Raw genomic sequence first — 56,852 nt, 5'->3', positions numbered from 1 at the left:
GCGGTCGGGCAATCGCTGCTTGGTCCCCATGACGCTTTCCTCCAATTCCTTTCGGGCAAGCCCGAGTCAATTACCCAGAAATGCACCTAGCGGCAGCGTTTTCAAAGGCCATACATGCATGGCGCGAAAACATCGCGGGGACCGTGGCGATCATACCTCCACGTATTTGCGCCACGGATGCGCTTCCTTGAAGCCCAGAACCTCGCGCGCCTTGCGGTTCGAGATCGGTGCCTCGTCGGCGCCCATCTCACGGGTGATCGGCGTATTCGGGCAGTATTTCTTCAAGAACTCGGTGGTCGGCATATCGGCGGTGATCGTGTCGTTGACCGCGTTGAACACCTGATAGCCCAGACCGTCCTTCTCGATGCACAGATGCACGATCTCACCCAGATCGCGCGCGTCAATATAGCTCCAGGCGTTGCGTTTGCGGCTCATCGGGTTCTCGAGGAACCCCTTGAACATGCCGTATTCATGGGGCTCGATCACGTTGCCGATGCGCAGCGCGTAAATATCGGCGCCGTAGCGGGCGGCGAAGGCGCGGGCGGTCTTCTCGTTGCAGACCTTGGAGAGCCCGTAGCTGTCCATCGGATCGCTGTCGTAATCTTCCTCGAGCGGGAAGGAGTGAAAATCCTTGTCGCCCTCGGCGAAGCACACGCCATAGGTCGTCTCGGACGAGGCGATGATCACCTTGCGCACGCCGAGCTTCATCGCCGCCTCGATCACGTTGTAGGTGCTCATGACGTTGGCCTGATAGGTCACGTTGTCGGGCTCGATCAGCACGCGCGGGATCGCGGCGAAATGCACGACCGCATCGGGCGGCGACGGCGGCGCGCCCTTCTCGAACCCGCCGAAGTCGTGGTGGGTGGTCAGCGCGTTGAACACGGCGCCGCTGTCGGTCACGTCGGTGATCAGCGTGTTCACGCCCGGGACGTCGAGCGGCTTGAGGTCGACGTTGAGCACATCGTAGCCCTTGCTCAGCAGATGCGGCACCGCATGACGCCCTGCCTTGCCGGTGCCGCCTGTGAATACTACGCGCTTGGTCATTTCAATCTCCGTTTCGTTCATTCGCTTTTCGGTTCGGCGGGACGGCCTCAGCCGGTCGCCGCCAGCATCACGCTTTCCTGCGTGGCGTTCTCTCGGGTCAGTTCGCCGCTGATCTTCCCCTCCTTCAGCACGATCACACGGTCGCTGATCGCCAGGATCTCCGGCAGGTCCGACGAGACGACGATGATCGACATGCCCTCCTCGGCCATCTTGCCCAACAACGTGTGCACCTCGGCCTTGGCGCCGATGTCGATCCCGCGCGTCGGCTCGTCGACGATCAGGATCTGCGGACGGCGCGCGGCCCATTTCGCCAAGACGACTTTCTGCTGGTTGCCGCCCGACAGGTTGAGCACCTTCTGCTCGGGCGACGGCGTCTTGATGCCCAGCGCGCGGATATAATCCGCACAGGCCGCCGTTTCCTTGCGACGGTTCACGAAGTCGAAGCTGCAATAGTCGCTCAGATGCGTCAGGGAAAAGTTCTCGCGCACCGACATGCCGAGGACAAGCCCTCGCGATTGCCGATCCTCGGTCACAAATCCGAGCCCATGCTCTATCGCGTCCGAGGGCGAGGAAATCCGCGCCGGTTTGCCGTTGATCGAAATCTCGCCGCTATGGGGGCGGCTGCCGAAAATCATCTCCATCACTTCGGTCCGTCCGGCACCGACCAGACCGAAGAAGCCCAGCACTTCGCCGCGATGCAGGTCGAAATCGACATCGCGCACGAACACTCCTTCGTCCTTCACGCGCTTTTCGGTGAGATTGCGCACCGACATCAGAACCTCGTCGGTCGCGTGGGAGGTGTGATGGCCGAAAAGCTGGTCGAGCTCGCGATCCACCATCAGGCGCACCAGCAGGTCGCTCGTCATCTCGGAGACGGGCCGTGTATCGACGGTGCGACCGTCGCGCAGCACTGTGACGCGGTCGGCGATTTCGAAGATTTCCTCGAGCTTGTGCGAGATGAAGACGATACCGACACCCTGCTCGGCCAGTTTGCGCGACATGCGCAACAGCGTCGAGGCCTCGTGGTGGCTGAGCGACGCGGTCGGCTCGTCCATGATGATGAGTTTGGAATTGTAGGAGATGGCGCGGGCGATCTCGATCAGCTGTCTCTGGCCGATCGAAAGCGTGCCGACCATAGCTTCCGGGTCGATTTCCACGCCAAGCTCGTGCAGCACCGCGCGGGTGTCCGCATTCATCTTGGTGCGGTCGATCAGGCCGGTGGGCAACAGCGGCTCGCGCGCGAGAAAGACGTTCTCGGCGACGGTGAGGTTGTTCACCACCGCGAGTTCCTGGTAGATGATCGAGATACCGAGCGACCGCGCATGGACCGGGTTCTTGATGACGACGGGTTCGCCCTCGACCCGGATCTCGCCGCCCGGATCGGCGCGCAGCACGCCTGTCATGATCTTCATCAGGGTGCTCTTGCCGGCGCCGTTTTCCCCTGCCAGCACATGCACCTCGCCGGAGTTGAGATGCAGGTCGACGTGGTCCAGCGCCTTCACCCCGGGAAAGGTCTTGGAAATGCTGATCATTTCGAGAAACGGTTTCATCGCGGCCTCAGGCTGAAGAATGTCGGGCGGGGCCACGCTTGGCCCCGCCCAGGTGTCGTCGGAGATTACTTGGTGTAGCTGTCGAGGTTGTCGGCAGTCACGACGGTCACACCGGTGTCGATGTTCTGCGGATCGGTCTCTTCACCCTTGATCTGGGCCACGAGATGCTCGACCGCCAGCTTGCCCATCGTGATCGGGCGCTGGACCATGATGCCGTCGATGAAGCCTTCCTTCACGCCCTTGATCGTGTCGGGCAGATCGTCGAACGCAAAGACCTTCAGCTTGCCTTTCTTGTCCGCGAACTCCTGCTGCGCGAGAACCTTCGCGACGGCCGGGCCGCCGACCTGGCTGATGCCGAAGATACCGGCGAGGTTCGGGTTTGCGCGCAGGAGCGCCTCGGTCACCGAAACGGCGCGGGCGAGGTCGTCCTCGGTGCCTTCGGTCGCGACCAGCTTGATGTCGGGATAGTCGGCCAGCGCTTCCTTCACGCCGTCGATCCGCTCGTTCAGGTTGGACGCACCAAGCTGACCGGTGACGATCGCCACCTCACCCTTGCCGCCGAGCGCTTCGGCCATGGACTTGCCCATGGTGACGCCCGCCTGCTTGTTGATCGTGCCGATATACATGCTGCGCGCGCTGTTGGCGCTGTCGCTGTCGAAGGTGACGACCTTGATACCCGCATCGGTGGCCTGCTTGATGATGCCCTCGACCGATTTCGGCTCGTTGACCGAGATCCCGATCCCGTCGACGTGACGCGCCATCAGATCCTCGATGATCTTGACCTGCGTCGAACCCTGCGTGTTCGCCGGCACCACCCACTGGTAGTTCACGCCCAGCTCTTTCGCTGCCTCGGCCCCGCCGGTGTTGCAGTCGTCGAAGAACGGAACGGCCACCTTCGGCACGAGCGCCACGGTGATGTCCTGAGCATAGGACGCAGCCGCCCCCATACCGGTTGCCAGGGCCAGAACCGCCGCGGCGGCTTTCATTGCAATACGCATCTTCTCTCCTCCTCCAGACCCGACCACGCGCGGCAGGCCTCTATTGTTGATGCAGTTTCGGTTTTGCGCCCCGCACCGGGGCCTTCTTCGTCCGGATCTCGCGCCGCTCTCTCCTCTTCGAGACGCGGTCCGGCTTCTTGATCTTGTTGCTTTCCGGACGACGCGGCTCAGCCGCGGCCGCCCATCCGATTGCGCAGCACGTCCAGACTGACCGCGATCAGGATCACGCCGCCAGTAATGGCCTGCTGGGCATAGGTATTGATGTTGAGCAGCACGACGCCGTTGGCGATCTCGCCGATCAGGGCGGCCCCGATGACCGCGCCCAGCACCGAGCCGATACCGCCCGCAAGGCTGGCCCCGCCGATTGCGGCGGCGGCGATCACCTCAAGCTCCGAACCGAAGCCGGACGCCGGTTCTGCCGACAGGTAGCGCGAAAAGGCGATAACGCCGGCCAGCGCAGAGATTGTCGAGGACAGGACGTAGACCGCGAGCTTGACGCGCTGGACCTTCACCCCGCTCAGACGTGCCGCGTTCTCGTTGCCGCCCGTGGCATAGACGTGCCGACCGAAGCGGGTCCGGGTCATGATGACGGTGAAGACGAGCGTCAGAACGAGCAGGATCACCACCGGCACCGGCACCGGGCCGACATAGCCCTGCCCCAGAAAGCTGAAGCTCTCGGGAGTGTCTGGGGTCAACGGCACGCCGTGGGTAATCATATACATCAAGCCGCGCCCGATGCTCAGCGTGCCGAGCGTGGCGATGAAGGGCGGTAGGCCGATCGCGGTGATCAGCAGCCCGTTGGTCAACCCGAAGGCAAGCCCGACACCGAGCCCCGCGGCCACCGCCGCATATTGCGAGTAGCCCGCATCGAAGCAGAGCGCCGTAATCAGACCGGCGAGCCCCATCGCGGAGCCCACCGACAGATCAATCCCGCCGGTGATGATGACCATCACCATGCCGATGCTCATGATGGCCGTCAGCGAGAACGCCCGCGACACCCCCATCAGGTTTGACACGGTCAGGAAATACGGTGTGAACAAGCTGATCAGCAGCCCCATCAGGATCAACGCGATCAGAACGTTGAATTCACGCATGTGACGCAGTTGAAGCAATTGATGCAGGACTCGCATGGATTTCCTTTCCGATGGCGTGACCGAATTTTCCGACAGTGCCAAAACGCCCCTCCCTTCTCCGCGTCCCCGACCTTCCGCACGCACATCCGGCGCCGAACGCTTCGGCGGGGGCTGGCGGGTCGGACGGGGGTTCGCCCGAAATGCTAGCGCTGCCATTCCTCCTGTGACAGCGCTGTCATATTGCGAACCGCAAAGCCGTCTTGTCAATCAGCAAATAACAAAAACTTGTGTCAGGACAGGTGTCGGAAGGACGCGCCCTCCCCTGCGGAACATAGTTCCGAACCCGGTCAAAGCGTTTCAAACAAGGCGCTTGAGACATTCCGGCTTGTCATCGAAGCAGGTCCATGATGATACTCGCGAACATGACAGCGCTGTCATGGCTAGCGAGACCAGAGCGCGTCAACCGCAACAAAGGAGCCCGCGAATGCATCACGAAAGACACGAATCACCTCGCTCCCTTGCGATGATCCATACCGTCGCCGGGTTGATCCCGGAGCTCGAAGGCCTGGCGCAGGCCCACCTGCCCGACTGGAAAGTTTTCAACATGCTCGACGAGAGCCTTCTGCGCCTGACGATCCGCGACGGATCGGTCAGTCCGATGACGGCGCGCCGCCTGACGGGCATGATCTGGTCGGCGGTCGATGCAGGGGCCGAGGCGGTTCTCGTGACCTGCTCCAGCCTCGGCGGCGCGGTCGAACGCATCGCACCGCTCTGCCCCGTGCCGCTGATGCGCATCGACGAGGGGATGGCACAGGAAGCGGTCGCAAAAGGCCGCCGTATCGGCGTGCTCGCGACGCTGCAATCGACATTGACGCCCACCGCCGAGCTGATCGAGCGCGTCAGCCGCGAGGCCGGGGCGGACAGCGCCATCACGAGCCAGGTCGTCGAGGGCGCCTTCGAGACGCTGCAATCGGGCGACCGCGAGGGGCACGATGCGCGGGTTGCCGAAGGCATCGCCCGGCTCGCCCGCGAAAACGACGTGGTGGTTCTAGCACAGGCCTCGATGGCGCGCGCGCTCCAACGGCTCGAAACGAGTGCGGATGATCCGCCGGTTCTGACCAGCCCGACCTTGGGCATCGCGCATGTCGCAAGACTTCTGGCGCGCTGATCGCGCCTGGACAAACGATACTCAAGAGGAGGAGATATAAATGAAATACAGAACCTTAGGACGTTCTGGACTCAAGGTTTCGGTGCTCACGATGGGCACGTTCACGTTCGGGGGCGCAGGCGCTTTCAAGGCCGTCGGCGCCCAAGGCGTCAGCGAAGCGCGCAAGCTGGTCGACACCTGCATCGACGCCGGCATCAACCTCTATGACACCGCGAACATGTACTCGACCGGCCTCTCGGAAGAGATCCTTGGCGAAGTGCTCGACGGTCGGCGCGATGACGTGCTGATCTCCTCCAAGGCGCGGATGCGGATCGCCGATGGACCGAATGACGAGGGCTTTTCGCGCTATCACCTGATCCGCGAATGCGAACGCTCGCTCAAGCGTCTGCGGACCGACCACATCGACATCTACCACATGCACGAATGGGACGGCGTGACCCCGATGGAGGAGATGGTCTCGGCGCTCGACACGCTCGTGCAACAGGGCAAGGTCCGCTACATCGCCTGCTCGAACTTCTCGGGTTGGCACATCATGAAGGCCCTCGGCGTCAGCGACCGGAGCCTGCGCGAGCGCTTCGTGGCGCAGCAGATCCACTACACGCTCGAGGCCCGCGAGGCGGAATACGAATTGCTGCCGATCTCGGTCGATCAGGGGCTGGGCGTACTGGTCTGGAGCCCGCTCGCCGCCGGTCTTCTGTCGGGCAAGCATCGCCGAGGCAAGGACACGCCGGAAGGCTCGCGGCAATTCGCGGGCTGGACCGAGCCGCCGATCCGCGACGAGGAGAAGCTGTGGAACGTCGTCGATGCGCTGGTCGAGATCGGTGACGCGCATGGTGTCTCGGCGGCGCAGGTCGCGCTGGCGTGGCTGCTGACGCGTCCCGCGATCAGCTCGCTGGTGATCGGCGGACGCAATGAACAGCAGTTCCGCGACAATTTCCGCGCAGTGGATCTGGAGCTGAGCGAGGACGAGCTGAAGCGCCTGCACGAGGTCAGCAAGCTGCCCGTGATCTATCCCTATTGGCACCAGCAGCAATTCGCCTCGGACCGGTTCAGCCCGGGCGACTGGGCGCTTCATCGCGATTACATCGAAAGCTGATAAGGGGCGCGCCTTCGTCTCAGGCGAAGGCGCGCATCCAGTCCAGACCATCCTCTGTCCGGCCTGCCGGGCGGTATTCGCAGCCCACGAACCCTTCATAGCCCAGTGCGTCCAGTTCGCGCAGAATGCGCGCGTCGTCGAGCTCGCCGGTTCCTGGCTCGTGCCGATCCGGCACCGCGGCGATCTGAACATGCCCGATGATCGGCGCCATCTCCCGCAGCCCCATCAGCACGTCCCCGTGCAGAATCTGGCGGTGATAGATGTCGAATTGCAGCTTGAGATTGGGCAGCCCAAGCTCCGCGATCAGGTCGGCAGCGAAGCTGAAATCATCCAGAAAATAGCCCGGCATGTCGCGCGTGTTGATCGGCTCGATCACTACATCGAGCCCCTGTGCCCCGGCCGCATCACAGACCCTCCGCAACGAGTCGCGATAGGCGGTCAGCGCGGTCACATCTTGGCGCGAGGCGAGCCCACTCATCACATGCACGCGCCCGACCCCGGTCGCCTCGGCATAGCGCAAAGCAGTATCGATCGAGGCGCGGAATTCCTCGGCGCGATCCGGCAATGCGGCCAGCCCGCGATCGCCCGCCTCCCAGTTGCCGGGCGGCAGATTGAAGAGCGCCTGCGTCAGGCCGTGCGCCCGCAGCCGCTCCGCGATCGCCTCGGGCGGGCGGTCGTAGGGAAAGAGATATTCGACCGCATCGAACCCGGCCTTTTTCGCCGCAGCGAAGCGGTCGAGAAAATCGTGCTCGGTGAACATCATCGTCAGGTTGGCGGCAAATCTGGGCATCGTTCAGCCCTCGCTTGCAGGCGCTGCATCAGGCAGATCGAGCCCCGCGATATTCGCCAGCATCCGCGCGACAGAGGCATCGTCATCGCGCCCCATCCCGGCCGCCGCCGTCATCACGAACATCTGCAGAGCCGTCCCGGCGATCGGTGTCGGGAATTTCAGGTCCCGCCCGATATCCGCCACGATCCCGAGATCCTTGGTGAAGATATCCACCGCGCTGCGCGGGCTGTAATCGCCCTCGAGGACATGCGGCACGCGGTTCTCGAACATCCACGAATTGCCCGCTGACGCGGTGATCACCTCGTAGACCTTCTCCAGGTCCAAATCCATCGCCTTGGCGAAGGTGATCGCCTCACAGGCCGCCGCGATATGCACACCGGCGAGAAGTTGATTGACCACCTTGAAGGCCGCGCCCGTGCCTGCCTCCTCGCCAAGCTCGTAGACCTTGGCGGCGACACTATCGAGCGCCGGGCGAATGCGCGCAAAAGCCGCCGCCGGGCCCGAGCCCATGATCGTCAACTCACCGCTGGCGGCACGCTGAGCACCACCGCTGATCGGTGTATCGAGATAGGTCACGCCCGCCGCGGCGCAGCGCTTGGCGAAGACGCGCGCCAGATCGGGGGCCATCGTGGCGCAGGACATCACCACCCCGCCCTCGGACATGGTCGCGACGGCGCCGCCCGGTCCGAAAAGCACCTGCTCTGTCTGGTCGGCATTGACGACCACGGCGATCACCAGTTCCGCATCTTGCGCCCCCGTCGCAGGGTCAGCTGCAACCGCGCCGCCAAGCGCCGCGAAACGCTCCATCGGATCGGCATTCACATCGACGCCCGTCACCGCGAACCCGTCTCGCAGCAAGCTCTCGGCCATGCCGAAGCCCATCGATCCCAGACCGATGACACAGACCTTCGTCTCTTGGGGTGACTTCATGCGGAATACCTCTCAATCGCCGATTTCTAGTCTCAACCTGCCCCCTTCCAGCGTCCGTCTTGCGCTTGCATTGCTGGAATGATAGCGTTGTCATTACATCGTTAGCCCGAGCCGCAACGGCTTGGCAAGGGCTATGTGAAATCGCCGTCCCGCGCCGTCGGGGCGATCGGCGATCTGTGGACCGAGGGAGGAATTTCCATGCTGATCGGAGCGGTCGCCGACGATATTACCGGCGCCACTGACCTGTGCCTGATGCTGTCACGCAGCGGGTTGAAGACGCGGCAGGTCATCGGCCTGCCGGGGCCGCAAATGGACCTGTCGGGCGCCGATGCGGTGGTGGTCGCGCTGAAGTCGCGCACCATTCCGGCAGGCGACGCGGTAGAACTGTCGCTGAAAGCGGCGAAAGCCCTGCGCGCGGCCGGGGCGCAACGCCTGATGTTCAAATATTGCTCGACTTTCGACTCCACCGACCACGGCAATATCGGGCCGGTCACCGAGGCCCTGATGGAGTTCACCGGCACGACCCTGACCATCGCCTGCCCCGCCTTCCCGGCGACCGGGCGCACGGTCTACAAGGGCCACCTTTTCGTGGGCGACCGTCTGCTGTCGGAAAGCCCGCTCAAGGACCACCCGCTCACCCCGATGCGCGACCCCGATCTGGTGCGGGTTCTGGGGCGGCAGACGACGCTGAAAGTCGGCCTGATCGACGTCACGACGATCAGGCAGGGAGAGGCCGCGCTGCGCAAGGCGTTTGAGGCCGCCCGCGCGGCTGGCACCCGCGTCGTCGTCACCGACACGATCGACGAATCGGACTTGATGACGCTCGGCGCGGCCTGCGCGGAGATGCCGCTGATCACCGGCGGCTCGGGCATCGGTCTGGGCCTCGCCGCAGCGCTTCGCGACCAGAGCGACGCGCATAGCGCCTCGGATCGGATGCCAGCCCCGGAGGGCCGCAGCGCGATCCTCGCGGGCTCCTGCTCGGTCGCGACCCGCGGCCAGATCGCGGCCGCTCAGGCGGCAGGGCTGCCGAGTCTCGCGCTCGACGTGGAGGCGCTGACCGAAGGCCGACAGAGCGCGGATGAGATCGCCGATTGGGCCATCGCACAACCCGCCGACAGCACCCCCCTGATCTATTCCAGCGCAGATCCGGCGCAGCTCGGCAAGATCCAGTCCCGTCTGGGCCGGGACGCCTCCGGCGCACTAGTCGAAGACACGCTGGCCGCGGTCGCCGAACGCCTGCGCGACGCCGGGTTCACCCGGATGTTGATCGCGGGCGGCGAGACGTCGGGCGCGGTGACGACGGCGCTCGGTGTGCGCCTGCTCGACATCGGCCCCGAGATCGACCCCGGCGTGCCGTGGACGATGAGCCTCTCCGGCCCGCGCCTCGCGCTCGCGCTCAAATCAGGCAATTTCGGCGCCGAGGATTTCTTCCTCAAGGCGTGGGACCTGCTGGAGCCGGAGGCCGAACATGTCTGACGAAACGCGCCTGCGCGACCAGATCTGCACCATTGGGCGCTCGCTCTTCGATCGCGGCCTTACCGCCGGGTCTTCCGGCAATATCTCGGCGCGGCTGCCCGATGGCGGCTGGTTGATGACGCCCACCAATGCCTCGCTCGGCACACTCGATCCGGCCCGGATCTCCCTTTTCGACCGGGACGGCAACTTCGTCTCGGGCGACAAGCCGACCAAAGAATCCTTCCTGCATTTCGCGATGTATGACGAGCGTCAGGAAGCGGGCGCGGTGATCCATCTGCACTCGACCCACTCGACGGCCGTCTCGATCCTGCGCGACATCGATCCCGAGGACGTGCTGCCGCCGCTCACGGCCTATCACGTGATGCGCGTGGGCAAGCTGCCGCTCGTGCCCTACTACGCGCCGGGCGATCCCGAACTTGCCGAGGCCGTACGCTCGCTCGCCAGCGCGCATCATTCGGTGCTGCTCGCCAATCACGGCCCTGTCGTCGCGGGCACCAGCCTGTCGAACGCGCAATATGCCGCCGAAGAGCTGGAGGAGACCTCCAAACTGTTCCTCGCCCTGCAGGGCCACGCGATCCGCCCGCTGACCCCGGCGCAGGTCGCCGACCTGCGGGAGCGCTTCAATCTCTGATCCGAATTTCACGACCTATCGACCCAAGCGGAGTATCCAATGACTAAGACCCAGGAAACCATCGGCTTCATCGGCACCGGCCTGATGGGCCACGGCATGGCCAAGAACATCGTCGAGAAAGGCTATCCGCTGACCGTGATCGCCCACCGCAACCGCAAGCCGATCGAGGACCTGGTCTCGCGCGGGGCGACCGAGGCGACCTCCTATGAAGACCTCGCGTCGCGCTCCTCGATTATCTTCCTGTGCCTCACCGGCGCGCCGGAAGCCGCCGAGGCGGTCGCAAAGCTGACTCCGGGCCTGAAAGAGGGCAGCGTCATCGTGGACTGCTCGACCGGCGAGCCGACCGTGACGATGAAGCTCGCAGAGGACATGCAAGAGATCGGCGTCGCCTATGCGGATGCGCCGCTCAGCCGCACCCCGAAAGAGGCCTGGGAAGGCACGCTCGATTGCATGGTCGGCGCGGATGAAGAGCTGTTCGCGCGCATCGAGCCCGTGATCGACACCTGGGCGGGCAAGATCGTACGCGTCGGCAGCCTTGGCGACGGCCACCGCATGAAGCTGCTCAACAACTTCATCTCGCTGGGCTATGCCGCGCTTTATTCCGAAGCCCTCGCACTGTCGCGCAAGGTGGGCATTCCGATCGAGCAGTTCGACAAGGTGATCCGGGGCGGCCGGATGGATTGCGGCTTCTACCAGACCTTCATGGGCTACGCGCTCGAGGGCAACCGCGAGGCGCACAAGTTCACCCTCGCCAACGCCTACAAGGATTTGCGCTACGTCGAGTCGATGGCGAATGCCGCCACTGTCGCAACCCCGCTCGCCAGCACGGCCAAGAACGCCTTCGCGATGGCAATGGCCACCGGCGGCGACGGCCCTGAAGATTACGTGCCGCATCTCGCGGATTTCGTTGCACGCGCGAATGGGCTCGACTGAGCCCACGCACCTCCCGGAAGCGACGGCTCAGCCCGGCCGGATATGGTCGGGCTGAGCCAGCTCATCGGGACGATCAACCGGGATAATCGAGCTTCATCTGCAGCGATCGGCTTCGGGCGGCATTGATCGGTTGGGCCTCGGCCCGCTCATTCGAATACCCGACCGAGAAAGATGCGCCTCGAGACCGATGTCGCGCAGGAGTGCAGGCGGGAGGTCTCGCGGGTCGGTGAAGCGGCGTCGTTTTCGGAGACGACACGCGAGACGCCAGAGCAGGTTCTTCATGGGACAGATGCTCTCTTGGGGGCGATCTGACGCCCCTCAGCCAGAGCCATGTTCCGGCCGAAGGCATCACGGAAGCTTCAAGTTCGGCTGAGGGCATCCTCAGTTGCAACCGGGCAGACGAAGCCGGCCGCTTGCGAGCAACACGCCGAGGATGGCGACGAACACACCCAGAATCTGTTGCCAGCCGGGCATCCGCCCGAAGGTGATCGCGACGAGAAGCGCGGCGACAGGGACGAGGTTGAAGAGGACCGAGGTCGCGGCCGGCCCCCGCACCGAAATGCCGACCTGCCAGAACAGATAGGCCAGGACCGAGCCGCCCAGTGCCATGTAGAGAACCAGCAACTGGGTGACCGACCCCGACTGCACCAGTTCTCGCACAGGATTTCCGACGAACAGGGAGATCGCCACGAGCCCGAACGCTCCGAAGACCATTGTCCAGGTCGCGGTTTCCACCGCAGATGCCTCGCGAACCCAACTGCGGCATCCGATGGAGTAGAGCGACCAGCCGATGCTGCCGATCAGGATGAGAATGTCGCCGCCGGAGAACCGCGTTCCCGAGAACGCTCCGACCGTCATAGCGACGCCGACCAAGCTCACGATCATTCCGACGATCGCGGTCCCTTTCGGCAGGCGTCTTTGAGCCAGCGCATCGAGCAGATTGGTCGTCAGCGGCGTCGTGCCCATGATCAGTGCAGCGGTGACCGGGCTCGAACTTTGCATCCCCAGAAAGAGGGCGGCGTTGAAGCCCGTGACCCCGGCGACGCCGAGAACCGCGAAGGCGGGCCAGTTACGCTTGAGCACCTGAAAATTGATCCCGCGCGAAACCCCAAGCCAGATCACGATCGCAACCGCTGCGATCGCGAAGCGGCTCGCGGCAGCGGTCCAGGGAGAGAGATATTCGAGAGCGACGCGGGTCGCCTCGAAATTGGTGCCCCAGAAGATTGCCGCCAGCGCGCTTAGGGAGAGCGCACTGCCGTCTGACATGGAGCGTTTCGCTGGAGGGAAGTCGATTGCGGACATGATGGCCTCATCCGATGGGAAGACGCCGGCTGTTTACGCTTTTCATTTTGGGAGGCGTAGAGATAATACTGGCAATCAGTTTTCCAAAATTGGAAGAAAGCTTTGCGGCTGAATTGGGATGACACGCGGATTTTCCTCGCTCTGGCGCGGACGGGCACCCTCTCCGGGGTCGCCCAGACCCTTGGCCTTGGGGTCGCGACGGTATCGCGCCGCGTCGATCGGCTGGAGCAAGCGCTCGGCGTGCCTCTCTTTCTGCGCCACCAGAGCGGCTACCGTCTGACCGATCAGGGCGAGGCGCTCTTGCCGCGTGCAGAAGAAGCAGAGCAGGCGATACAGGGCTTTTCTCAAGGCGCGGGAGCGGAGGCCGAAGTAGCGGGCCTCGTGCGTCTGGCAAGCTTCGAGACCATCGTCGCGCCCGTCATCGTGCCAGCGCTCGCGCCGTTGCTGGCAAGACATTCCGGGCTCGATGTGGAAATCCTTTTCAGTGCCGCAGTCGTCAATCTCCATCGTCGCGACGCCGACCTGGCGCTGCGGTTGTTGCGCCCAGAACATGGTCACCTTCTGGTGCGTCAAGTGGGCGTTCTGGGGGTAGGCCTCTACGGACCGCCGAGCGGGGCCCGACCCGAGCGCTTCGTGACCTTCCCCTTTCCCGAGGAGAGCGGGGTGAAGCTGCAGGTCGAGTGGGCCCGTGCCTTCGGGGCGGACCAAGCGCCGCGCCTGGCGGTCAACACCTTGGCGGGACAGGTCGAGGCGGTGGCGCGCGGCGTGGGCGTGGGCGTGCTGCCGCACCTTCTTGCCCGCGAGGCAGGGCTCAGGCTCCTGGCGGATCGGCTCCCCAACGGATCTGCGATGGAGCGTCCGATCTACATGGCAATCCACGCCGATCTCGCGGCATCGCGCAGGGTTCGGGCGGTGGCCGATACGCTCATCCAAGCCCTCGAGGCCCGTCGCGCCGAGCTGGCAGAACCGTGAGTGCTCATGCGATCCGGAAATCGCGGCAGATCAGCCAGAATGAAAAGCCCCGCGACACGGCGCGGGGCTTCTCGTGTGTCCTAGACTAGATGCGAGTGATCAACCGTAGACCAGTTTCGGCAGCCAGATGATGATCTCCGGGAAGAACATGCACAGCAGCAGCCCCACCACCTGAAGCGCGAGAAACGGCAGCGCCGAGCGGAAGATGTCGCCCATCGGAATTTCCGGCGGCGCCACCCCGCGCAGATAGAACAGCGCGTAGCCGAAGGGCGGCGAGAGGAAGCTCATCTGCATGTTCACGAGGTAGAGCACCCCGAACCACAGCACGAGATCGTCGGGATCGCTCAGCCCGAAGGCCTCGGCCCCAAGCGCCTTCACGATCGGCACGAAGATCGGCACGCAGAGCAGCAGGATGCCGACCCAGTCGAGGAACATCCCGAGAATGATCAGCACGAGCTGCATGATGATCAGGATGCCCCACGGCCCGAGCCCGGTCGCCTCCAGCGCGTTCTGCACGAATTGCTGCCCTCCCTCGAGCACATAGAGCCCGACGAAGATCGTCGCCCCGAACATGATCCAGATGACCATCGCCGAGGCCTTGAGCGTCGTGATCGCGGCCTCGCGGATCGTCTGCCAGTCGAGCTTCCGGTGGATGGCGGCCACGATGATCGCGCCGAAAGTGCCGATGCCCGCGGCTTCCACCGGCGTCGCGACACCCGTGAAGATCACGCCCAGCACGATCACGATCAGCGAGATCGGCGCCGACATGTTGCTCATCAGGCGGATCTTCTCGCGGCCCGTGATACGTTCTTCCGGCGGGATCGGCGGGCCCATCTCGGGGTTGATCGCACAGCGGATCAGCACGTAAGCCACATACATGCCCGACAGGAGAAGGCCGGGGATTACCGCACCGATGAACAACTCGCCCACCGATTGCTCGGCCACGACCGCGTAGATGATCGCGAGGATCGACGGCGGGATCAGGATGCCGAGCGTGCCGCCCGCCATGATCGAGCCCATCGCGATCTTTGCGTTATATCCGCGATCGAGCATCGCCGGCAGCGCGATGATCCCCATCGTCACAACCGCAGCGCCGATCACGCCCACCATCGCGGCAAGCACCGTCGAGGCAATGATGGTGGCCGCGGCCAGACCGCCGCGCACACCGCCCAGCACCTTGTAGATGACGTCGAACATCTCGTTGATGATCCCTGCTCTCTCCAGCATTGACGCCATGAAAATGAACAAGGGGATCGCCGAGAGCTGGTAGTTCGTCATCAGCGGGAAGATGCGGCTCGGCACGATATTGAGCGCGCGTTCGTCGCCCAGCACGAACAGGAAGACACAGGCCAGACCGCCCGTGACGAAGGCCAGTGGAAGCCCTGCCATCAGCAGGACGACCAGCGAGCCGAACATGATGAGTGTCAGCCACTCAATTCCAATCTCAAGTCCCATGTATCAGCCCCTGCCCATCACGACCCGCAGATCCTGCGCGAATTTTGAAATGCCCTGCAGAACAAGCAGCAGAGCGCCGATCACCATGACCCATTTCATCGGCCACAGAGGCACCTCCCATTCGTTGAAGCTGATCTCGCCCCAGCGGACATTCGCATCGGTCCATTGTCCGAGATTCCAGTTCGCCAGCATCTCGCCGGTCGGAATTTCGCCGCGCGCCCATTGCGAGATGAGCCCGTTGCCCGTGGGCACGGCGATCGCATCCATCGCAAAGATCCACGACGTCACCAGAAGCGTGCCCGCGAAGATGAAGAAGAAGACCGAAGTCAGCAGATCGACCCACGCCTTGCGGGGTTTCGACAGCGGCGCGTAGAAGATGTCGACGCGCACATGGCTCTCGGTCAGCATCGCGTAGGCACCCGAGATCAGGTACTGCATCCCGAACATCAGATACATCGCCTCATGCGCCCAGTTCGTCGGGCTGTTGAAGACGTAGCGGCTGATGACCTCGAAGTAATAGACGAAGACCGCGATGATCGCCCAATAGCTGACGAACTCGCCCGCCTTGAGCGAAATCCGATCGATCCAGCCTGTCCAACCTTTCGAGACATGGCGGGAATCGTCTTTCATCTCCTCTTCCTCGAGCGCTTCGAGACGCCGCTCGACCTCGCTTTCCTCGTCATGCTCGGGCAGCGAGGCGTTGGCGCGCCGCACCAGCATCGGAAGCAGGAGCGCGTCGATGACGATCCCCGCAAGCAGCACCCAGAAAGCGTATTTCGAGATGCTGCGCCATTTTGCGAGCACGGCGGCGGCGGCGTCCCTCTTCGGGCGCGCCTCTGTGAGATCGGCTTGAGCCTGTTCGATCAGCGACTCGCCATCCGCGACCCGCTTCTCGGCGCGATCGACATTTCGCTGCGCGCGCTTCTGCGCAAAGCTGCCCTCTTCGGCGGCGGCCAGCTCCTCGCGCAGCTTCGGAAGATCGGCCTGCGCGGTGTCGACCCGCTCCTGCTCGCGGCTCAGAGAACGCTCGGCCATACGCACCACGTTCGACATGTCCGAAACCGTGCCGCGCGCGTTATGGCCCTGTGCATTCGCGTAAAGAATGGCGATGAAGACCGGAATGAAGAGAAAGCCGAGCAGGCTTTTCACATAGAAGCGATGCAGTCCCAGCATCCCCCCGGTCACGAGAATGAAATAGCCCAAGGAGAGCGAATAGCGCCGCTCCGTCTTGCGTGGCCTGTTGGCCAGAGACGCCGCAATGATCGGAAACAGGATCAACCCTGCCCAATAGGCCCAATGCGGTAGAGTGAAGTCGATATTGGGCATTGCCCACCCCCTGTTGTCGGGACATGCCCGGCCATCAGTTGAACCGGGCCCGCGCCAGAGGGCGGGCCCGTCAGACTGTCTTCGAGATCAAATCAGAGCTTCAGTTCCAGCCCGTCGACCAGATCGGGCGTCACATAGCCGAGCGAGCCGGACATCATGTAATCGAGCTGCGTCTTGAAGATCCGCGCACTGTCCCTGTCGCGGTTCGCGTACTTGAACCAGATCGGGACGGCGACTTCGGTCATCAGCTCCACATCGTCCTGGCTGAGGCGCGTGACCTCGGTCCCGTCGGCCTCGAACTTTGCCCAGGCTTCCTGGTCGGCCTTCTGGATCGCCGCGTGATGCATGTCGGAATAGACGTGGGTTTCCATTTCGACGAACTGCTTCATCTGCGGGCTGAGCTTGTTCCAGGCGTCCATGCCCACGGTGATGTCCATGATGTCGACCGGCTGGTAGAGCGACATCATGCCGGGCGGACCCATCGAGATATAGCTGGTCACCTGACTGAAGCCGAGCGCGTAGTTCACCGCAGGGCCCACATAGTCAGCCACGTCGATCGTGCCCTTCTCCAGCGCGGGGAAGATTTCCGAGCCCGGAAGCACGGTGGTCTCCGCCCCGATTTCGCCGAAGACGTCGGCGACCATGCCGCCGGGAAGGCGCATCTTGCGACCGCGGAAGTCGTCGATCGACCGGATCGGCACCTTCGAGTGGATGATGTTCGGGCCGTGGTGGACGGGGCCCACGAAATACATGCCTTGCGCCGCATAAAGCTCGCGCGCCATTTCCAGCCCGCCGAGGCCGTAATAGAACACGTCGAATTCGTGCGGATTGCGCAGGCCGAGCGGATAGGACGTCAGGAACACGCCCGCCGGGATGATGCCCTGCACGTAGATGGTGAACGGGTTGACCGCGTCGAGCACGCCGTTCTTCACCGCGTCGTAAAGCTGGAAGTCGCCCACGACGTCATTGGCGCCGAAAGGCTGGAAGGCCAGCTCGCCGCCGGTCTTTTCCTGAATGGTGGCGCACCAGTCCTTGAAGGTCTGAAGGCCGACACCGCCCGGCCACGAGGTCTGGATCTTCCAGGTCGTGCCGTTGGCTTGGGCCGAGGCGATATGCGGCGCGGCAAGGCTGGCAGCGCCCGCCGCCGCAAGAGTGCGCAACGCATGTCTGCGAGTGGTCAGATGTTTCATGGTTCCTCCCCGTTTTGGTTGCGACCCCGACGGACGCGGGGCCGAATGAGAGGGAGGTCGAAAACACGCGATGGCACTCCTCCAAGCACATCGCGACTTCGTGAGACGGCGTGATCGCCAAGGCTTCCAGCTTCTCCTCAAAAGCGGAAACCCACTCTCCTCCCCCTGTATAGGCGAGGTTTGCACGGGTTTTGTTTTTTCGCAAGTATTCACGAATTTGCGTGCGTTCGTGATATGCCCCTAAAATTCCAACGGTGGCGGCTCAGGGCCGAGCTGCAGCCCTTGCCCGTTGAAATACATGCAACGCTGGGGCGACTTCAGGTCGATGGAGAAACACTCCTGCCAGATACTTCCCTGCTGCGCGCGCTTTATCGCCTGTTCGCGAGGATGAATTCCCCGATCTTCTCGACCAGCAAATCGCGGTCGTGGTCGAGGGTCGCGACGTGGAACGAGTTCTCCAGCCAGACCAGTCCGACATCCGAAGATCCGACATCGCGCAGGATCCGCAGCCCATTCTCGGGGGCGACGACATGATCGATGCGGGACTGGAAGACCAGGATCGGCTGGCGCAACTCCGGCAGCATCGCGCCCGTGGCACAGGTCAGCACGAAGCGTTCGCGCATCGTGGTGGACGGAATCCGGTCGTAACAGATTTCGCGCCGGTCGGGATGGCGGATATCCGAACCGATGCCGCGCTGGAACGGCTCGGGTCGATCGCCGAAGAGGCTCGCAACCTGATCGGGGCGATAGAGCCCGGTCGAGCCGTTGATCGTCACGACGCGATCGACCCGATCAGGAAAGCGGATCGCGAGGTTGAGGGCGATGGTCCCGCCAAGAGACAGCCCCGCCACAACGATCCGGTCGCACTCCTGCCGCAGCGCCGCGAGCGCCGCCTCCGCCGAGGCCAGCCAGTCCCGATATCCGGTCTGCGCCAGTTCCTCCGGTGTCGTGCCGTGACCGGCCAGCAGCGGCACGCGGACGCTCGCCCCGCTGCGCCGATGCAGGCCATGTGCGACATGAGCCACGCTTTGGGGCGTGCTCGTGAACCCGTGCAGCAACAGCACACCCGTGCGGGAGCCCTTGAGGTCAAAGGGCGCAGGGTCGGTATCGTAATCCATCGGGTCTCACACTGGCAGTCGGCATTTGCGGCGCCATAAGACGTCAGGTGTTCCGCGAGGTTCAAATAGGCTTGTGTGATCGGGTGATCGCGAAATTGGATCACCCCGGCCGCGGTGTCAGCCTAGGAAGATCGTACGGAAATCCTGCAGCAATTTCGTGTCGACCACCTTGCTCCAGGCCATCGCGATCGTCAGCTCCGGGCTCCAGCCCGGCACCGGGAGAATTTTCAGCGCGGCCGGCAGACTGTCGGCGGCGCTGATCGGGTAGAAGGTCAGGCCCCGCCCCTCCGCGACGCGCTGGAAGATCACCTGCACGTCCCACGCTTCGTCGACGACCACCGGATCGAGACCGCCCTGTGCGAAGGCCGTGTCGAGCAGGGCCCGGAACGAGCGCCAGTTTTCCCGCAGGCCCATCACGAAGGACCGCTCGCGCAGCGCCTCGAGCGACAGCGCCTCGACATCGCGCGGCACGACGACGCCGATCCGGGTGGACCAGATCGGCTCCTGCGAGACGGCCGGGTCTTGCACGCTGTCATGCGCCAGCAGGAAGCCGATATCGATCTCGCCCGATTTCAGGTTCCGCATCATCGTGTCCGTCGACATCACGTGCATCTCCACCTGACAGCCCGGATAGCTCTGGTGGAACCGATCCAGCCCGGCGGAAATCTGCGACGACGAGGCCAGTGCGGAATAGCCCACGATGATATGCCCGCGCGCGCCGAGCGCGTTCTGCCGCGAGGCGCGGATCGTGCGCTCGAACGTGGCAAGGGTCAGGCGCGCATCCTCCAGAAAGATCCGTCCTGCCTCGGTGATCTCGAACACAGTCGCGCTGCGCCGGAAGATCGCGAAACCCAGATCGGTCTCGGTGTCCTGAATCGTCTTGCTGATCGCCGGCTGCGCGATGTTGAGCGCCTCGGCGGCGGCGCGGAAACCACCCGCATCCGCGACCGCGATCGTGTAGCGCAGGTGGCGAATGCCGATGCGCGTTGGGCTCATGAGTATCTCTCCCTGCCGTCCTCCCCGGAGCGATAACGAACCGCGATCACCCGATCAAGCTTTGCTATTTGAATAGGTAGTCCCCGTCAGGAATGCTCTGGCCGGCGCACAAGATCGCGGGGAGGTGACCGGTGCAGAGAGGATTCATTGATCGAGCGTTTCGGCGACTGACTCACGGGCTGATGCTCGTAGGCGGGCTGGGCATCATCGTGATGATGGGCAACATCACGCTCGACGTGGTGCTGAAGGTGTTCTGGAACGCCCCGATCCAGGGAACGGTCGAGATCTCGTCCTATTATTACATGGTCGCGATCGTCATGCTGCCGATGGCGCTGGTCGAATATGACGACGAGCAGATCAGCGTCGATCTGCTGTTCAACCATTTTCCCGACTGGCTCAAGCGGATCAGCCTGCTGATCACCTTCTTCTCCACCGCGGCGATCCTGTCGGTGATGACGTGGCGCACGGGTCTCGACGCGGTCCGCGCCTTCAAGGTCGGCGAAGTCGTGATGGGCAGCCGCGAGATCATCGTCTGGCCCGCCCGTTGCATGTTGCCGTTGGGTTTCGGGCTTGCGGCCGTGGCGGCACTCTTGCGCGCCGTGCTGCTTGTGCAAGGCAAACCCGTCACCAAACTGCATGATACGGAGTCCGCGGCATGAGCATGTTGACCATTGGGTGGATCGGCGTCGCGAGCCTGTTCGGACTTCTCGCGCTGCGGATGTCGATCGGCATCGCCTTGATGATCGTCTCCTTCATCGGCATCGCATCGATGCTGAACCTGACCGCCGCTTTCGGCATCGTGAGCGCCCTGCCCTTCAGCTTCATCGGGGATTGGTCGCTGACCGCGATCCCGATGTTCCTGCTGATGGGCTTCGTCGCCGCCAATACCGGGCTGACGAGTGGCGCCTTCGACCTGCTTAAGATGCTGCTGGCGCGGGTGCCGGGCGGTCTCGCCTCGGCCAGCGTCGGCGCCTGCGGACTGTTCGCGGCGGCGTCGGGCTCGAGCATCGCGACCACCGCCGCGATGTCGCGCATCGCCGTGCCCGAAATGCTGCGCGCGAAGTATCACCCGTCGCTCGCGACCGGCGTTGTGGCCGCTTCGGGCACGCTCGGCTCGCTGATCCCGCCGTCGATCCTGATGGTGCTCTACGGGATCTTCACCGAGCAGTCGATCGGCCAGCTTTTCATCGCGGGCGTCGTGCCGGGCCTGATATCCGCGCTGATCTACATGGGAATGATCACCATGCGCTGCGCGGTGAACCCGAAACTCGCCCCGCGCACCGCCGAGCCGTTCGACATGCGCCGCTTCCTGAGCCTGCTGTGGTCGGTCTGGCCGTTCCCGGTCCTGATCATGGGCGTCCTTGGCGGCATATTCGGGGGCTTCTTCACACCGACCGAGGCGGGCGGAATGGGAGCGACTCTCGCCGTTCTGATCGCGCTGCTGCGCCGGAGCCTGACATGGGAGGCGATGCGCGCCGCGATCCGCCAGACGGTCGTCGCCACCTCCTCGATCTTTTTCCTGTCGATCGGGGCGATCATGTTCACCCGCTTCATGGGGCTGTCCGGCGTGCCGCGCTCGCTGACCAACGCGATGCTCGCCGTCTCCGACGACAAGGTGGTGATCATCCTGATGGTGGCGGGGCTGTTCGTGATCCTCGGCATGGTGATCGACTCGATCGGCCTGATGCTGCTGACTCTGCCGATCCTGCTGCCGGTGCTGGAAGCCGCCGACATCAACCTGATCTGGTTCGGCATCATCACGATCAAACTCCTGGAGATCGGCCTCGTGACGCCGCCTGTGGGGCTCAACCTCTATGTCCTGCACAGCGCGCTGTCGGGGAAGGTGAAGCTCGGCAACATCATCTCCGGCACGACCTGGTTCATCGCGATGGACCTGCTGACGCTCATCCTGCTGATCGCGTTTCCGGCGCTCAGCCTCTACCTGCCCGCGCTGATGGCCGGGTGAAACGACAACTCATTTACCGTTCCAAAGGGAGGAAACCTGTGAACATGACGTCGACGATGAAGACCGCGGCGATCGCCTTCGCGATGATGACCGCCGCGACCGTGGCGAGCGCGGCAGACTACAACGCCAACCATTTCTTCGCCGAGCGCCACTCGATGGTGCGCGGCCCCTACGTGGAATTCGCCAAGAAGGTTGCGGAAGAGACCGATGGCGAGATCAATTTCACCGTGTTCTCCGCAGGCTCGCTGCTGCCGCCGGCCTCCTCGCTGCAGGGCGTGCGCGACGGGATCGCGCAGGTCACCTATCACGCCGGGACCTACACCCCCTCCGAGCTGCCGATCGACAATCTCATCGGCAACATGGCTTTCTACAACACCGACCCGCTGGTCATGGCTTTCGCCTCGACCGAGTTCGGCCTGACCAACCCCGCCCAGCTGGCGGAGTGGAAAGCCAATGGTGTGGTCTATGGCGGGGGCTATTCGACCTCGCAGTACTTCATGCAGTGCAACACCCCGGTCCGCACGCTGGCCGATATCAAGGGCAAGCGCCTGCGCATGGCGGGCGGCGCGTGGTCGCGCTTCGCGGAATTCGTAGGCGCCGTACCGGTCTCGATGCCGTCGAGCGAGATGTATACCGGGCTTGACGCCGGCTCGCTCGATTGTGCGGTCGCGGCGGCGGATGCGCTCGACAGCTTCAGCCTGAAGGATGTCGTCACCGACATGAACACGCTCGCGATCGGCAACTACTACGCCGGGTTCGAATGGGGCTACAACGTCGCCTTCTGGCAGTCGATCTCGCCCGAGAACCGCCGCGTGCTGTTCAATGAGATGGCCTATTACCTCGCAGAGCACCGCATCGCCTTCGACAAGGATGTCGAGAAGGCCGTGAACTCGGCAAAAGAGAACGGCATGGCCGTGGCCGAGCCGGATCAGGCCCTGAAAGACGCGCTGGCCGAATTCGTGGTCGCCGATGAAGCCACGCTGATCGCCAATGCCAAGGATCGCGGCGTGAAGGATCCCGAAGCGATCCTCACCGAGTTCAAGGCGCTCGTCGACAAGTGGGACGGGCTGCTCGCCAAGGTGGACACGACCGATGTGGACGCGCTGGCCGCGCTTGCGCGCTCGGAGATCTACGACAAGCTCGACGAGACGACCTACGGCGTCTACTGAGACCGACTGGGCTCGAGACCAAAAGAAAAGGCGGCTTTCGAGCCGCCTTTTCGCGTTCTTGTCCAGCAAGGTCGCGCGCGCCATTGTCCCGCGGTTCCCTGGATCAACCGCGACCGGACGCCTCTGCCTCCCGCGCCTTCTCGATCAGGTCCGTGACCACCGGGTTCGGAAAGCGGCGCTGCAGCGTCACCGCGTAGAAATCCTCGCCGATATCGAGATCGAACGGTGCGGTCACCAGCAACCCGTCGCGAAGCTCGTCGGCCAGAACGACGGCGGGCGTGATCGCAAGCCCCGCATCCTCGCGGGCCAGAAGGCGGATCATCGCCATGTCGTCAACCTCCGCCGCCACTTGCGGACGCAGCCCGAGCCGGGTGATCAGGCTGTCGAAGCCGGTCCGGATCGAACTGTCGGTCGGCAGGATCACGGGCTCCTCGCTCAGCATCTCCTCGAGCGTGGCATGCCGCAGCCGGTGCGGCGTGCCGTGCAGCAAGACCTTCTGTTCGGCGACGCGATGCGCGACGAAGCTCGAGAACACGTCGCGTGCCGGCGGCTCCGTCGTCAGCACCACGTCAAGCGCCATCGCCTGCAGCGCCTCGAACAGGACGCCCCCGTTGCCCGAACGCAGCACGATCTCCACATCCGTGCGCCCGATGAGCGGCGCGAGAAATCCGATCTGGAAATTGCGCGAAAGCGTGGAGAGCGCGCCGATCCTCACCGCCTGACGTCCCGCCGAGGCCTGTCGCAACGTGGCCGCAAGCTCTTCGCCCGCCTCGAAAATCCGCTCCGAATAGTCGAGCGTGATATGCCCGACCTCGGTCAGCACCAACTGCCGCCCGCGCCGCTCGAACAATTGGTGACCGATCCGTGCCTCGAATGTGCGGATCTGCGTCGAGAGCGCCGATTGCGAGACGTTCAGACGCTCCGCCGTGCGCGTCAGGTTCCCGTCCTTCGCGACTTCGTGGAAATAGCGCAGATGATGGTAGTTCAACTCTGACATCGTTCTATTAAACAGAACGAAAACCCACAAACAATGAATTTTTCTTCACACTAAGCCGCCGCTACCTCTCCCGGGAACGAACTGGAGGTTGCCATGTCTTATCTCTTGCTGCTGCCCGCTGCGCTTTTGATCGCGGTCGGCACTGATTTGCTTCTGAGGCCTGCGGAGCGGGCCGGAGCGCGACTGCGTGGGCCGGAGCTGGCCTCACTTCTGGGGCTGCTCGCGACGGTGAGCGCGGCGGTGACGCTTGCGCTGTCGGGGCCGACGACGAGCCCGCTCATAGGCATGGCGGGCGTCGGTCTCTCTGCGCGCATCGACATCGTCAGCATCTCGCTGGGACTGACCGTCGGCTTCGTCGGCTGGGTGGTGCTGCGCTTTTCGCGGGTCGCGCTCGATGGCGAAGCGCGGCAAAGCTGGTTCATGGGCTGGATGAGCCTGACACTCGCCTGTGTGCTGGCGCTCGTGGTGGCGGGCAACCTGTTCCAGCTGGTGATCGCATGGATCGCGGTCGGCACCGGTCTGCACCGGTTGCTGCTGTTCTATCCCGAGCGCCCCGGCGCGCAACGCGCCGCGCGGAAGAAATCGCTCAGCGGGTTGGTCGGGAGCGGTGCCCTGCTGGTCGCGGTGAGCCTTCTCGCCTATGGCTTCGGGACCACCGACATCGCGCGCATCCTCGAGGCCGCGCGCAACGGGCAAGGGCCGCAGACGCTTTGGGTCGTGGCGGGGCTTCTGGGCGTCGCTGCGGTGTTCAAATCGGCGCTGATCCCGACCCATGGCTGGCTGACCGAGGTGATGGAGGCCCCAACCCCGGTCTCGGCACTGATGCATGCGGGCGTGGTCAATGCAGGGGGCTTCCTGCTGATCCGCTTTGCCGACGTGATGCTCGCCGCGCCCGGCGTCCTCGCAGTGCTGGCGCTGGTCGGCGGGCTCAGCGCACTCATCGCGGCGGCAGTGGCGACGACGCAATCGGCGGTGAAGACCTCGCTTGCATGGTCCACCTGCGCACAGATGAGCTTCATGGTGCTGCAATGCGGACTGGCGCTGTTTCCGCTGGCGCTGCTGCATATCGTGGCGCATTCGCTTTACAAGGCGCATGCCTTCCTGTCCTCGGGCAGCGCGGTCGCCGCGGTGGCGCAGCAGCGCCGGCCCGGCCCGGTCGCGGTGCCGGGCGCCGGAGCGGTGCTGCGCGCCTTCCTTCTTTCGCTCGCAATCTACGGCGGGGCGCTCGCGCTCTCTGGGCTCTGGCACGAGCCGCCACAGGCGATCGCGTTGGGGGCGATCCTCGTCTTCGGCGTCGCCTACCTGATCGCGCAGGGGCTGGCGGAGGCCGCGCCGTGGCCGCTGTTCTGGCGCACGACGCTTATGTCTCTGGGCGCGACCCTTGGTTATTTCGCGCTGCATTGGGGGGCAAATGCGCTCTCGGCGGGCACCCTGCCGCCCCCGCCCCCGGCCGACCCGCTGATCTGGCTGGTGATGCTCCTGACGATCGCAGGCTTCGGCCTCGCGGCCTGGGCGCAGGCGACCTTCCCGCTCTGGGGCAGCCATCCGGCTGCGGCGGGGCTGCGGGTCCACCTCATGAACGGTCTCTATCTTAATGCGCTCACCGATCGGCTGATCGGGCAGACGCCCCTCAAGAAAGGTTAAGGCTATGAGTTTCCACAGCTATCAATTCCCCGGCGCGACCTTGCAACTCTTTGCCGCAGCCGAAAAGACGCTGGCTCAGATCCCGCCCGCCTTCGGGCTGGAGGCGACGGTGGCGGTGAACCCCTATCTCGGTCAGGCCGGAGAGAGCCGCCTTCAGGCCGCGACCCGGCTGGCGCGGGTGGCGGGCGCCCGGACGACCGCCCCGCGCGAGGCAATAGCCCAGTGGATAGAGGCCGGGCGGCTCACGCTGCAGGACATTTCGGCCGCCGCGATCGAGGCCGGGCTCGACCCCGATCAGGTGCGAAAGGCGCTTCACGCTCCCTCGCCCGCGTATCGGCCCGATCCGACGCTGGCCGATCTGGCCGCGAAGGAGACCGGACAGGACTGGCCCGCGCTGATCGCGGACCGGGTCGGTCTCTGGGCCGGCGGGCATTTCGACAAGGGGCAAGCGCTCTGGCCTGCGCCGGAGGGCGCGGCCTTCAAGGCGTGGCGGGCGTTCGCGCTGCGCGACCTGACGCCGGGTCTGCACGGGCTGCGCGGCTTCTGCGCCTTCGCGGCGAGCCTGCCCACGGATGCGCGCGCCGCCTTCGCGGAACTGACGGGACGGCTTGGTCTGAGCACCGAGGCCGCGCCACTCTACCTGCATCGGCTCGCGATGAGCCTTGGAGGCTGGGCGCAATATGCGCGCGGGCTTGGCTGGGCGGACGGGCTGAAGGGAGAGCGCAATGCGCTGGCGTTCGAGATGCTGGTGATCCGGCTCGCATGGGAGGTGGCGCTGCTGGAGTGTTTCCGCGACCGGCTCTCCGTCCCTTGGACGCGGGCGCTGAAAGACCATGCCGCGCCGCTGAATCCGAGCCTCGATCTGCGCATCGATCTTGCACTGCAAGAGGCCGCGGACCGGGCCGAAGAACGGGCCTTGGCGGAAACGCTCGCAGCGGCGGACGAACGGACCGGCGCACAGGCACCCGACATCCAGGCGGTCTTTTGCATCGACGTGCGGTCCGAACCCTTCCGGCGGGCCTTGGAAGCCGCCGATCCCGGCGTGCAGACGCGCGGCTTCGCGGGCTTCTTCGGTCTGCCGATCGCCCATCGCCGGCTGGCCTCGGACCAGCGCGACGCGCGGGCGCCGGTGCTGTTGGAAACAGGGGTCGAGTCGCAAGTCGCGGTGAGCGACAAGGCCGATCAGGCCGCGCGGATCGCCCGGCGCGCCACCCGCGCTTGGGGCCGGTTCAAGCTGGCCGCGGTGTCGTCCTTCGCCTTCGTGGAAGCGGCCGGGCCGCTGTATCTGGGCAAGCTTTTCGGTTCGGCGATGGCGCAGGAAACGGCACCGACCCCCGAGCCCGTGCCCGCGCTCGACCTGCCCTCCGATGAGCGGATCGCGCTGGCGGGCCGGGTGCTGCAGGCGATGTCGCTCACCTCCGATTTCGCGCCGCTGGTCCTGATCGCGGGTCACGGCGCGCATGTCACCAACGCACCGCATGCGAGCGCGCTGCAATGCGGGGCCTGTGGCGGCCATGCGGGCGATGTGAACGCGCGGTTGCTCGCGGAACTGCTCAACGATCCGGTGGTGCGCAAGGGACTGTCCCGGAACGGCATCGCGATCCCGCCGGAGACGCGGTTCCTTGCCGGGCTGCATGATACAGTCAGCGACGAGCTACGGCTGTTCGAGGATGGGACGGCTGCGGTGCCACGGGCGCATCTGGCGCAGTTGCAAACAGCGCTCGCGAAGGCGGGCCAGATCGCCCGGACGGCGCGGGCGCAGGCCCTCCCCCGCGCCGGGTCGGGGGCAGATCTGCCCCGGCGGGGCAAGGACTGGTCCGAGTTGCGGCCCGAATGGGGGCTGGCCGGTTGCCGCGCCTTCATCGTGGCCCCCAGGGCGCGGAGCAGGGGCTGCGATCTGGGTGGGCGAGCCTTCCTGCACGATTACGACTGGCGGCAGGATGCGGGCTTTTCCACGCTCGAGCTGATCCTGACCGCCCCTGCCGTCGTCACCAGCTGGATCGCGCTGCAATATAACGGCTCCGCCACCGCGCCCGAGGTATTCGGGGCGGGCAACAAGCTGTTGCACAACGTGGTCGGCGGCATCGGTGTGTTCGAGGGTAATGGCGGCGATCTGCGGGTCGGGTTGCCGATGCAATCGATGCATGACGGCGAGCGGCTGCGGCATGATCCGCTGCGGCTCTCGGTGGTCGTCGCGGCCCCGACCGAGGCGATCACCGAGGTGCTGGAGCGGCATCCGCAGCTCAAGGCGCTGTTCGACAATGGCTGGTTGTCGCTGCAGGCGATGGACGATGCGGGCCGGATCACGGCGCGCTATCAAAACGGTTCGTGGGTGGAGCGGGACCAACCGTCCCAGATCCGCGCCGCCTGACGGTAAACGCCGCTCGCAACATCGGGGGCTGCCCGCACCGCAACTGCTCGGGCGCGGGCAGCCCATTAGACTCTGCGGCTCTGCTAGATTGGCATTGGTATTGGGGTCTCTGGGGTCTGGCCCAAGAACTCCGGCTTAGGGCTGCACCGGGATCTGGCGAAGCTCCTCGAGCTCCTTATCGGACATGTCCAACGCATCGCGGGTGACGTCGTGAAGCTCCTGCATTAGCGATTGAGCCTGCTCGATCTCCTCCTGCGTGATCGGACGAGAAGGATGGGCAAAGAAGCCAATGGAACGGTCCAATTCCCCAAGTGCAATGACCTTCCCGTAACGCAATCCAAAACGCGAAGCGGCGCCGAACACGTCACTCTCATCGCCGTCGGAGAGGTCCGCCCAATCGCAAATACCCTGATTGGAAATCGCCCATCGGACGGTCGGGTCCACGAAAACGAGCTGTTTTTCGGTGTAGTAATCCACCCATTCTTTCGGGTAGGTCACATAGCTCAGGGTCGGATTGGCAAAGCGAATGTGCAAACCCAAGGCGAATTTCCAATCGGTGACCCCATTAAGGCGCTGCAAGCGGTCTTCGATTACACGCAGCTGATCCAATCTTCGCCTCCTGACAAGTTCAGTTTATTTTGCGCCGATCCCGATGGCGTATTCTGAGCCGTTTTGCCGAAGCTTACGATTTGTGGATTCGGAAGGAAAGAGCGGACGCCGACAAGGCCCAACTGATCTGCCTCGGCGCACTCTTTCAGGTTTTTCTCAGCGGATTTTTCTCTGTCCGCTCAGCCAATCAAAGCAGAAACTTCGCCCTGGCTTCCCGCAGCGCGCGGGCCATTTCGAGATACCCGGCATTGCTGTTATTTCGATGCATCAACTCATAATGGTCCGCCCAGCGCTCAATCTGCGACCGCGGCACCTTGTCCGACCACGCGCCTTTGCGCAGTCGGATCGCCCCGTCATCCAAGTATTCGATTTCGATAGAAGGTTCCGTCATGAAAATCTCCGCCTGTTTGTAATTGGGGCCGGAGGGCTTGCGATCCGGCCCCGGGCGCACAGGAAAGTCTTTTTGAAAAATAAATTCTCTCGAATACCTATTTGCTATCAAAGGAAGACGGCAGCATTCACCTGAGGAATTCCGGACCTTCAGCTTCGATAACGGTGAGTTGATCGAACTTTCTGCATGGTGCCGCAGGCCTCGGGACCCAAACAACTCTACCGGCTCGGACCGATCGTCGAGCTCGCCAGGCTCTGCTCGGCGTGGTGCGCGCTTTTGGATTTCGCTGAGCGGCAAGGTTCCGCCCGCAGCGCCGCCGAAATGCATACGGGGCAGGCTCCAGCCTGCCCCGTCGCAACTTGGATTTGTGGCGCGATCATTCGGCGACGAGTTCGCCGCTTTCGATCTGCTCGCGCTCGATCGACTCGAAGAGCGCCTTGAAGTTGCCTTCGCCGAACCCATCGTCGCCCTTGCGCTGGATGAATTCGAAGAAAATCGGCCCGATTACCGTCTTCGAGAATATCTGCAACAGAATCTTGGTCTCGCCGCCGCCGAGGACGCCCTCGCCGTCGATCAGGATGCCGTGCTTCTTCATCCGATCGACCGGCTCCTCATGCCCGGTCACGCGGTCATGGCTGAGCTCGTAATAGGTTTCGGGCGGGGCAGGCATGAAGCGGATGCCGCGATCAGCGATCGCGTCGGTCGCCTCGTAGATGTCGCGCGCGCCCACGGCGATGTGCTGGATGCCCTCGCCCTTGTACTTCTTGAGATAGGAGACGATCTGGCCGGTTTCGCCGCGATCCTCGTTGATCGGGATGCGGATGCGCCCGCAGGGCGAGGTCAGCGCCCGGGAATAGAGGCCGGTATATTTTCCCTCGATGTCGAAGAACCGGATCTCGCGGAAATTGAAAAGATCGCCGTAGAAGTTGAACCACTTGTCCATGTTGCCCTTAAAGACATTGTGGGTCAGGTGGTCGAGATAATAGAAGCCCACGCCCTTCGGCTTCGACGTCTTCAGCCAGTCGAATTCCTCGTTATAGGGCGAGGTGTCGTAATATTGGTCGGTGAAATAGATCAGGCTGCCGCCGATCCCCTTGATCGCGGGCCAGTCGACGGTCTTGTCCGTGCCCTCGTAGGGCTCCGCGCCGTTCTTCACCGCGTGATCGAAGGCGTGCCGCGCATCGACGACGCGCCATGCCATCGAGGGGGCGCAGGGCCCGTGCTCTTCCACGAAACGGGCCGCGAAGCTGTCGGGGTCAGCGTTGATGACATAGGTGATGTCGCCCTGCTGCCAAAGCTCGACCGGCTTCGATTTGTGGTTCGCTACATGCTCATAGCCCATCTTCGCGAAGAGGTCGCGCAGTTCCTGCGGATCGGGATGTGCGAATTCGACGAATTCGAACCCGTCCGTGCCAGCGGGATTCTCCTCGGTGATGGTGGATTGCGGGGCGTCGTGGGGGAACGGTCCCATGGGTTTCTCCTCCTGTTTGCGCTAAGAAGAAGGTAACCTGGGACGAATGCTCGTTCCGCGCGAAGTAGCGCATAGGGGCGCCAATTTTTGCGCAAATATTGCATCCAGGTGGAATTCGGCGCTAAATCTCCGCATGATCGACCATATCGACAAACGCCTGCTCGCGGAACTGCAGCAGAATGCCCAGCTAACCTCGCAGGACTTGAGCGAGCGGCTGAACCTGTCGCCAAGCCAAGTGGGGCGGAGGCGGCAGCGGCTCGAGGCCGAGGGGCTGATCCGCGGCTACGGCGCGCGGCTCGATGCGGCGCGGCTTGGGCTTGCCGTGCAAGCCTTCGTGCAGGTGCAGATGCAGCGACACGGGGCGGAACCGGCGCAGCAATTCTCGCGCCTCGTCTCCTTGCAGCCCGAGATCACCTCCGCTTGGACCCTGACGGGGGAGGCGGATTATCTGCTGCGCGTCTACTGCGCGGATCTGGCAGCACTGCATCGGCTGATCCACGACGTGCTGCTTGCCCATCCCACCGTCGCCCGGGTGCAGAGCCAGATCGTCATGCACCAGTTCAAGCAGGACGCGCCGCTGCCGATCTGAGCGCAGAGCGCGCCGGGAGCGGTCTCATGAAAGTCATTTCATTGCACATGAAACACTGCCATCCTGCCCCGAGGAGGATTTGCACCGCATGAAGCTCGAGGAATTCTTTCCCTACCGTCTCGCGATCGCCGCCGAGGCCTTCTCGCGCAATCTCCAGGATGTCTATGCGCGCGAATACGGGCTTACGCGAGAGGAATGGAGGCTGATGTCGATCCTCGACGGGGTCGGCCGGATTTCATCGCTCGACATCGCGCGCCGCACCACGCTCGACAAGGTTCAGGTAAGCCGGGCAGCGGCGCGTCTCGAAGCGCGCGGGCTGATCCGGCGCTTCGTGCCCGACAGCGATCGGCGGCTGCGTGAGTATGAATGCACCGAGGCGGGCCGTGCGCTTTATGGCGAGGCCCGGCCCAAGGTGAACGCCCGGGCCCAGACGATGCTCTCCGCCCTGCCCGAGGAAGCGCGCGCCGGACTCGAAGCCGGGGTGAATGCGCTGATCGACACGCTCGAACTCGATATCCGCACCAAGCCCGAGCGGGACTAGCCGACCAGCCAGAGAGAGATCACCGGGAAGGCCACGATCAGCGAGATCCGCACGATATCTGCCACCCAGAACCACAGGATGCCGCGGAACATCGTGCCCAGCGTCACGTCCGGCAGAACCGAGCGCAGCACGAAGACATTCATGCCAACAGGCGGCGTGATCAGCGAGATCTCTGTCGCGACCACGACGATCACGGCGAACCAGATCAACGCATTGTCGGGATTGGCCAAGAGCCCTGAACCGAAATCGAGCTGGTAGATCACCGGGTAGAAGATCGGCACCGTCAGCAGGATCATCGACAGGCTCTCGAGCACCATGCCCAGCAGCATGTAGATCAGTACGATGATGATGATCACCTCGTAGCCGCCCAGCCCGAGATTGTAGACCAGTTCGGCCAGCGCGTCGGGCAGACCCACGAAGGTGACGAAATTGCCGAAGATCTCGGCTCCGATGACGATAGCGAAGATCATCGCGGAGGCGATTGCCGCATCGGTGAGCGCCCGCCAGAGCGCGCCGAGCCTCAGACCGCCGACCGCAGCCGCGATCAAGACGGCCGCAGCCGCGCCCATGCCGGCGGCCTCGATCGGAGTGAAGAACCCGCCATAGATGCCCACCATGATGAAGACGAACAGCCCGAGCGTCGCGAGCACGCCGACGATGTCCTGCCGCTTCATGGCAAGGGGCTCGCGCACTTCCGGGGCGAGTTTCGGGTTCAGCCGCACTGCGACCATGACCGACACGAGATACAGACCTATACCGAGCACCCCGGGAACGATCCCCGCGATGAACAGCTTGCCGATGTCGCTCTCGGTCAGAAGACCGAAGATGATCATGATGACCGAGGGCGGGATCAGAATGCCCAGCGTGCCGCCCGCGGCGATGGCGCCGGTGGCGAGCGAGTCGTGATAGCCGAAGCGGCGCATCGATGGCATCGCCACCTTCGACATCGTGGCCGCGGTCGCGAGCGACGAACCGCAGACCGCGGAGAAGCCGCCGCAGCTGAGGATCGTCGCCATCGCGAGCCCGCCACGCATCCGCCCGAAGACCCGGTCGGCGCCCGTGAAGAGACCGCTGGCGATCCCCGATCCGGCCAGCACATTGCCCATGAAGATGAAGAGCGGCACGACCGAAAGCGAATAGTTCATCCCGGTCTCGAAGACGGCGCTGCCGACCATCGAGCCGGCCGCCTCGGCGCCGCGCATCCATGCGAACCCGGCCCCGCCGACAAGCGCCATCGCGAAGGCGATCGGCACGCGCAGGAAGACCAGCGCCAGAAGTATGGCGAATGCCACGAGAGATATCGTCATTCCGGCCTCCGAAGCACCGCGACAAGGGCGGAGACGGCGAAGCTGAGTACGCCGATCACACCGAAATACCAGAGTTTGATCCCGAGACCCGAGGTCGCGAGCTGCGTGTGGAACTGATCCTGTGTCAGGATCACCAGCCGCCATGCGAAATAGAGCATGACGAGCGCCGCGATCGCGCTCCCGATCCGCCCGAGCATACGCCGCAGCACCGGCGGCAGGATCGGCATCAGCAGGTCGACCTCGACATGGCCTCCCTTGCCCGTGGTGAGAGGCATCGCGACGAAGACGAGCGCGCCGAGAAGCACCTGGGTGATCTCGTAGGCGCCGGTCAGCGGGTTGTTGAACAGATACCTGCCGACCACGTCGAAACAGGTGACGAGGATCAACCCCGTCACCAGGCCCGCGGCGATTGCCTCGAGAACGAAGCGGCCGCGTGCGATCATACGTCCACGCCCGTCATCTTGCGGAACTCGGCAAGCGCGGCGCGACCGTCATAGTCGCCACCCAGGCTGTCGGCCCACTGCCCTTCGAGCACGCTGGCCTCTTGCTTGATCGCGTCGAGCACGCCCTGCGGCGCGGTCTCGGCGACCATACCCCCCTCTTTCGCTGCCTTCTTGCCGCGCTCGTCCGCGCCGTTCCACGCCTTGCCGACGCGGGTTGCGAAGGCGAGCCCGGAGAGCTTGTTGATCGCCTCCTGATCGGCCGGGGAAATCGCGTCCCACTTGCCGGAGTTCATCACCAGGAACCAGGTGGTGTTGTAGATGCCGCCCGGGATCGTGGTGGTGTATTTCAGGTAATCCGCGAGGTTGAACGAGGCGATCGCGTCATAGGGGAAGGTCACGCCATCGACGACGCCGCGCGAGAGCTTTTCATAGACTTCGCCCGAGGGGGTGAAGATCGTCTCGACGCCGAAATGGCTCATCAGATCGGCGATGTAACCGCCCGGCACACGCATCTTCAAACCCTGCAGGTCTTCGATCTTGTTGATCGGACGCTTGTTGTTGTGGACCATCCCGGGGCCATGGTTGAACAGGCCCAGCAGATGGGTGCCGGCATGTTCCTTCTCGGCGCCGAGCTTCTCGGTATAGACGGTCCAGAAGGCTTCCGACATCGACACGGCATCATTGCCGAGGAAGCTGAACTGGCCAACGCGCGAATTCTTGAAGCGGTCATCCTGCGTGAAGCTGTGCAGACCGTAGGTGATGTCGGCCACGCCGTCGCGCGCCATGTCGAAATGCGCGGGCGGCGAGCCCAGCGGCTTGGCGAGCACGCGGATGCGCACGCGGCCCTCGGTCGCTTTCTCGATGTCCTTCGCCCAGGGCTTGATCGCGTCCACCACGATCGGGTGGCGCGGCGGCAACCAGCTCGACAGGACGAGGTCCACGCCCTCGGCCCGTGCCGGGATCGCAGGCATCGCAAGGGTCGCCCCCACTGCGGCGGCGGAGCCCAGGAAAGCACGTTTCGTCAGTTTATGCGTCATCGTTTCCTCCCAAGAATGACGACGAACGCGGAGCTCCCGCGTTCGGTAAAGGCATCAGCTATCGGCGCGCATCTGCCCGGTTTTCGGGCTGGCATCGGGACGCCCGGCACGCGCGGCGAGCTCGAACGCCTCCTCGAGCACGCGGCGGTCGCCGATATGGTTCATCAGGATCAGGATCAGCCGCGCGTTGAACGCGGCGCTTTCCGCCTCGTCCAGCCCCTCATGGGCGGCGATAAGCCGCTCGTAGAGCGCGTCGTGATCGGCAAGGTTCAGGTCGGTGATCAGGCTCATGCGCTGCCCTCCTCGATTGCAGCCAGTTGCGCGGCGATCTGCTCGGCCCCCGCTTTTTGCCAACGCGCCGCGACGACCTGATCGGGCCGGATCAGGTAGAGCGCCGAGGGCGCATCGCCGAGATAGCGGGCGCGCAGCTCCGGCGTCGGATCGAGCGTCATTCTGCGCAGCCCCGCGACCTCGGGCGCCTCGGCACCGAGGCCCAGAAGCGTGAAGCCGCCCGCAAGCCGATCGAGCAGCCATTCGTTGCCAAGCGGAGCATCGGGGGCGACCGCGCCGGGACGGGTGCCACTCGGCAAGGCCGCATCATCGGGCGCCTGGTCCAGCGGGTAGCGGCACGGCAGGCTCAAGCGTCCCGAGTTCACCATCGGGCGGGCGAAATCCGCATGCTCAGACAGCGCCAGAACCGCATCGCGGAACCACCGCTCCGCCCCCGGGCGCGGCGACATGAACCGCGTGGTACGGCTGGAATTGGCAATGTTCTCGTCAGAGCCGAAGGTCCGCTCGGCGTCGTAGCGGGCGAGCAGCGCGGGCGTGCTCTCTCCCTTCACGACCCGCGCCAGACGCCAGCCCAGCGCGTCGACATCCTGCAGCCCGCCATTGCCGCCACGCGCGCCGAAGGGCGAGACGACATGCGCGCTATCGCCCACGAAGATCACCCGGTCATGGACGAAGTTCTTCAGCCGACGGCACTGGAACGTGTAGATCGAGGTCCAGTCGAGCTTGAAATTCGAATGGCCCACCGCCTTCTCGATCCGCGGGATGATGCGCTCGGGTTTGCGCTCTTCCTCCGGATCGGTGTCCCAGCCCAGTTGCAGATCGATGCGGTAGATATTGTCAGGCTGTTTGTGCAGCAGTGCCGACTGGCCCTCGTGGAAATCCGGCTCGAACCAGAACCAGCGCTCCGACGGGAAATCGGCCTGCATCTCGATATCGGCGATCAGGAAGCGTTCCTCGAACAGAACGCCCTCGAATTCCAGCCCCATCATCTGCCGGATCGGCGAGCGCGCCCCGTCGCAGGCCAGCACATACTCACCTTCGAGCGTATATTCCCCATCCGGCGTCTCGATCGAGACCGTCGCGTGATCCGCCGCCTGCTCGAGCGAGGTGACCTTGTTCTTGAAGCGCAGGTCGACAAGCGGGTTCGCCTGCGCAGCGGCGACGAGATACTCCTCGACGTAATATTGCTGCAGATTCACGAAGGCGGGCATCTTGTGGCCGTCCTCGGGCAGAAGGTCGAAGTTGAACACTTCGCGCGCGCCATGATGGGTGCGCCCGACCTTCCAGGTCACACCCTTCTGCACGCAGGCATCGCCCACGCCCAGCCGGTCGAGTATCTCGAGCGAGCGTTTCGACCAGCAGATCGCGCGGCTGCCCACCGACACCACGTTGTTGTCGTCGAGCACGACCGACGCCACGCCGTAATTCGCAAGCTCCAGCGCGGCGGCGAGACCGATCGGCCCGGCCCCAACGACGATGACCTTGTGACGCGGCTCCGGGGCGCTCAGTCCCTTCGGCGCAACATAGTCGAACGGCTTGTAATCATATGGCATCGGTTCCTCCTCCCCTGCCGGCGCGCCTCAGCCCTGAAGCGCGTCCCACATCTCGCGGTCGCGCTCTGCCGTCCAGACACGCGGGGTGTCGATGCCGCGGGCCTCGTCATAGGCGCGCGCCACGTTGAACGGCAGGCAATGTTCGTAGATCGCGTAATCGGCGAATTTCGGATCGCAGGCTTCGCGCACCGCGTCCCACGCCTCTTTCAGGGTGCCGCCACGGGCAACGACGCGTTCCACCGGCTTGAAGGTGGAGCGGACGAAATCAGCGGTGTTCTCCAGCGCTTCGGTGACCATCTTCTCGCCCACCAGCGCATCGCCACGACCCGGCGCGATCGCGCGCGGCTCGAAGGCTGCGATATTGGCCAGCGTCTCGGGCCAGTCGCCGAAATGACCGTCACCACAATAGCAGGCCGAGTGGTATTCCACGATATCGCCGGTGAACATCACCTCCTGATCGGGCACCCAGATCACTGCATCGCCTGCGGTATGGGCGCGGCCCAGATGCATGATGTCGACGCGGCGATTGCCGAGGTAAACCGTCATCTGGTCGCTGAAGGTCGTGGTCGGCCAGGTCAGACCGGGGATTTCCTCATGGCCCTGGAACAGGCGCGGGAAGCGGCCGAATTCGCTGTCCCAGTCCTCCTGCCCACGTTCTGCGACCTGCGCGCGGGTGGTGTCGGACATGATGATCTCGCGCGCGCCATAGGCGCTGGCGCCCAGCACGCGAACCGCGTGGTAGTGCGTCAGCACCAGGTGGCTGATCGGCTTGTCGGTCACCGAGCGGACGCATTCGATCACCTTGCGCGCAAGACGCGGGGTGGCCTGCGCCTCGACGATCATCACGCTGTCGTCGCCGATGATGACGCCGGTGTTCGGGTCGCCCTCCGCGGTGAAGGCGTAGAGGCCCTCGCCCACTTCCGTGAAGCTGATCTTCTTCTCTTCCATGTCGCCTTGCGACGCGAATGCCTTGGCCATCAGATGCCTCCTTATTCCTTAGCCCAGTCGGGCAGAGCGCGCGCAGGGAGCACCTGCCCCGTGCAATCTCCGAACCCGATGCGGTATCCTTTGCCCTGCGCAGCACCGCGCAGGGTCAGCGTGTCGCCATCCTCGATGAAGCTGCGGGTCGTGCCATCGGGAAGCTCCAGCGGCTCCTTGCCCGACCAGCTCAGTTCGAGCAGCGAGCCCCGGCTGTCTTTTTCAGTGCCCGAGATCGTGCCCGAGCCCAACAGATCGCCCGCGCGCATCGGACAGCCCGAGGTCGTGTGATGGGCCAGCTGCTGCGCGGCGGAGTAGTAGAGCATCGAGGTATTGGTGCGCGAAATCACCGCCTCCTCGCCGCCCTCCGGGCGCAGCGCGACTTCCAGCTCGATATCGTAATTCATCGGCCCCGGCTCGCGCAGATAGGGCAGCAATTCGCGCTCACGCTCGGGCGTGTTGACGCGGAACGGCTCCAGCGCCGCTTTCGTCACGATCCAGGGGCTGATCGTCGTCGCCGTCGCCTTGGACTGGAACGGTCCGAGAGGCACGTATTCCCACGCCTGGATGTCGCGCGCCGACCAGTCATTGAGCAGCACGTAGCCGAAGATCATCTCATCGGCCTGACTGACCGAGATCATACCCTCGGAGGGCTGGCCGACGATGGCGCCGAATTCCAGTTCGATGTCAAAACGCGCCGAAGGGGCGAAACGCGGCAGCTCCTCGTTCGGGCCTTTGACCTGCCCGTTGGGACGGATGACCGGCGTGCCGGAAACGACCACCGACGAGGCCCGGCCGTTATAGCCGATCGGGATCGACAGCCAGTTCGCGGGCAGCGCGTTTTCGGGGCCACGGAAGATCGTGCCGACATTGGTCGCGTGGTTCTTGCCGGCGTAGAAATCGGTGTATTCGGTCACGCGGAACGGCATCAGCATTTTCGCCCCGGCTTGCGACACCAGATGCGGCTCGACCGCGGACTTGTGCCCTTCGTCGGAGAGAAGCTCGGTCAGACGCGCGCGCAGCTTGGCCCAGGTCTTCGGGCCCGCCTCCATGACGCGGTTCCACGCGGGCTCGGCGAACAGATCTGCCGAAAGCCCGTGATCCACCTTGGCGACGTCGAGGATCATATCCCCGATGGCGACGCCCATCCGCGCCCCATTGCCGTCGTCGAAGACGCCGTAGGGCAGGTTCTGGATCGGGAAGTCGGTGTCGCCCTGAGCGGACGCCACCCAGCTGGTCTGGTCGGTCATTTGGTCCCCGGTTTTCCGTCGAATTTCTTCTCGATGCTGTCCCAGCAATCGATGTAATCGTCCTGCAACGGCGCCTCCTTCGCGGCGAATTCGGTGAGGTGCTGCGGGAAGCGCGTCTCGAACATGAACTGCATCGTGTTGCCTTGGAACGCGGGTTCCATCGGTTCGTTTGATGCGTGTTCGAATGCGTTACGGTCAGGGCCGTGCGGCAGCATCATGTTGTGCAGGCTGGTCCCGCCCGGCATGAAGCCCTGCGGCTTGGCGTCGTAGATGCCGTAGATGTTGCCCATCAGTTCGGACATGATGTTCTTGTGATACCACGGCGGGCGGAACGTATGCTCGGCCACCATCCAGCGCTCGCGGAACAGCACGAAATCGATATTCGCGGTGCCTTCCTGACCCGAAGGCGCGGTGAGCACGGTGAAGATCGACGGATCGGGGTGATCGAACAGGATCGCGCCGACCGGGCTGTAGGTGCGCAGATCGTATTTGTAGGCGCAATAATTGCCGTGCCATCCCACCACGTCGAGCGGGCTGTGGTCGATGAACGTCTCGTGGAACTGGCCGCACCACTTGATGACGACCCGGCTTTTCGCGTCGCGATCCTCGAAAGCCGCGACGGGGCATTTGAAGTCGCGCGGATTGGCGAGGCAGTTTGCACCGATCGGGCCACGGCCCGGAAGATCGAACTTCTGGCCGTAGTTTTCGCAGACGAAGCCCCGCGCCGGCCCTTCGAGGACTTCGACCCGATAAACCAGACCGCGCGGCAGGATGGCGATCTCCTTGGGCTCGAGATCGATAATCCCGAGCTCCGTGCAGAAGCGCAGACGCCCCTCTTGCGGCACGACGAGCAACTCGCTGTCAGCCGAGAAGAAATACTCGTCCTCCATCGACTGCGTCACGAGATAGATATGGCTCGCCATGCCGACCTGCGTGTTCACGTCGCCCGCGGTGGTCATTGTGCGCATGCCGGTGACCCAGGTCAGCGGCTCATCGGAATGGGGCACCGGGTTCCAACGATATTGGCCAAGCGAGATCACGTCCGGATCGACATTCGGCGCGGATTTCCAATAGGGCACGTCGATCTTGGTGAAGCGACCGACATGCTTGACCGAGGGCCGGATCCGATAGCACCAGGTCCGCTCGTTCTGGCCGCGCGGCGCAGTGAAGGCGGTTCCGGAAAGCTGCTCGGCATAAAGGCCGTATTCGCATTTCTGCGGGCTGTTCTGGCCCTGCGGCAGCGCACCCGGCAGCGCCTCGGTTTCGAAATCATTGCCGAAACCCGGCATGTAGCCTTCATGCGGCCCCGACGTGCCGGTTGCCCGCACCATGCCGCTCGGCAGAGCTTGCTCGGTCATGAGATCCTCCACTCCCTGTTCGCCGGCCTCTTGCAAAAATGCCGACGTCGAACTCCGCCCAAGTTTCGTTTCATTCGCAACGAAGTCAAGGATTTTATTGCATTCGCAACGAAGAGCGAGGGAGACTTGGTAAAAAATCAATTATTTACTGATGGTTACACATCCAGATTTCCAGACGACGCACGATTTTCGTTGCAATCGCAACGTATTTCGTGCTCATTCGTTGCAGTCGCAACAACTTGAAACCGCATCGAATCCCATGACCGTTGAACAAAAAGTTCGTGAAACCGCTGATGAAGAGATCCCCCTCCCGGGGTTCGATCTCGAGCGTTTCCTGCCCTATTTGGTCGCGGAGCTCTCGGTGAAGCTGAGCCAGGAACTGGCGGCGGGCTATCGCGACGCCGGGCTGACAATGCCGCAATGGCGGGTGATGGTGCATCTTTCCCATGCGGGCCGGGTCTCGGTGCGCGATATAGAACGACGCACCTCGCTGGAGCGCCCAAAGGTCAGCCGCGCGGCGAGCCACCTCGAGGCGAAAGGTCTGGTCGAGAAACGGCCCGACGACGTGGACGCCCGGCTGGTCGCGCTGAGTCTGACCCGCGAGGGGCGACGTCTGATGGCGGAGCTGTTGCCGCGCGCGATCGCCTATCAGCGGCAGCTGGAGGCGGTGCTCGGATCCGATCTCGCCGGCTTGCAGCGCGCAATGGACAAACTGCTGGGGACGCCGATCGAATGACACGACTTCATGATTACTGGCGGTCTTCGGCAAGCTACCGTGTCCGTATCGCGCTCGCGCTCGCCGGGATTGAGTGGCAGGCCGCTCCGGTCGATCTGACGACCGGCGCACAGCGCGATCCCGACTATCTCGCCGTCAATCCGCAGGGGCTCGTGCCGACGCTTGAGATCGATGGCGACCGGTTCACCCAATCCCTTGCGATCGTCGAATATCTCAACGAGACCCGCGCGCTCGGCCTGCTGCCCGAAGCTCCGGCCGACCGCGCCCATGTCCGCGCCCTCGCCCAGGCTATCGCGGTCGATATCCATCCGGTTTGCAATCTGCGCGTCGCGAAACACGCCGTGGCGGTCTCGAACGGTGCGATCACGATGGAAAGCTGGATGCAGACCTTCATCGCCCCCGGCCTCGCCGCGGTCGAGGAAATGATATCGGGCGAGCGATTCTGCTGGCGCGACCAGCTGACGCTCGCGGATCTGTGCCTCGTGCCACAGATCTACAATGCGCGGCGCTGGGGGATCGACCTTGCGCCGATGCCGAATATCACGCGGATCGCCGCGCATCTCGAGACGCTTCCGGCCTTCGCCGCCGCGCGACCGGCGCCCCCCACGGGCTGATGCTTCGGGAGAGGCGGTGTCCGGTTTCAGCGCCTACGTGACGGACGAGGAAATCGAGACGCAGCACAAGATGACGCGAAGCTGCGTCGGCGATGATCTGGGACCCGATCCCGAGACTTCCACGGCCCGTGGATCGAGCTTCTCAGCTTTGTTCAGAGTGACGGACTGCCCCCCTTGGAGATCACGCCCGTTCCCCCAAAACCGCGATCTCACGCCAAAATTCGGGCTTGAAGAGCACCAATACCGTGAGAATTTCCAGACGTCCGAGATACATCCCGAAGGTCAAAATTATCTTCACGGGATCGCTGAGGGAGGAGAAATTCCCAGCCGGACCGATGATTGGTCCGACCCCTGGTCCGACATTTGCCAAAGCCGTCAAAGCTCCGCTGGTCGCCGTCGCAAAGTCGAGACCGAAAAAGCCCAGAAGCGTGGTGAGCCCTAGGAACGTCGCCATATAGATAACGAAAAAGGCGATAACGCCCGCGAGGACGTCATTCTCGATCACGCGCCCCTCGTATTTTATGGAAACAACCCGACGCGGTAATCTAATCACTTTCATCTGTGCGCGCGCCGCCTTGGAAAATACGATCCAACGCATCGCCTTGGCGCCACCCGCGGTCGATCCGGTGCAGCCCCCTACTGCAGAGAGAATGAAGAAGGCAACAACCGCGAACGGCCCCCAGACAGTGTAGTCGGTCGTGGCGTAGCCTGTGGTCGTCACGACAGAGACGACGTTGAAAGCGACCATGCGAAGAGCGGTCAGCGGCGGCGTTCCACTTGTCCAGACGAGCCAAACCGTCAGCCCGATGATGACGACCCCCAAGGTGAGCAGCATGGCTTCGACCTGCTCGCTTCGAACCGTCCGCCGATAGATGCCGCGGATATACCATGCGAACGGAAAGGCCCCAAGCAGCATGAAGAGCGTCGCCGTCCATTGCAGGAATGGGCTGTCGAAATGGCCGAAGGACGCGTCATAGCCCGAATATCCACCGGTCGACAACGTGGTCATGGCGTGGGTCACCGCGTCGAAGAAGTTCATGCCACCAGCAAGGTAGGCAAGCGTGCAAAGCCCTATGAGAGCTACATAAATCTGCAGCGTCACCGAGGCGAACTTCGCAGTGTTGCTCAGTTCTTTGTCCCCTTTGTCCGAGCTCTCGGTGCGGAAGAGCTGCATGCCGCCGACCTTCAGGATCGGCAACAAGGCGATGCCGGTGACGATGAACCCGACGCCACCGACAGCCTGCAGCAGCGCTCGCCACATGATGATGCCGCGCGGTGTGGTATCGAGACCGCTCATCACCGTAGAGCCCGTCGTCGTAATCCCCGACATCGCCTCGAACAGAGCATCCACGGGAGTGAGCGACCACATTGCGAGCGGAACGGCGCCGGCAATTGCGGCGGTAAGCCAAACCGACGACGTGAGCAGGAAAGCGTGAAGCCGTCCCAAACCGAGAAAGGACGAGCGGGAGGCGACGCTGATCGTCGCCCCCAAAGCGCCCACCAGTGCGCCGGAGAGCGCAAAAACCTTGGCTGTATCCGAAAAAAGAAGCGCATCGAGGCCCATCAAGGCGGCGAAGAAAACCAGTGTAAGACCGTTGATGAAAGATACGAAATTCATGATTGGTCCTAGCCGAGATACACCGTTCCGGCCGGATAGCCGATCCGTCGGGGCCGCCGTGTGGCAAGCAGGAAACCGAGGGTAAGAGGACCTACGCGGCCCACGAACATCACCGCCATGATGATAGCGCGTCCGGCGCCATCAAAATCGCCAGTGATGCCACGCGACAAGCCGACGGTGCCGAAGGCAGAGGTGGTCTCGAAGGCAAGATCGAGAAAATCGCCTTCATGGCAGAGCAGCAGTGCGAAGAGCGCGCAAAGGATCAGCAGAACGCTGATAATCGAGAGGGCGAGAACTTTCATGACCTGATCGAGACCGAGCTCGCGCCCGAAGACCTGGATACTGGAACGCTGCCTGAAGAAGGCGACCGTGGCGAGCAGCAGGACGATGAAGGTCGTGACTTTTATGCCGCCGCCGGTCGACGTGCTGCCCGCGCCGATGACCATCAGCGTCATGAACATGAGCGAAGTGCCGTCTGTAAGATTTCCGATCTCGACAGTGTTGAAGCCCGCCGTTCTCGTAGTGGCTCCCTGGAACCAACTGGCCCAGAGCCGATCGGACCACGAGAGGCTCCCCAGCGTGCCCGGATTTGTCCATTCCATAATCCCGAATGCCAGTGCGGACCAAATGAGCAACGCTATCGTGCCGACAAGCATCAGCTTGGTGTGCAACGAAAAGCGATGCCAACGTCTTACCCGCCAGATATCGGAGGCGACCGTGAAGCCGAGGCCGCCAAGTATGTAGAGCGCTGGAATGGTGAGATTGATGATCGGGTTTCCAACCCATTTGCTCAAACTGTCCGGAAAAAGCGCAAATCCAGCGTTGTTAAAAGCGGAGACCGAGTGGAAGAGCGCTTGCCAGAGCCCCTCGCCCCACCCTGCCTCAGGCACGAAAACCGATGCGAGGAGCGCGGCGCCAACGAATTCGCAAATGAAAACGACCTTGAGGATCATCCGGGTCAATGCCAGCAAATCCGTCGCGGACGTCTGATTCAGGTCCTCTCTCAGATAGAGCCGATGGGTGAACCCCACTGGCAGCCCGAACATCGACAGGATCAGCACGGCAAAAGTCATCAGCCCGAGACCGCCGAGCTGGATCAGCAGCATCACCACGGCCTGACCAAACAGAGTGAAGGCGCTTCCAGTATCGACAACCGCCAGACCGGTCACGGTTACGGCGGACGTGGCCGTGAAGGCCGCATCAGACCACGTGATCGGGGTGGTCGTCGCAAAGGGCAGCTTCAGCGCAGCGCAGCCAAACACGATGAGTCCAGCATAAATGAGGATCAGGACAAGAGGTGGTGCGAGATGCGGAGCCTGACGCTTGGAATAAATGCGCGCCATCGGTCATTTACCGTCACGCAAGTCGTCTCCGAAATGCCGCAGATCGGACCGCTTGCCGAGCAGCAGAAGCTTGTCACCCTCACGCAGCGTGAGCTCGTCACTATCGCAAGACAGATACTGGTTCTCGCGCATGGCACCGAGGGCCCTGAGGTTGTATTTCTCGAGAATTGCGGCGCTGCCGACGACTTTGCCATCGAGCTTCGCCGGAACGTTCAGGTCGACCACGTGATAACCGTTCCCGAGGCTCACATAGTCCCGCACCAAGGGATTGTGGAGCATCTGCGCGATGTGCTGACCGACTTCCTGCTCTGGCAGGATGACACGATCCGCGCCCAACTTGGTAAGAATGCGGTGATGCGTGCGATTGAGTGCTTTGACCCAGATCGTCTCGACACCGAGCAATTTGACGTTCATCGTGCAAAGCACATTGGCCTCGAGGTCTTCACCAATCGCAACGACAGCGACGTCGTAATTGCCGACTCCCGCCTCACGCAACGCCGCCTCGTCCTTGCCATCGGCGATTATGGCCTCTGTCAGGGTTTCTGCGAGCCTCGTAACATTTCGCCCTTCGATGTCGATCCCCAGGACAGGGTTGCCGAAGCGGGCGAGTTCGCTCGCCACAGTGCTTCCAAACGTCCCAAGGCCGATTACGGCGAAGCTACGGGTTTTCAACGGTTCTGCCTTTCGGCTGTTGCGGATAACGGCAGCAAAACTCCATACCACCCCCGAATGCAAGCCTTCGGGCAAGGCCATCTCCCCCTGATGGAAGCCACTTCCGTGAGATAATGGCGAGCCATTGGATGAATGTGATGCGCCAGCAAGGAGGAGATAGCCGTCTCCGAATTCTTGGCGCGGAGAACGACGCCGCCGCCTCAGGAGCGCGCGCGAAATTCCTTTTCGTCAGGCCCGTCCTGCACCCTTTCGCGATGGAAGACATAGATTCCGGATGCCAGGATGATCCCGGTGCCGAGGAACGTGAGCGCGTCGGGAATGTCGCCGAACACCAGAAACCCGAGGACTGTCGCACCAACGATCTCGAGATACTGGAACGGGGCCAGCAGGCTCGCCTCGACGCGAGAGAACGCAAAAGTGATCATCAGGAACGTCACTGTCGACAGCGCCCCGGCGGCGAGCACCGCATAGCCCGTCCAACCGGGCAAGAGAGGCAGGTCCGGAGCGAGCCCGCTGAGTTGGCGGAGTATCTCGATAAACAGCAGGAGGCCCGCGGCGCAGAGCGAGGCGCCCAATTGGAAGCTCAGGGGGGATTGCCCGCCACGCGCCTTGCGCAGGACGATCATGTTGAGCGCATAGCACAGGGCGGCCAGCAGCGGCAGCAACGCCACCGGACCGAACACGGCAAAGTTCGGCCGGATCACGATCAGCGCGCCGACGAGCCCGACCCCGACGGCAGCGAAGCGACGCGGGCCCGGAACCTCCCCAAGGAACGGCCCGGCAAGCAAGGTGAGAAGCAGCGGCTCGACGAAGAAGATCGCGATCGCCGTGGCGATGGGCATGACCTCGAAAGCGGTGATGAGCGAATAGAGCACGGTCACGATCAGCCCGGCCGAGATGAGGGACGCCCCCGAGAGGATCGGACCCGCGAGGTGACGACGCATGACCCACGCAACCGGCAGGAAGAACGCTGCCTGTGCCAATGAGCGCAGCAAGGTGACCTCGAAAGGCGCAATGACCGTGGTGAGTGATTTCGAGATCGCGTCCCCCACCGGCAGGAGCGCCATTGCGAGCGCCATCGACGCCATTCCGATACGCTTGTGCTCGAAGGTGGCGGTACTGGGAGTTGCGGATAATGCCATGATGCCTCCTCGGCGCCGTCCGAGGTATCGGTAGGCGCGCGCGACAGGTCCGGGCGTTCAGGACAAAAACGGGATCGGGGCGAGACGCCATCTCGCCCTTCGATCGTTGGTATTGCCGGGGCCTTGCCCGGTCAACCTTTTCCGGCGCGCCAACCACGCCGACCCGCAATCCGCCAAGACAAGATCGACGAAAGCTTCCCGGCTTTTTCCACATCACATGTGCCCGTCCATGGGCCGGACTCTCATCAGCATGTTCCAGTTGCTCGTTTCGACACCGTGGGTGCCGGCCCACGGAGGACGTATTTGCTGAGGAAGTCGGTAAGGGGCAAGCGCGCCGCCACAACCGCATCCGCGCCTTCCACGTCAAAGATGCCGAATTCGTGTCCTAGGGGCGCCAGGGCGTCTACGGCGGCTATCAGTCCTGGGTGGACCGCGCGGGGCGGTTCCGGTCGCTTGGCGACGGGCAGGTGGATTTCGGGCGGATCTTCTCGCAAATGGCGGCGCATGACTTCGACGGCTGGGCCGTGCTTGAATGGGAATGCGCGCTCAAGCATCCTGAGGACGGCGCGCGCGAAGGGGCGGAGTTCATCGCCCGCCACATCATCCGCGTGACCGATCACGCATTCGACGACTTCGCAGGCGCGGGCACCGACGAAGGCGCCAATCGGCGTATTCTCGGGCTGGAGGGCAAGACATGAGCGAGACGAACGGACATCGCAAACTGCGCCTCGGCATGGTCGGCGGCGGCGAGGGAGCCTTCATCGGGGGCGTTCACCGCATCGCGGCGCGGCTCGACGACCGGTTCGAGCTGGTCGCGGGGGCGCTTGCTTCCGAGGCCGCGCGCGCGCATCGCTCTGCTGCGGCGCTGGGGCTGGACCCCGCGCGCAGCTACGCGGATTTCGAAGTGATGGCGCGCGAAGAAGCGGCGCGGCCCGACGGGATCGAGGCGGTGTCGATCGTAACCCCCAACCATATGCATGCGCCCGTCGCGACCGCCTTCCTGCGCGCGGGCATCCACGTGATCTGCGACAAGCCCATGACGCGCACGCTCGAGGAAGCGGAGGCACTGGCCGAAGAGGTGCGCGCCTCAAACGCGCTCTTCGTGCTCACACATAACTACACCGGCTACGCGATGGTGCGACAGGCCCGCGCTATGGTGGAAGCCGGAAAACTCGGGCGCATCCGGGTCGTTCAGGTCGAGTATCCGCAGGACTGGCTCACCGAACCGGTTGGAGCGGATGGCGCGAAACAAGCTGTCTGGAGGACAGATCCCGCGCGCGCGGGTGCAGCGGGTTCGCTCGGTGATATCGGCACCCACGCAATGAACCTCGCGAGCTTCGTGTCGGGGCTCGAGCCGCGCGAAGTCTGCGCCGAGCTCACCAGTTTCGTGGCCGGACGCGCGGTCGATGACGACGTGCAGATGTTGATCCGTTATGCGAGCGGGGCGAAGGGCATGCTCTGGGCCAGCCAGGTCTCCCCTGGCAATGAGAATGGGCTGAAACTGCGTGTTTACGGCGAGACGGCGGGGCTTGAATGGCTGCAAACCGCGCCCGATAGTCTACGCGTCTCCCCATTCGGAGAGCCCCCGTATCTTCTGTCTCGGGGCGGGCCGGGGCTCACGCCCGAGGTGGCCGAGATGGCGCGTGTTCCGGCTGGCCATCCGGAAGGGTTCCTCGAGGCTTTCGGCAATATCTATAGCGCCGCAGCTGACGCGATTCTGGCCCACGAGCGCGGCGAACCCAGACCGCTTGGATTGCTGCCTGGCGTTGCTGATGGCTTGGCGGGAATGCGCTTCATCTTGGCGGCCTTGCGATCATCCCAGGCGGGAGGCGTCTGGACCGCGCTCTGAGGCAAGCCCGGGACAAGCCCATCCGCGTCGCGACGGCTGCGCTCTGCCTCGAGCTTTCCTCTCGCCACGACTGTCATCCGAAAAGAGGAGTCCACAGGTTCGTCGCGAGAGATCACCGAGGCCGTTCCCTCGCATAGAAGCGTTTTGCAGGGCAGCCTTCCTTGGCAACCCTCTCCAAACCAGGAAAGACCGAGAGCCTTACGGCGACGAGCGAAAAACGCCCTGAGAACTTCGGTTTCGCCACTACACCACGAAGCCATAACTTTAGCTTATGTCCATAATTATAATTTACAAATTTTTATTTATCACAACGCCTGCTATCACCATCATCTAAGATGTGAATTCACGTGCCCGGGCTCCATTCGAGTAAACTGCGGCACGTCAGACCTCGACCGGTCTGTTCGATCAACCCCGTGCTCAGCAGGAGGAAGCACAGATGGATGGAAACGAAGTGAACACCGGCGGCAAGTGCCCGGTGATGCATGGCGGAAATACCGAGCTTGGCTCGAACGTGATGAATTGGTGGCCGCAGGCGCTCAACCTCGACATCCTGCACCAGCATGACACCAAGACGGACCCGCTGGGGCGCAGCTTCGACTATGCCGAAGAGGTCGAGAAGCTCGACTATGAGGCGCTGAAAGCCGATCTGCATGCGCTGCTGACCGAAAGCCAGGAGTGGTGGCCGGCTGACTGGGGCCATTACGGCGGGCTGATGATCCGTCTCGCCTGGCACTCGGCGGGCTCCTATCGTCTCGCCGATGGCCGCGGCGGCGCAGGCACCGGCAATATCCGCTTCGCACCCCTCAACTCCTGGCCCGACAATGCGAGCCTCGACAAGGCCCGTCGCCTGCTCTGGCCGCTCAAGAAGAAATACGGCAACCGGCTCAGCTGGGCGGACCTGATCATCCTTGCTGGCACCGTCGCTTATGAAAGCATGGGGCTGAAGACTTTCGGCTTCGGCTTTGGTCGCGAGGACATCTGGCATCCCGAGAAGGACACCTACTGGGGCGCCGAGAAGGAATGGCTCGCGCCGTCGGACGAACGCTACGCCAATGTCGACAAGCCCGACACGATGGAAAACCCGCTCGCCGCCGTGCAAATGGGCCTGATCTACGTGAATCCCGAGGGCGTCAACGGCCAGCCCGACCCGATGAAGACCGCGGCGCAAGTCCGCGAGACCTTCGCGCGCATGGCGATGAATGACGAGGAAACCGCCGCGCTGACGGCGGGCGGCCACACCGTCGGCAAATGCCACGGCAATGGTGACGCGTCGGCCCTCGGCGCGGAGCCGGAAGCGGCCGATGTCGATCAGCAGGGCCTCGGCTGGTTCAACCCGAACCTCAAAGGGCAAGCGAGCAACGCGATCACCGGCGGGCCGGAAGGCGCGTGGACGACGAACCCGCTCGAATTCGACATGGGCTATTTCGAGATGCTCTTCGGTCACGAATGGGAAGTCACGCAGAGCCCCGCTGGCGCGAAACAGTGGAAGCCGGTGGACATCGCCGAAGAAGACATGCCGCGGGACCCGTCGGACCCGACCAAGCGCCGGATGCCGATGATGACCGACGCCGACATGGCGATGAAGGTCGACCCGATCTACAACGAGATCTGCCAGAAATTCATGGCCGACCCCGAGTATTTCAAGGACACCTTCGCCCGCGCCTGGTTCAAGCTGACCCACCGCGACATGGGCCCGAAGGTTCGCTACAAGGGTCCGTGGGTGCCGTCGGAAGATCTGGTCTGGCAGGACCCGGTCCCCGCCGGTTCGACCGATTGGGACGTCGAGGCTGTGAAGGAGAAGATCGCGGCGTCGGATCTGTCTGTGGCCGAGCTGGTCTCGACCGCATGGGACAGCGCACGCACCTATCGCGGCTCGGACATGCGGGGCGGCGCCAATGGCGCGCGCATCCGTCTGGCTCCGCAGAAAGACTGGGAAGGCAACGAGCCTGCGCGTCTGCAGAAGGTGCTCTCGGTGCTCGAGCCGATCGCGGCGGAAGCAGGTGCCTCGGTGGCGGACGTGATCGTGCTCGCGGGCAATGTCGGCGTCGAGAAGGCGATCAAGGCGGCTGGTCACGACATCGCAGTGCCCTTCGCACCGGGTCGCGGCGACGCGACCGACGAGATGACCGATGCCGACAGCTTCGACGTGCTCGAACCGCTCGCCGACGGCTTCCGCAACTGGCTCAAGCAGGACTACGTCGTCTCGCCCGAGGAGATGCTTCTGGATCGTGCCCAGCTGATGGGGCTGACCGCGCCTGAAATGACCGTCCTGATCGGCGGCATGCGGGCGATCGGCACCAACCATGGCGGCACCAAGCACGGCGTCTTCACCGACCGCGAGGGCCAGCTGACGACCGACTTCTTCGTCAACCTGACCGATATGGGCTATAGCTGGCATCCGGTGGGCGACGGGTCCTACGAGATCCGCGACCGCAAGACCGGCGCGGTGAAATGGACCGCGAGCCGCGTCGATCTCGTCTTCGGCTCGAACGCGATCCTGCGCGCCTATGCCGAGGTCTACGCTCAGGACGACGCAAGCGAGAAGTTCGTGGAAGACTTCGTAGCTGCCTGGACGAAGGTGATGAACGCCGATCGCTTCGATCTCGCCTGATCGTCTGGCTTGAAAAAGTCGCGCCCCTCGCAGGACTGCCTGCGGGGGGCGTTTTTGTTTGGACGATCAGCGAGACTCCGGTCCTAGCTCAGACCGACCCCCGGGGCGACCAGCCCCGGGCAGCGCCCGACCTCGGGAGGGCGCTTCTGCAGCGGCACCGCGCGCTCAACAGTTGGTCGGATGTGGCCCAATAAAGCGCAGACCACCCATCTAGTGCTAGCGCCCACCCGAGGTCGGGCGCCGCCCTCATCACAAATTCGCTCGCGCTGCCCGGGCCGCTCACGCGGCTGATCCGGGCGGGGCACCGTTGCGCCTTACAGCGCCGCCGTCGTCACATAGCGCAGGGCGCGGGCCACCTGTTCGGGCGTGCGCGCGACCGCATTGGCCGCAGTATCGACCTCCTTGAGCGCATGGTCATGCTCGGGCGGCTGAAGCACGATGATCGGTTTGCCGAGCGCCGCCGCATAGCCCGCATCGAAAGCCGCGTTCCACTGCTTGTATTTCTCGCCGAAACAGACAACGAGCACGTCGCAGCGCTCGATCCCGGTGCGAATCCGGATCGCGTTGAGCGACGCGCCCTTGCGGTCATGCCAGAACTTGTCCTCTTCGGCGCCGAATATCTCGACCCCGCAATCATCCGAAGCGCCGTGATCGGTGACAGGCCCCGACCATTCGATATCCAACCCCTCGCAGGCCGACTTCACCGCCTCGCGCCAATCGGTATGAATTTCGCCCGCCAGATAGACATTCAGTTTCATCGCATCCTCTTTTCGCTGCCGCGTGGGCCCTGCTTCGAGCCGCTTCGCATTCGGCCGGAATCTTCGGGGATCGGGACCAGCTTGGCAACCTACGCGGTTTTTCGAATTCGCATTGGGGAGGCAGGATATCGGAGCTTTCGGGCTGTTAGACTAACCGGTCCGGCGCGTCTGTTTGGATGCGCCATTTGCATTATTCTCTGCAGATATCTGCGCCATCAAATAGACCAGCCGAGATTGGACCGCGGTAATGACAGCTTTGCTTATCCTCGTGATCCTTGCCACAGGCTGCATTGGATGTATCTTCTGGTTCAAGCGACAGAAGCGCGCCCATCTACTGAATACCGCGCTTCCGGAGCCTCAGCGTGTCATCGTGCAGCAGCAGGTCCCTTTGATCCGGAAACTACCGCCCGACCTGCGAGATCGCCTCGAAGGCAAGATCAGTCTGTTGTTGGACCAAGTCGACTTCATCGGCTGCGATGGCTTGGACGTGACCGATGAAATGCGGCTTTCCATCGCCGCCCAGGCCTGTCTGCTCATCGTCAATTCACCGAGCTGGTATGACCACCTTCGCACTATTCTGATCTATCCCGGAGCCTTCAAGTCCCGGCAGGCTCAGCGCAACGGTTATGTTTTGACAGAGCGCGAGACGATCCGAACCGGGGAGAGCTGGGCGCACGGCCCCGTCGTTCTGTCTTGGACGCACGCCCAGAGGGGGGCCTTCAACGATCACGATGGCCATAACGTCGTATTTCATGAATTTGCCCACCAGCTCGACGATCTTTCGGGACGCACTGATGGAATTCCGGCGCTCGAAAAAGACCAAAGCTTTTCTGGCTGGGTGACGGTATTCGCAGAGGCATACAAGCACCATGTTCAGCAAGTGAGCCATGGGCGCCGGACCGTGATCGACACTTATGGCGCCGAGGGACCGGAAGAGTTTTTCGCCGTTCTGGTCGAGGTATTCTTCGAGCGACCGGTGGAGCTCAAACACGCCGAACCCGCGCTCTACGACCAGCTGACGACATACTTTCGTCTTGACCCCACGACCTGGGCCTGATGGCCCGGCGCACATTTATGAAACTCCCCCACCAATCCCGTAGGTTGGAAGGGGCTTGGGGCGAGGGCTTCGGGGTCAGGCTGCCGCGAGCGCTTTTTTCGGGTCGAAGAAAGGTCGTTCAACCACCGTGGCGAGGGTCGGACCGGATGGCAGAACCACTTCGACCTTCATGCCGATCTGCGCGTGGCTCACACCGACCATCGCCAGCGCGATATTGCGCTCCAACCGGGGCGAGTAGATGGCGGACGTCACCTTGCCGATCTCCTCGCCATTCTGGTTGATCTGCCAGAAGGTCGTGTTCGGCCCCGCCAGAGGCTCTGCGTCGATGACAAGGCCCACTTGCATCCGCGTCACACCCTCGTCGCGGATGGCTCGCAACGCTGCCTTGCCGATGAATTCGGCCTCCATATCGAGGTTCACAAGTCGGTCGAGACCGAGCTCGTAAGGATTGGTGTTGATGTCAGCATCAGCATGGTAGGAGAGCATGCCTCCCTCTATGCGCCGAATGGACGAGGTGTGACCCGGCTTCAGCCCGAACTTCACGCCCGTCGCCATGATCCGTTCCCAAAGAGCATCCCCCTTGGAACCGTCGCGGAGATAAAGCTCATAGCCCAGCTCACTAGACCATCCCGTCCGGGAGACCACCAACGGGATTCCATCGAGTTCCAGCTCACGCAGCCAGTAGTATTTGAGGCTGAGGATTTCGTCGCCGAAGAGCGCCTGCATGATCTGGCCGGACTTCGGCCCCTGAAGCTGCAGCGGCGACACGTCGGGTTCGCAGATCTGCACGTCGAGGCCGGAATGCACAGCAACGCCCTGCGCCCAGAGCAGGATGTCGCTATCGGCGAGCGAGATCCAGAAGTGATTTTCGGCCAGCCGCAGCAAGATCGGGTCGTTCAGGATACCGCCCTGTGCATTGGTAATCAGAATGTATTTGCACTGTCCGACAGCCATCTTGGACAGGTCGCGCGGCGTGAGCATCTGAACGAAGCGCGCCGCATCCGGACCCGTGATCTCGACCTGCCGCTCGACGGCCACGTCGCATAGGATGGCATCGTTGACCAGGTTCCAGAAGTTCTGCTCGGGGTCGCCGGAGTCGCGCGGGATATACATATGATTGTAGACGGAAAACCCCTTCGCGCCCCACCGGACGGTGGCGTCGAAATAGGGGGATTTGCGGATCTGGGTGCCGAAGCCGAACTCGTCTGCATTCATCGTTTTGTGCCTTTGCTGAAGCCCGATCTGTCGATCCGGGACGCGGTGGTAGATGACTCGGATTTAAGCGGCGAAATCGGCGCGCAGCGGTCCAAATGACGGGCGTTTTCAGGACCGTTCGGACTGAAATCGCAGCCCGTTTCAGGCCGTTCGGTCGGCCGGAACCGGCCCCGCCATTTTTGCTATGTTCGGGTGGGACGCTTTGACCACGCGAGTGGCGATGTAGGTCATGTAACGATCGACGCCGAGCTCGGCATCCATCATGTCCTGCATCAGCACCTGGAATGCCGTGAGGCTCCTGCAAACAGCTTTCATCACGTAGTCCATTCCGCCGCCCGTCGCGATGCATTCGGTAATCTCATCGTGGCGATACAACCACGCTTCGAACCTTTCGAAATCGGCCTTGCGATGATGGGTCAGGGAGACCGTGACGACCACTTGCGTAAAGTCGACGACCCGCTCAAGCGCGATATCGGCGTGATAGCCCCTTATATACCCCGCCGCCTTCAGCCGATCGAGCCGTGCCCAGCAAGGCGTCGCCGAGATATTCACGATTTCGGACAGGCGCGTCTTGCTCAACTGCCCATGGCGCTGAACGGCACTCAGGATACGGATATCGGTGGCGTCGAGGCCCAGCTTCTTCACCGTGTCGTCACTTTCCTTCTCGGGGGTCGAAAGGGAAATTCGGCATTCGTCTCCCTCGGCAAAGAATTTCTAGAAGATCTTGGCCAATTGTCAGTTCAGTTTGCGACCCGAACTTTACCAAGGACGACGTCTTTCGGGTCGGTTGATGTCCTGTAGCAGGCCCCGAGGAGCCGCGCCGCAGCGGTTGGTGTCTTTGTAAAGTTCTGGTATAGCCGTTCGGGCATTCCTCACGCCGCCATGAAAACCTATGATCGCATCCAGTTGGACGCGTTTTCACCACCAATATGCATGAAGGTTTTTCGATGGCCATCAAACCGATGTTGCACCCACGCAATCAACACCGCGAGGGGTATGACTTCGAACGGCTGATCGCGCAGTCACCCGGACTGGAGGCCTTCACGACAAGAAATCCCCGCGGCCGGATGACGATCGATTTTTCGGACGTGGACGCGGTCCGCATGCTCAACCAGGCGCTTTTGCTAACGCATTACGATATTGAGTTCTGGGAGATCCCCGCCACTTACCTCTGCCCCCCGATCCCCGGGCGGGCCGATTACATCCACTACCTGGCGGATCTTCTAACTGAGAGTAATGGCCGAAAGATCCCGCACGGGCCCGACATCAAGGCTCTGGACATAGGGACAGGTGCCAGCCTCGTATATCCGCTGATCGGTCAGCATGAATATGGCTGGGATTTCACCGGCGTCGACATCGATCCTGTCTCAATCAAATCGGCGCGCCAGATCTGCAAGCGAAACGGCCTGAACATAAGGCTCAGGCGCCAGAACAATCCGGAAGATATCTTCAAAGGGGTCATAGAGCCCGCTGACATCTTCCACGTCACCCTGTGCAATCCGCCGTTTCACGCGTCCCTTGAACAGGCAGACAAGGGCACCCGGCGGAAGTGGCGGAACCTTGGCAAAGGGCACTCGAAAAAACTCAATTTCGGTGGCCAGAATGCAGAACTTTGGTGCCCGGGTGGCGAGATCGGCTTCATCGCCAGAATGATCGAGCAGAGCATCGATTTCGCCGATCAATGCCTATGGTTTACCTCCCTGGTCTCCAAGAAAGACAACCTGCGGCCACTCTCCAGACTGCTGAGGAATGCGAAGGTTGCCGAATTCAAGGTCGTCGAAATGGGACAGGGGCAGAAGACAAGCCGGTTAGTTGCCTGGACCTTTTACCCTGAACCGCAGCGATCCCTGTAAGTGGACCGGGTTCGTCAATAGGGATTGTCTGTATCCTCCGGTCTTCCGTGCGCTTGCCGAGCACTGTGAGAGGCCGCGGCATGTCCGTCTTCTTGATAATGGCTCCCGATCGCGGCACGGGCTGCGCCTCGCACTGACTTGTGATTGGCGCAGACAATTGCCGTCAGACCAACGACCTGTTTGAGGTCACCTAACGGAAATGAGGCACGACGAGCTGTTCGCCAGTTTAATTGGACCAAGCATCTTAAATTGACCAAGCATCCGCGCCCTGCGAAAAAGCCCGCCCTCGCAGCTCATCGGAAAAACGGAAGCGGAATAGGCGGGGCTTGGACACGCTTTCGCGAGATTTCTTTCCCGTCCTCGTCGCCGCTACACCTTCCTCTAACGCGCCTAGCCGCAGGACAGGCTCCGTGCCGAGCGCCTTGGAAAGTCGCTTCGATAACGCGCAGCTCGGCAATCCGACCTCGTTTAGCAGTGGAAAGAACAGGACATGTTTTCAGGACTGATGGCAGCCATCGCGGGCTTTATAACCCATGCAATCAGCTCCATGGGCTATGCCGGGATTGCTGCTTTGATGGCGATTGAATCCGCCTGCATCCCACTCCCATCTGAAGTGATCATGCCCTTCTCGGGCTATCTCGCGTCCACCGGTCAGTTCTCACTGCTCCTTGTTGCCACCGTCGGTGCGATCGGCTGCAATATCGGCTCGACGATCGCCTATCTCGCCGGTGCCTATGGCGGTCGCAAGGCCGTGGAACGCTGGGGGCTTTAACAGCTTCCATTTGACTTATACTTTTCGCATCATGTATTATCTGTATGATGAAGAAGCTTGTAAGTATTGGCGAGGCCGCAAAGGCCCTGGGTGTTACACCCCTCACCCTTCGCAGATGGGATGAGAGCGGCAAGCTCAAACCCGACCTCGTAACCGAGGGTGGGCGGCGCCGCTATGACCTCGCCAAACTTCAGCCAGAGCTCCATCGGCAGCAGGATAAAGCTGCCCGGCGCACGGTTGCCTACGCACGCGTTTCCTCCCATGACCAGAAACCTGACCTGGAGCGCCAGGCGCAGCTTCTCGAGGCCTATTGCGCCGGGCAGGGCTGGACCTACGAGGTGGTCACCGATCTCGGCTCTGGCATGAACTATCGTAAGAAGGGCCTCAAGCGCCTACTCGAAGACATTGTCGAGGATCGCGTCGGCCGACTGGTCATCACCCACAAGGATCGTTTGCTGCGCTTCGGCGCCGAGCTCGTCTTTGCGATCTGCGAGGCGAAGAACGTTGAGATCGTAATCCTGAACCAGGGCGAAGACAGCAGCTTCGAAGAGGACCTCGCCCGGGACGTGCTCGAGATCATCACGGTGTTCAGCGCGCGG

The 56,852-nt window shown here is 63.2% G+C and carries 53 protein-coding genes and 1 pseudogene (1 of these 54 running past the window's edge); 22 read left to right on the top strand and 32 right to left on the bottom strand.

What is annotated here, in order from left to right; genetic code table 11:
- From DEM26_RS03355 to DEM26_RS03335, 5 genes are all read right to left on the bottom strand, one after another.
- On the bottom strand, window positions 1–30 hold the 5' portion of the coding sequence (locus DEM26_RS03355) for a LacI family DNA-binding transcriptional regulator (RefSeq protein WP_088724567.1). It extends 996 nt beyond the left edge of the window; the window shows 30 of its 1,026 coding nt (coding positions 1–30); it begins with the start codon at window positions 28–30; its stop codon lies beyond the left edge, outside the window.
- Between the two features lie 120 nt (window positions 31–150).
- Window positions 151–1,044, bottom strand: coding sequence for an NAD-dependent epimerase/dehydratase family protein (locus DEM26_RS03350; protein ID WP_075776453.1), 894 nt, complete (start codon window positions 1,042–1,044; stop codon window positions 151–153).
- 47 nt (window positions 1,045–1,091) lie between these two features.
- Window positions 1,092–2,594, bottom strand: coding sequence for a sugar ABC transporter ATP-binding protein (locus DEM26_RS03345; RefSeq protein WP_088719228.1), 1,503 nt, complete (start codon window positions 2,592–2,594; stop codon window positions 1,092–1,094).
- Window positions 2,595–2,659: 65 nt separating this feature from the next.
- Window positions 2,660–3,592 carry a sugar-binding protein gene (locus tag DEM26_RS03340; RefSeq protein WP_077701127.1) on the bottom strand — a complete coding sequence of 311 codons (933 nt, stop codon included), beginning with the start codon at window positions 3,590–3,592 and terminating at the stop codon, window positions 2,660–2,662.
- A 167-nt stretch (window positions 3,593–3,759) separates the two neighbouring features.
- Window positions 3,760–4,722, bottom strand: coding sequence for an ABC transporter permease (locus tag DEM26_RS03335; RefSeq protein WP_088722052.1), 963 nt, complete (start codon window positions 4,720–4,722; stop codon window positions 3,760–3,762).
- A gap of 466 nt (window positions 4,723–5,188) precedes the next feature.
- On the opposite strand from DEM26_RS03335, the gene DEM26_RS03330 reads away from it, so the two are divergent.
- Together DEM26_RS03330 and DEM26_RS03325 are read left to right on the top strand one after the other, a co-directional pair.
- Window positions 5,189–5,833 (top strand): aspartate/glutamate racemase family protein, encoded by a 645-nt coding sequence (locus tag DEM26_RS03330; protein ID WP_233243009.1) that lies wholly within the window; start codon window positions 5,189–5,191, stop codon window positions 5,831–5,833.
- A 40-nt stretch (window positions 5,834–5,873) separates the two neighbouring features.
- The gene (locus DEM26_RS03325) at window positions 5,874–6,929 is read left to right on the top strand and encodes an aldo/keto reductase (protein WP_109171697.1); all 1,056 of its coding nucleotides are present in this window, start codon (window positions 5,874–5,876) and stop codon (window positions 6,927–6,929) included.
- Between the two features lie 19 nt (window positions 6,930–6,948).
- Here the strand turns inward: DEM26_RS03325 and otnI are convergent, their stop codons facing one another.
- Together otnI and ltnD are read right to left on the bottom strand one after the other, a co-directional pair.
- Window positions 6,949–7,719, bottom strand: a complete 771-nt coding sequence (otnI, locus tag DEM26_RS03320) for a 2-oxo-tetronate isomerase (protein WP_109171696.1) — start codon at window positions 7,717–7,719, stop codon at window positions 6,949–6,951.
- Window positions 7,720–7,722: 3 nt separating this feature from the next.
- The gene (ltnD, locus tag DEM26_RS03315) at window positions 7,723–8,649 is read right to left on the bottom strand and encodes an L-threonate dehydrogenase (RefSeq protein WP_109171695.1); all 927 of its coding nucleotides are present in this window, start codon (window positions 8,647–8,649) and stop codon (window positions 7,723–7,725) included.
- Between the two features lie 198 nt (window positions 8,650–8,847).
- On the opposite strand from ltnD, the gene otnK reads away from it, so the two are divergent.
- The 3 genes from otnK to DEM26_RS03300 are packed head-to-tail and all read left to right on the top strand — an operon-like array spanning window position 8,848 to window position 11,689.
- On the top strand, window positions 8,848–10,125 hold the full coding sequence (gene otnK, locus DEM26_RS03310; RefSeq protein WP_109171694.1) for a 3-oxo-tetronate kinase: 1,278 nt from the start codon (window positions 8,848–8,850) through the stop codon (window positions 10,123–10,125).
- Window positions 10,118–10,756, top strand: a complete 639-nt coding sequence (otnC, locus tag DEM26_RS03305) for a 3-oxo-tetronate 4-phosphate decarboxylase (RefSeq protein ID WP_088719234.1) — start codon at window positions 10,118–10,120, stop codon at window positions 10,754–10,756. Before otnK ends, otnC begins: the two co-directional genes overlap by 8 nt.
- A gap of 39 nt (window positions 10,757–10,795) precedes the next feature.
- Window positions 10,796–11,689, top strand: a complete 894-nt coding sequence (locus DEM26_RS03300) for an NAD(P)-dependent oxidoreductase (protein WP_088727134.1) — start codon at window positions 10,796–10,798, stop codon at window positions 11,687–11,689.
- A 381-nt stretch (window positions 11,690–12,070) separates the two neighbouring features.
- On the opposite strand, the gene DEM26_RS03295 is transcribed toward DEM26_RS03300, so the two are convergent.
- Window positions 12,071–12,991 (bottom strand): DMT family transporter, encoded by a 921-nt coding sequence (locus DEM26_RS03295; RefSeq protein ID WP_233243008.1) that lies wholly within the window; start codon window positions 12,989–12,991, stop codon window positions 12,071–12,073.
- Between the two features lie 102 nt (window positions 12,992–13,093).
- Between DEM26_RS03295 and DEM26_RS03290 the strand changes: the two genes are divergently transcribed.
- Window positions 13,094–13,963: a LysR family transcriptional regulator gene (locus DEM26_RS03290; RefSeq protein ID WP_199224623.1), complete on the top strand. Its 870-nt coding sequence runs from the start codon at window positions 13,094–13,096 to the stop codon at window positions 13,961–13,963.
- Window positions 13,964–14,062: 99 nt separating this feature from the next.
- Here the strand turns inward: DEM26_RS03290 and DEM26_RS03285 are convergent, their stop codons facing one another.
- From DEM26_RS03285 to DEM26_RS03265, 5 genes are all read right to left on the bottom strand, one after another.
- On the bottom strand, window positions 14,063–15,418 hold the full coding sequence (locus DEM26_RS03285) for a TRAP transporter large permease (protein ID WP_075776423.1): 1,356 nt from the start codon (window positions 15,416–15,418) through the stop codon (window positions 14,063–14,065).
- Window positions 15,419–15,421: 3 nt separating this feature from the next.
- Window positions 15,422–16,744 carry a TRAP transporter small permease subunit gene (locus tag DEM26_RS03280; RefSeq protein ID WP_088719236.1) on the bottom strand — a complete coding sequence of 441 codons (1,323 nt, stop codon included), beginning with the start codon at window positions 16,742–16,744 and terminating at the stop codon, window positions 15,422–15,424.
- 92 nt (window positions 16,745–16,836) lie between these two features.
- Window positions 16,837–17,934: a TRAP transporter substrate-binding protein DctP gene (dctP, locus tag DEM26_RS03275; RefSeq protein ID WP_088727136.1), complete on the bottom strand. Its 1,098-nt coding sequence runs from the start codon at window positions 17,932–17,934 to the stop codon at window positions 16,837–16,839.
- A 368-nt stretch (window positions 17,935–18,302) separates the two neighbouring features.
- A complete protein-coding gene (locus DEM26_RS03270) occupies window positions 18,303–19,052 on the bottom strand; it encodes an alpha/beta hydrolase (protein ID WP_088727137.1) in 750 nt (249 codons plus the stop codon).
- Window positions 19,053–19,169: 117 nt separating this feature from the next.
- Window positions 19,170–20,048: a LysR family transcriptional regulator gene (locus DEM26_RS03265; RefSeq protein WP_109171692.1), complete on the bottom strand. Its 879-nt coding sequence runs from the start codon at window positions 20,046–20,048 to the stop codon at window positions 19,170–19,172.
- Between the two features lie 131 nt (window positions 20,049–20,179).
- On the opposite strand from DEM26_RS03265, the gene DEM26_RS03260 reads away from it, so the two are divergent.
- Genes DEM26_RS03260 through DEM26_RS03250 form a run of 3 tightly spaced genes read left to right on the top strand, consistent with a single transcriptional unit; the run spans window position 20,180 to window position 23,183 of the window.
- Window positions 20,180–20,707 carry a TRAP transporter small permease subunit gene (locus tag DEM26_RS03260; RefSeq protein ID WP_146194427.1) on the top strand — a complete coding sequence of 176 codons (528 nt, stop codon included), beginning with the start codon at window positions 20,180–20,182 and terminating at the stop codon, window positions 20,705–20,707.
- Entirely contained in the window at window positions 20,704–22,014 is a 1,311-nt protein-coding gene (locus DEM26_RS03255) for a TRAP transporter large permease (RefSeq protein WP_088722064.1), read from the top strand. Before DEM26_RS03260 ends, DEM26_RS03255 begins: the two co-directional genes overlap by 4 nt.
- 44 nt (window positions 22,015–22,058) lie before the next feature.
- The gene (locus DEM26_RS03250; RefSeq protein ID WP_109171690.1) at window positions 22,059–23,183 is read left to right on the top strand and encodes a C4-dicarboxylate TRAP transporter substrate-binding protein; all 1,125 of its coding nucleotides are present in this window, start codon (window positions 22,059–22,061) and stop codon (window positions 23,181–23,183) included.
- A gap of 103 nt (window positions 23,184–23,286) precedes the next feature.
- On the opposite strand, the gene DEM26_RS03245 is transcribed toward DEM26_RS03250, so the two are convergent.
- A complete protein-coding gene (locus DEM26_RS03245) occupies window positions 23,287–24,180 on the bottom strand; it encodes a LysR family transcriptional regulator (RefSeq protein WP_088719241.1) in 894 nt (297 codons plus the stop codon).
- Between the two features lie 93 nt (window positions 24,181–24,273).
- Between DEM26_RS03245 and DEM26_RS03240 the strand changes: the two genes are divergently transcribed.
- Both DEM26_RS03240 and DEM26_RS03235 read left to right on the top strand, forming a co-directional pair.
- Entirely contained in the window at window positions 24,274–25,824 is a 1,551-nt protein-coding gene (locus tag DEM26_RS03240; RefSeq protein WP_109171689.1) for a proton-conducting transporter transmembrane domain-containing protein, read from the top strand.
- Window positions 25,825–25,828: 4 nt separating this feature from the next.
- The gene (locus DEM26_RS03235) at window positions 25,829–28,195 is read left to right on the top strand and encodes a YbcC family protein (protein WP_109171688.1); all 2,367 of its coding nucleotides are present in this window, start codon (window positions 25,829–25,831) and stop codon (window positions 28,193–28,195) included.
- 135 nt (window positions 28,196–28,330) lie between these two features.
- Here DEM26_RS03235 and DEM26_RS03230 read toward each other — a convergent pair whose 3' ends face one another.
- The 3 genes from DEM26_RS03230 to hppD form a co-directional block, all read right to left on the bottom strand.
- Complete coding sequence (locus DEM26_RS03230) at window positions 28,331–28,804, bottom strand: autoinducer binding domain-containing protein (RefSeq protein WP_109171687.1); 474 nt, start codon at window positions 28,802–28,804, stop codon at window positions 28,331–28,333.
- 187 nt (window positions 28,805–28,991) lie between these two features.
- Complete coding sequence (locus DEM26_RS20175; RefSeq protein WP_146194426.1) at window positions 28,992–29,522, bottom strand: hypothetical protein; 531 nt, start codon at window positions 29,520–29,522, stop codon at window positions 28,992–28,994.
- Window positions 29,523–29,571: 49 nt separating this feature from the next.
- On the bottom strand, window positions 29,572–30,666 hold the full coding sequence (hppD, locus tag DEM26_RS03220; protein ID WP_088735143.1) for a 4-hydroxyphenylpyruvate dioxygenase: 1,095 nt from the start codon (window positions 30,664–30,666) through the stop codon (window positions 29,572–29,574).
- 133 nt (window positions 30,667–30,799) lie between these two features.
- Between hppD and DEM26_RS03215 the strand changes: the two genes are divergently transcribed.
- Complete coding sequence (locus DEM26_RS03215) at window positions 30,800–31,255, top strand: Lrp/AsnC family transcriptional regulator (RefSeq protein ID WP_075777564.1); 456 nt, start codon at window positions 30,800–30,802, stop codon at window positions 31,253–31,255.
- 88 nt (window positions 31,256–31,343) lie between these two features.
- Entirely contained in the window at window positions 31,344–31,796 is a 453-nt protein-coding gene (locus DEM26_RS03210; RefSeq protein WP_109171686.1) for a MarR family winged helix-turn-helix transcriptional regulator, read from the top strand.
- On the opposite strand, the gene DEM26_RS03205 is transcribed toward DEM26_RS03210, so the two are convergent.
- Genes DEM26_RS03205 through hmgA form a run of 8 tightly spaced genes read right to left on the bottom strand, consistent with a single transcriptional unit; the run spans window position 31,793 to window position 40,013 of the window.
- On the bottom strand, window positions 31,793–33,103 hold the full coding sequence (locus DEM26_RS03205) for a TRAP transporter large permease (protein ID WP_109171685.1): 1,311 nt from the start codon (window positions 33,101–33,103) through the stop codon (window positions 31,793–31,795). The genes DEM26_RS03210 and DEM26_RS03205 overlap by 4 nt on opposite strands.
- Window positions 33,100–33,546: a TRAP transporter small permease gene (locus DEM26_RS03200; protein ID WP_075777561.1), complete on the bottom strand. Its 447-nt coding sequence runs from the start codon at window positions 33,544–33,546 to the stop codon at window positions 33,100–33,102. Before DEM26_RS03200 ends, DEM26_RS03205 begins: the two co-directional genes overlap by 4 nt.
- Entirely contained in the window at window positions 33,543–34,583 is a 1,041-nt protein-coding gene (locus tag DEM26_RS03195; protein ID WP_075777560.1) for a TRAP transporter substrate-binding protein, read from the bottom strand. Before DEM26_RS03195 ends, DEM26_RS03200 begins: the two co-directional genes overlap by 4 nt.
- Before the next feature lie 54 nt (window positions 34,584–34,637).
- Entirely contained in the window at window positions 34,638–34,874 is a 237-nt protein-coding gene (locus DEM26_RS03190) for a DUF2783 domain-containing protein (protein ID WP_088722072.1), read from the bottom strand.
- Window positions 34,871–36,427, bottom strand: a complete 1,557-nt coding sequence (locus tag DEM26_RS03185; protein WP_088735140.1) for an FAD-dependent oxidoreductase — start codon at window positions 36,425–36,427, stop codon at window positions 34,871–34,873. The genes DEM26_RS03190 and DEM26_RS03185 overlap by 4 nt, the downstream gene beginning before the upstream one ends.
- Before the next feature lie 27 nt (window positions 36,428–36,454).
- Window positions 36,455–37,405, bottom strand: coding sequence for an MBL fold metallo-hydrolase (locus DEM26_RS03180; RefSeq protein WP_109171684.1), 951 nt, complete (start codon window positions 37,403–37,405; stop codon window positions 36,455–36,457).
- Between the two features lie 11 nt (window positions 37,406–37,416).
- Window positions 37,417–38,655 carry a fumarylacetoacetase gene (gene fahA / locus DEM26_RS03175; protein WP_109171683.1) on the bottom strand — a complete coding sequence of 413 codons (1,239 nt, stop codon included), beginning with the start codon at window positions 38,653–38,655 and terminating at the stop codon, window positions 37,417–37,419.
- Window positions 38,652–40,013 (bottom strand): homogentisate 1,2-dioxygenase, encoded by a 1,362-nt coding sequence (hmgA, locus tag DEM26_RS03170; protein ID WP_109171682.1) that lies wholly within the window; start codon window positions 40,011–40,013, stop codon window positions 38,652–38,654. The genes fahA and hmgA overlap by 4 nt, the downstream gene beginning before the upstream one ends.
- A 151-nt stretch (window positions 40,014–40,164) precedes the next feature.
- Here hmgA and DEM26_RS03165 point away from each other — a divergent pair, with 151 nt between their 5' ends.
- A complete protein-coding gene (locus DEM26_RS03165; protein WP_233243007.1) occupies window positions 40,165–40,749 on the top strand; it encodes a MarR family winged helix-turn-helix transcriptional regulator in 585 nt (194 codons plus the stop codon).
- On the top strand, window positions 40,746–41,363 hold the full coding sequence (gene maiA, locus DEM26_RS03160) for a maleylacetoacetate isomerase (RefSeq protein ID WP_109171681.1): 618 nt from the start codon (window positions 40,746–40,748) through the stop codon (window positions 41,361–41,363). Before DEM26_RS03165 ends, maiA begins: the two co-directional genes overlap by 4 nt.
- Window positions 41,364–41,544: 181 nt before the next feature.
- Here the strand turns inward: maiA and DEM26_RS03155 are convergent, their stop codons facing one another.
- From DEM26_RS03155 to DEM26_RS03140, 4 genes are all read right to left on the bottom strand, one after another.
- Window positions 41,545–42,981, bottom strand: a complete 1,437-nt coding sequence (locus tag DEM26_RS03155; RefSeq protein WP_075777552.1) for a TrkH family potassium uptake protein — start codon at window positions 42,979–42,981, stop codon at window positions 41,545–41,547.
- An 8-nt stretch (window positions 42,982–42,989) separates the two neighbouring features.
- On the bottom strand, window positions 42,990–44,324 hold the full coding sequence (locus DEM26_RS03150) for a TrkH family potassium uptake protein (protein WP_109171680.1): 1,335 nt from the start codon (window positions 44,322–44,324) through the stop codon (window positions 42,990–42,992).
- Window positions 44,325–44,327: 3 nt separating this feature from the next.
- Window positions 44,328–45,023 (bottom strand): potassium channel family protein, encoded by a 696-nt coding sequence (locus DEM26_RS03145; protein WP_233243031.1) that lies wholly within the window; start codon window positions 45,021–45,023, stop codon window positions 44,328–44,330.
- Window positions 45,024–45,196: 173 nt separating this feature from the next.
- Complete coding sequence (locus DEM26_RS03140; RefSeq protein ID WP_233243006.1) at window positions 45,197–46,138, bottom strand: DMT family transporter; 942 nt, start codon at window positions 46,136–46,138, stop codon at window positions 45,197–45,199.
- A 341-nt stretch (window positions 46,139–46,479) separates the two neighbouring features.
- Between DEM26_RS03140 and DEM26_RS03135 the strand changes: the two are divergent.
- From DEM26_RS03135 to katG, 3 genes and pseudogenes are all read left to right on the top strand, one after another.
- Window positions 46,480–46,836 (top strand): annotated as a pseudogene (locus DEM26_RS03135) (sugar phosphate isomerase/epimerase family protein); the annotation flags it as partial.
- On the top strand, window positions 46,833–47,987 hold the full coding sequence (locus tag DEM26_RS03130; RefSeq protein WP_109171678.1) for a Gfo/Idh/MocA family protein: 1,155 nt from the start codon (window positions 46,833–46,835) through the stop codon (window positions 47,985–47,987). The pseudogene DEM26_RS03135 and the gene DEM26_RS03130, both read left to right, overlap by 4 nt.
- A gap of 436 nt (window positions 47,988–48,423) precedes the next feature.
- The gene (gene katG / locus DEM26_RS03125) at window positions 48,424–50,598 is read left to right on the top strand and encodes a catalase/peroxidase HPI (RefSeq protein WP_109171677.1); all 2,175 of its coding nucleotides are present in this window, start codon (window positions 48,424–48,426) and stop codon (window positions 50,596–50,598) included.
- Window positions 50,599–50,912: 314 nt separating this feature from the next.
- Here katG and DEM26_RS03120 read toward each other — a convergent pair whose 3' ends face one another.
- Window positions 50,913–51,356: a YtoQ family protein gene (locus DEM26_RS03120; RefSeq protein ID WP_109171676.1), complete on the bottom strand. Its 444-nt coding sequence runs from the start codon at window positions 51,354–51,356 to the stop codon at window positions 50,913–50,915.
- Window positions 51,357–51,603: 247 nt separating this feature from the next.
- Here DEM26_RS03120 and DEM26_RS03115 point away from each other — a divergent pair, with 247 nt between their 5' ends.
- Window positions 51,604–52,413 (top strand): zinc-dependent peptidase, encoded by an 810-nt coding sequence (locus DEM26_RS03115; protein WP_109171675.1) that lies wholly within the window; start codon window positions 51,604–51,606, stop codon window positions 52,411–52,413.
- Between the two features lie 75 nt (window positions 52,414–52,488).
- Here DEM26_RS03115 and DEM26_RS03110 read toward each other — a convergent pair whose 3' ends face one another.
- Both DEM26_RS03110 and DEM26_RS03105 read right to left on the bottom strand, forming a co-directional pair.
- Window positions 52,489–53,628 (bottom strand): glycine cleavage T C-terminal barrel domain-containing protein, encoded by a 1,140-nt coding sequence (locus DEM26_RS03110; protein WP_109171674.1) that lies wholly within the window; start codon window positions 53,626–53,628, stop codon window positions 52,489–52,491.
- A 141-nt stretch (window positions 53,629–53,769) separates the two neighbouring features.
- Window positions 53,770–54,273: an Lrp/AsnC family transcriptional regulator gene (locus DEM26_RS03105; RefSeq protein WP_088719257.1), complete on the bottom strand. Its 504-nt coding sequence runs from the start codon at window positions 54,271–54,273 to the stop codon at window positions 53,770–53,772.
- Window positions 54,274–54,575: 302 nt separating this feature from the next.
- Here DEM26_RS03105 and rlmF point away from each other — a divergent pair, with 302 nt between their 5' ends.
- The 3 genes from rlmF to DEM26_RS03090 all read left to right on the top strand — a co-directional run.
- The gene (gene rlmF / locus DEM26_RS03100; RefSeq protein ID WP_109171673.1) at window positions 54,576–55,481 is read left to right on the top strand and encodes a 23S rRNA (adenine(1618)-N(6))-methyltransferase RlmF; all 906 of its coding nucleotides are present in this window, start codon (window positions 54,576–54,578) and stop codon (window positions 55,479–55,481) included.
- Window positions 55,482–55,971: 490 nt separating this feature from the next.
- Window positions 55,972–56,253, top strand: coding sequence for a DedA family protein (locus DEM26_RS03095; RefSeq protein WP_199224622.1), 282 nt, complete (start codon window positions 55,972–55,974; stop codon window positions 56,251–56,253).
- A 47-nt stretch (window positions 56,254–56,300) separates the two neighbouring features.
- Window positions 56,301–56,852 (top strand): IS607 family transposase (locus DEM26_RS03090; protein WP_109171900.1); only part of this gene is annotated, 552 nt, incomplete at its 3' end.

This window comes from Thioclava sp. NG1, from assembly GCF_003122275.1.
In the GTDB taxonomy this organism is placed as follows: Bacteria; Pseudomonadota; Alphaproteobacteria; order Rhodobacterales; family Rhodobacteraceae; genus Thioclava; species Thioclava nitratireducens.
Note: the sequence above shows the minus strand (reverse complement) of the source record. Positions and strands in the feature narration are given on the sequence as shown.

Coding starts and splice junctions, on each gene's coding strand:
- DEM26_RS03280 (WP_088719236.1), bottom strand. CDS start 16,744: ATGCCCAATATCGACTTCACTCTACCGCATTGGGCCTATTGGGCAGGG.
- otnK (WP_109171694.1), top strand. CDS start 8,848: ATGCTGATCGGAGCGGTCGCCGACGATATTACCGGCGCCACTGACCTG.
- DEM26_RS03255 (WP_088722064.1), top strand. CDS start 20,704: ATGAGCATGTTGACCATTGGGTGGATCGGCGTCGCGAGCCTGTTCGGA.
- DEM26_RS03215 (WP_075777564.1), top strand. CDS start 30,800: ATGATCGACCATATCGACAAACGCCTGCTCGCGGAACTGCAGCAGAAT.
- rlmF (WP_109171673.1), top strand. CDS start 54,576: ATGGCCATCAAACCGATGTTGCACCCACGCAATCAACACCGCGAGGGG.
- DEM26_RS03285 (WP_075776423.1), bottom strand. CDS start 15,418: ATGGGACTTGAGATTGGAATTGAGTGGCTGACACTCATCATGTTCGGC.
- DEM26_RS03205 (WP_109171685.1), bottom strand. CDS start 33,103: ATGACGATATCTCTCGTGGCATTCGCCATACTTCTGGCGCTGGTCTTC.
- DEM26_RS03210 (WP_109171686.1), top strand. CDS start 31,344: ATGAAGCTCGAGGAATTCTTTCCCTACCGTCTCGCGATCGCCGCCGAG.
- otnC (WP_088719234.1), top strand. CDS start 10,118: ATGTCTGACGAAACGCGCCTGCGCGACCAGATCTGCACCATTGGGCGC.
- DEM26_RS03150 (WP_109171680.1), bottom strand. CDS start 44,324: ATGGCGCGCATTTATTCCAAGCGTCAGGCTCCGCATCTCGCACCACCT.
- otnI (WP_109171696.1), bottom strand. CDS start 7,719: ATGCCCAGATTTGCCGCCAACCTGACGATGATGTTCACCGAGCACGAT.
- DEM26_RS03155 (WP_075777552.1), bottom strand. CDS start 42,981: ATGAATTTCGTATCTTTCATCAACGGTCTTACACTGGTTTTCTTCGCC.
- hmgA (WP_109171682.1), bottom strand. CDS start 40,013: ATGACCGAGCAAGCTCTGCCGAGCGGCATGGTGCGGGCAACCGGCACG.
- DEM26_RS03130 (WP_109171678.1), top strand. CDS start 46,833: ATGAGCGAGACGAACGGACATCGCAAACTGCGCCTCGGCATGGTCGGC.
- ltnD (WP_109171695.1), bottom strand. CDS start 8,649: ATGAAGTCACCCCAAGAGACGAAGGTCTGTGTCATCGGTCTGGGATCG.
- dctP (WP_088727136.1), bottom strand. CDS start 17,934: ATGAAACATCTGACCACTCGCAGACATGCGTTGCGCACTCTTGCGGCG.
- fahA (WP_109171683.1), bottom strand. CDS start 38,655: ATGACCGACCAGACCAGCTGGGTGGCGTCCGCTCAGGGCGACACCGAC.
- DEM26_RS03110 (WP_109171674.1), bottom strand. CDS start 53,628: ATGAATGCAGACGAGTTCGGCTTCGGCACCCAGATCCGCAAATCCCCC.
- DEM26_RS03340 (WP_077701127.1), bottom strand. CDS start 3,592: ATGCGTATTGCAATGAAAGCCGCCGCGGCGGTTCTGGCCCTGGCAACC.
- DEM26_RS03200 (WP_075777561.1), bottom strand. CDS start 33,546: ATGATCGCACGCGGCCGCTTCGTTCTCGAGGCAATCGCCGCGGGCCTG.
- DEM26_RS03250 (WP_109171690.1), top strand. CDS start 22,059: ATGACGTCGACGATGAAGACCGCGGCGATCGCCTTCGCGATGATGACC.
- DEM26_RS20175 (WP_146194426.1), bottom strand. CDS start 29,522: ATGCATTTCGGCGGCGCTGCGGGCGGAACCTTGCCGCTCAGCGAAATC.
- DEM26_RS03190 (WP_088722072.1), bottom strand. CDS start 34,874: ATGAGCCTGATCACCGACCTGAACCTTGCCGATCACGACGCGCTCTAC.
- DEM26_RS03140 (WP_233243006.1), bottom strand. CDS start 46,138: ATGGCATTATCCGCAACTCCCAGTACCGCCACCTTCGAGCACAAGCGT.
- maiA (WP_109171681.1), top strand. CDS start 40,746: ATGACACGACTTCATGATTACTGGCGGTCTTCGGCAAGCTACCGTGTC.
- DEM26_RS03245 (WP_088719241.1), bottom strand. CDS start 24,180: ATGTCAGAGTTGAACTACCATCATCTGCGCTATTTCCACGAAGTCGCG.
- DEM26_RS03350 (WP_075776453.1), bottom strand. CDS start 1,044: ATGACCAAGCGCGTAGTATTCACAGGCGGCACCGGCAAGGCAGGGCGT.
- DEM26_RS03265 (WP_109171692.1), bottom strand. CDS start 20,048: ATGAGCCCAACGCGCATCGGCATTCGCCACCTGCGCTACACGATCGCG.
- DEM26_RS03180 (WP_109171684.1), bottom strand. CDS start 37,405: ATGGCCAAGGCATTCGCGTCGCAAGGCGACATGGAAGAGAAGAAGATC.
- DEM26_RS03270 (WP_088727137.1), bottom strand. CDS start 19,052: ATGGATTACGATACCGACCCTGCGCCCTTTGACCTCAAGGGCTCCCGC.
- DEM26_RS03235 (WP_109171688.1), top strand. CDS start 25,829: ATGAGTTTCCACAGCTATCAATTCCCCGGCGCGACCTTGCAACTCTTT.
- DEM26_RS03240 (WP_109171689.1), top strand. CDS start 24,274: ATGTCTTATCTCTTGCTGCTGCCCGCTGCGCTTTTGATCGCGGTCGGC.
- DEM26_RS03295 (WP_233243008.1), bottom strand. CDS start 12,991: ATGTCCGCAATCGACTTCCCTCCAGCGAAACGCTCCATGTCAGACGGC.
- katG (WP_109171677.1), top strand. CDS start 48,424: ATGGATGGAAACGAAGTGAACACCGGCGGCAAGTGCCCGGTGATGCAT.
- DEM26_RS03185 (WP_088735140.1), bottom strand. CDS start 36,427: ATGCCATATGATTACAAGCCGTTCGACTATGTTGCGCCGAAGGGACTG.
- DEM26_RS03195 (WP_075777560.1), bottom strand. CDS start 34,583: ATGACGCATAAACTGACGAAACGTGCTTTCCTGGGCTCCGCCGCCGCA.
- DEM26_RS03120 (WP_109171676.1), bottom strand. CDS start 51,356: ATGAAACTGAATGTCTATCTGGCGGGCGAAATTCATACCGATTGGCGC.
- DEM26_RS03325 (WP_109171697.1), top strand. CDS start 5,874: ATGAAATACAGAACCTTAGGACGTTCTGGACTCAAGGTTTCGGTGCTC.
- DEM26_RS03300 (WP_088727134.1), top strand. CDS start 10,796: ATGACTAAGACCCAGGAAACCATCGGCTTCATCGGCACCGGCCTGATG.
- DEM26_RS03335 (WP_088722052.1), bottom strand. CDS start 4,722: ATGCGAGTCCTGCATCAATTGCTTCAACTGCGTCACATGCGTGAATTC.
- DEM26_RS03345 (WP_088719228.1), bottom strand. CDS start 2,594: ATGAAACCGTTTCTCGAAATGATCAGCATTTCCAAGACCTTTCCCGGG.
- hppD (WP_088735143.1), bottom strand. CDS start 30,666: ATGGGACCGTTCCCCCACGACGCCCCGCAATCCACCATCACCGAGGAG.
- DEM26_RS03095 (WP_199224622.1), top strand. CDS start 55,972: ATGTTTTCAGGACTGATGGCAGCCATCGCGGGCTTTATAACCCATGCA.
- DEM26_RS03165 (WP_233243007.1), top strand. CDS start 40,165: ATGGTTACACATCCAGATTTCCAGACGACGCACGATTTTCGTTGCAAT.
- DEM26_RS03330 (WP_233243009.1), top strand. CDS start 5,189: ATGATCCATACCGTCGCCGGGTTGATCCCGGAGCTCGAAGGCCTGGCG.
- DEM26_RS03115 (WP_109171675.1), top strand. CDS start 51,604: ATGACAGCTTTGCTTATCCTCGTGATCCTTGCCACAGGCTGCATTGGA.